Below are 56683 nucleotides of genomic sequence, written 5' to 3' on the forward strand. Positions count from 1 at the left end.
GTTAATCCGAAAGGTATGTTCTGGTGGTGTCGGGAGACCAGCGAAGAGGCGCTGCAATTTCTCTGGCTGGCTAAAACGCTTTACCCACAACGTTTTGTTGACATAGATATGCGCCAGGAAGTTATTGATTTTTATCACGATTTTTTTGGTATCTCGCTCAGTGACTCACAGGTCAGTGATGTGCTCACTCCGCCGAAATGATTCGGCAGATAAGGAAAATGATGTCGTCATCTGCTGATATACAGATGCGGGAGTCAATTGACGAACGCTATCGTCTTGTTATCCGTAAGCGATGGGTGCTGGCGCTGGTGATTATTTTGGCGATAGCAGCCTCATTGGTGCTGGATTCGACCCTTGGCCCGTCTGGCCTGGCTCTTGCCGATCTCTGGCAAGCGCTACTCCATCCGCTAAGTGTCAACGCCGGAACCCGCGTAATAGTCTGGGATATCCGCTTACCTTACGCGCTAATGGCGTTGTTGGTGGGAATGGCGCTCGGACTGGCGGGGGCGGAGATGCAAACTATCTTAAATAACCCGTTGGCGAGCCCGTTTACGCTTGGTGTCTCGTCTGCGGCAGCCTTTGGTGCGGCACTGGCGATTGTATTGGGTATTGGTATTCCGGGGGTATCCGCCACGTGGTTTATCCCTGCGAATGCCTTTATTTTTGCGCTGCTCTCCGCCTTACTGCTTGACGGCATCACCCGCTGGACCCGTGTAGCAACATCCGGTGTGGTGCTGTTTGGCATTGCGCTGGTCTTTACCTTTAACGCGCTGGTGTCAATGATGCAGTTTGTTGCCGATGAAGACACACTACAGGGACTGGTTTTCTGGACAATGGGTAGTCTGGCCCGCGCTTCGTGGGAAAAACTTGGCGTACTGGCCGTCGCTGTTGTCATTGTCTTTCCATGGTCAATGCGTAGCGCCTGGCAACTCACGGCGCTGCGCCTGGGCGAAGATCGGGCGATGAGTTTTGGCATTGATGTGCGGCGGCTACGCCTGTCATCGCTTCTGCGCATCAGCTTATTGTCGACGTTGTCGGTGGCTTTTGTAGGCCCCATCGGCTTTATCGGGCTGGTTGCACCGCATATTTCACGCATGCTATTTGGTGAAGACCATCGTTTTTACCTGCCCGGGAGTGTACTGACGGGGGGACTGGTGCTCTCGCTGGCCTCTATTGCGTCGAAGAACATTATTCCCGGTATCATTATCCCTGTTGGAATAGTCACATCGCTGGTGGGGGTCCCCTTTTTCCTGAGCATTATTCTGCGGCATCGGGGGAGCATGTCATGAGTGGGCTAATTCTCCGGGGAGTGGACGCGGGATATCCTAAACAACCAGTGATTCATAATCTCAATGTCGCCGAGCTGCCACGGGGTAAAATCACTGTATTACTGGGACCTAACGGTTGCGGGAAGTCAACATTGCTACGTTCGCTGGCAGGGTTGAATAAAGCCAGCGGTGAGGTGATTCTTGACGATGAGAATTTAACATCGTTGCCGTTTGCTAAACGTGCTGAGAAGGTGGTGTTTTTACCACAGTCGCTGCCGCAGGGTGTTCATTTGCATGTGCTGGAGTCAATTATCGCTGCACAGCGGGCGTCCTGTAGAAGAGATGATGAAAGCAGCAACGCTCAGGCGCTGGCAATACTTGAACAACTTGGGATTGCGCATCTGGCGCTGCACTACCTCGATCAACTTTCTGGTGGGCAGCGACAACTGGTCGGTCTGGCGCAGTCTTTGATCCGTCGACCTGACCTGCTGTTGTTAGATGAACCACTCAGTGCACTGGATTTAAACTATCAGTTCCACGTGATGGATTTAATCCATCGCGAAACACTGGCGCGCAATATGGTCACCGTAGTTGTGGTACATGATATTAATATCGCGCTGCGCCATAGCGAATACGTGTTAATGCTCAAAGACGGGAAACTGGTTGCCAGCGGTGAGCCTGAGGAGGTCATTACCGCAGAGAGTTTGGCTGAAGTGTACAATGTTCGGGGTCGTGTAGAACGGTGTTCACAGGGAAGGCCGCAGGTGATACTCGACGGCGTGATTGATGTATAAAAAGAACAGCAGAATAAGCAATAGTAGGCCCGGTAAGCTTGCGCTACCGGGCAAAATACATTACTTCGCTTTACCCTGGTTGGCAACGGCAGCAGCTTTTGCTGCGATTTCGTCGGCGTTACCCAGATAGTAATGTTTGATTGGTTTGAAGTTTTCGTCAAACTCATACACCAGCGGTACACCGGTCGGAATGTTGAGTTCCAGAATTTCATCTTCGCCCATATTATCCAGGTACTTCACCAGCGCACGCAGGGAGTTACCGTGAGCGGCGATAATCACGCGCTCACCGCTTTTCATGCGCGGCAGAATGGTTTCGTTCCAGTATGGGATAACACGATCGATGGTTAGCGCCAGGCTTTCAGTTAGCGGTAGCTCTTTGTCGGTCAGTTGTGCATAACGCGGATCGTGACCCGGATAGCGCTCATCGTCTTTGGTCAGTTCTGGCGGGGTTACCGCAAAACCACGACGCCATTGTTTAACCTGCTCGTCACCGTATTTTTCTGCGGTTTCTGCTTTGTTCAGACCCTGCAGCGCACCGTAGTGACGCTCATTCAGTTTCCAGGATTTTTCAACAGGCAGCCAGGCCTGATCCAGTTCATCCAGCACGTTCCACAGGGTGTGGATGGCACGTTTCAGCACAGAGGTGTAAGCAAAATCGAAGCTGTAGCCTTCCTCTTTCAGCAGTTTACCTGCTGCCTTTGCTTCGCCCACGCCTTTCTCTGACAGATCGACATCATACCAACCGGTGAAGCGGTTTTCGTTGTTCCACTGACTTTCACCGTGACGTACCAGAACCAGCTTAGTTACAGCCATACTCTCACTCCTCAAGCTTTATCGAATGATAATAATTCTCATTATATTGCCGTGATGCGTCAGCGGCAATGCTTACGCATAACCATAGCGAAAATAGCGACACAGTGTAAGGTTCTTGTGAACTCAAGGTTGCTATTTTGTCTTTGAACGGTGGGATTATGAGCGGGTTTGATGTGGGTAATAAACAACGAGCCCGATAAACTTACGCTATCGGACTCGTTACGGTTAATTATCAGGCAGGAATAAATCGGTATTCCGTCACGCTGGCGTACTCTTCGCCAGGGCGCAGGAAGCAGTCTGGTTGAGGCCATTCCTGATGATTCGGGCTGTCCGGCAGGAATTCACTTTCCAGCGCCAGACCCTGCCAGTCGGCATAAGCTTCTGGTCCACGAGAGGGGGTGCCGCCGAGGAAATTCCCGGAGTAGAACTGCAATGCCGGAGCAGAGGTGTAGACCTCCATGTGCAGTTTTTCATCCTGTGACCACAGGTGAGCGACCGGTTTGCGGATATCGCCCTGTGCCTGTAGCAAGAAGGCATGATCGTATCCCTTAACCTTGCGCTGGTCGTCGTCGGCCAAAAATTCGCTATCGATAACTTTTGGTGCGCGGAAATCAAAAGAGGTTTCCGCAACGGATTTCAGACCAGCGCGTGGGATCCCTGTTTCATCAACCGGCAGGTACTCATCGGCCAAAATCTGTAGCTTATGTTGACGAACATCGGTTTTGTCACCGTCGAGATTAAAATAAACGTGATTCGTCATATTCACCGGGCAGGGCTTATCGACCGTCGCGCGGTAGGTGATCGAAATGCGATTATCGTCAGTCAGGCGGTACTGCGCCGTTGCGCAAAGATGGCCAGGGAAGCCCTGGTCGCCATCTTCAGACGTTAATGCAAACAACACCTGACGGTCGTTTTGATTCACTATCTGCCAGCGTCGTTTATCGAAACCGTCTGGCCCGCCATGTAGCTGGTTTTCACCCTGGCTTGGCAGTAATTCGATGATTTCACCAGAGAAAGTGTAACGACTGTTAGCGATACGGTTAGCATAGCGACCTATTGAAGCGCCCAGAAACGCGGCCTGATCCGGGTATTGCTCCGGGCTGGCACAGCCAAGCAATGCTTCGCGCACGCTACCATCGCTGAGCGGAATGCGGGCAGACAAAAGAGTCGCGCCCCAGTCCATCAAGGTGACAACCATCCCTGCGTCATTACGCAGGGTTAGCAGGCGAAACGGCTGGCCGTCGGGGGCCAGTACGGGAATTTCATTCAGCACTGTCCGGCTCCTTGTGAAGGTTTACAGACGTAGAAGGTCTCTTTGATACCTGTTTTTGCTTCGTACTGTGTGGCGACAGCCTGCTGTACGGCAGGAACCAGAGCTTGCGGGATCAGCGCCACAATGCAGCCGCCAAAACCGCCGCCGGTCATGCGCACACCGCCCTGATCGCCGATGGTCGCTTTAACAATCTCGACAAGCGTATCAATCTGCGGCACGGTGATTTCGAAGTCATCGCGCATTGAAGCATGAGATTCTGCCATCAGTTGGCCCATACGCAGCAGATCGCCTTTTTCCAGTGCGTCTGCCGCTTCAACGGTGCGGGCATTTTCTGTGATCACGTGGCGAACGCGTTTGGCTACGATCGGATCCAGTTCGTGCGCGACGGTGTTAAATGTCTCAAGGCTGACATCACGCAGTGCTGGTTGCTGGAAGAAACGCGCGCCGGTTTCGCATTGTTCACGACGGGTGTTGTACTCACTGCCAACCAGCGTACGTTTAAAGTTGCTGTTGATGATCACGACAGCAACACCTTCAGGCATGGAAACCGCTTTAGTGCCCAGCGTACGGCAGTCGATCAGTAGCGCATGATCTTTTTTGCCCAGTGCGGAGATTAGCTGATCCATGATGCCGCAGTTACAACCAACAAACTGGTTTTCGGCTTCCTGACCGTTCAGGGCAATCTGTGCGCCATCGAGCGGCAGATGATAAAGCTGCTGGAACACGGTGCCTACGGCCACCTCCAGCGAGGCGGAGGAACTTAAGCCCGCGCCCTGTGGCACATTGCCGCTAACCACCAGATCGGCACCGCCAAAAGTGTTATTACGCTTTTGCAGATGTTTCACGACGCCACGCACATAGTTTGACCATTGCTGGCTGTCATGGGCGATAATCGGTGCATCAAGAGAGAACTCATCAATCTGATTGTCGTAGTCAGCTGCGATCACGCGGACCTTGCGATCGTCCCGCGTCGCACAACTGATAACGGTTTGGTAGTCGATGGCGCAAGGCAGGACGAAACCGTCGTTATAATCGGTATGTTCGCCAATCAAATTAACGCGACCCGGAGCCTGAATAGTGTGGGTGGCAGGGTAGCCAAAAGTTTCTGCAAACAGAGATTGTGTTTTTTCTTTCAGACTCATTATTTAAACTCCGGATTCGCGAAAATGGATGTCGCTGACCGCACGCAGACGTTCAGCGGCTTGTTCTGCCGTCAGGTCGCGCTGGGTTTCCGCCAGCATTTCGTAACCGACCATAAATTTACGTACGGTAGCGGAACGCAGCAGGGGCGGATAAAAATGCGCATGCAACTGCCAGTGCTCATTTTCTTCGCCATTAAATGGCGCACCGTGCCATCCCATGGAATAGGGGAAAGAGCACTGGAACAGGTTGTCGTATCGACTGGTCAGTTTTTTCAGTGCCAGCGCCAGGTCGGTACGTTGCTCGTCGGTCAAATCGGTAATACGCAGCACATGTGCTTTCGGCAGCAGTAGCGTTTCGAACGGCCATGCTGCCCAGTAAGGTACTACCGCCAGCCAGTGTTCGGTCTCCACAACCGTACGGCTGCCATCCGTCAGTTCACGCTGGACATAATCGAACAGCATTGGCGTGCCCTGTTCGGTGAAATATGCTTTTTGCTGCCTGTCTTCGCGTTCGGCTTCGTTGGGCAGGAAACTATTGGCCCAAATCTGCCCGTGTGGATGCGGGTTTGAGCAGCCCATCGCCGCGCCTTTATTTTCAAACACCTGAACCCAGGGGTAGGTTTTCCCCAGATCTGCTGTCTGTTCTTGCCAGGTTTTCACTATTTCCGTCAGCGCAGGAACGCTGAGTTCCGGCAACGTTTTACTGTGATCGGGCGAGAAGCAAATAACGCGGCTGGTACCGCGTGCGCTCTGGCAACGCATCAATGGATCGTGGCTGTCTGGCGCGTCCGGGGTATCGGACATCAGGGCAGCAAAATCATTGGTAAAGACAAAGGTACCCGTGTAATTCGGATTTTTATCGCCAGTGACGCGTGTGTTGCCCGCACACAGGAAACAGTCCGGATCATGAGCGGGCAAAACCTGCTTAGACGGTGTTTCCTGCGCCCCTTGCCAGGGACGCTTAGCGCGATGTGGCGAAACGAGTATCCACTGCCCGGTAAGTGGGTTAAAGCGGCGATGTGGATGATCGATGGGATTAAATTGTGTCATGACAAATCCTTAGTCCGGGTATCCTTGCGGATGGCGTGACTGCCAGTGCCAGGTATCCTGTGCCATTTCATCCAGCGTACGGGTAACCCGCCAGTTCAGTTCGCGGTCAGCTTTGCTGGCATCAGCCCAGTAAGCAGGAAGATCGCCGTCACGGCGTGGCGCAAAATGGTAGTTAACTGGTTTACCGCAGGCTTTGCTGAAGGCGTTGACCACGTCCAGAACGCTGCTGCCGACGCCGGCTCCGAGGTTGTAAATATGCACGCCCTGAATACCAGCCAGTTTTTCCATGGCGGCAACGTGACCGTCAGCGAGATCCATCACGTGGATATAATCACGAACGCCAGTGCCATCTTCGGTAGGGTAGTCGTTGCCAAATACGGCAAGAGACTCGCGGCGGCCAACGGCAACCTGAGCGATGTAAGGCATCAGATTATTTGGAATACCTTGCGGATCTTCACCCATATCACCTGATGGGTGTGCGCCAACCGGATTGAAGTAGCGCAGTAGGGCAATGCTCCACTCTGGTTGTGCTTTTTGCAGATCGGTCAGGATCTGCTCCACCATCAGTTTGCTTTTGCCGTACGGGCTTTGCGGAGTACCAGTGGGGAAACTTTCAACGTAAGGAATTTTTGGCTGATCGCCATAGACTGTTGCGGAGGAACTGAATATGAAGTTCTTCACGTTAGCAGCGCGCATAGCGTTTACCAGACGCAGAGTACCGTTCACGTTGTTGTCGTAGTACTCCAGCGGTTTGGTGACAGATTCACCAACAGCCTTCAGGCCAGCAAAGTGAATGACCGTATCAATGGCATGATCGTGCAGAATTTCGGTGAGCAGTGCTTCGTTACGAATATCACCTTCAACGAAGGTCGGATGCTTTCCACCTAAACGTTCGATCACCGGCAGGACGCTGCGCTTACTGTTGCAGAGGTTATCAAGGATCACGACGTCGTGACCGTTTTTCAGTAACTGCACACAAGTGTGGCTTCCTATGTAACCGCTACCACCTGTAACCAATACTCTCATAATTCGCTCCGTTAAGCCTATGGTATGCAATAACCATAGCATAACAAAGATGCGAAAAGTGTGACATGGAATAAATTAGTGGAATCGTTTACACTTGGATAAAATCACAAATTGACGTCAATTATTTGATTGTAACTCATAGAGTTTCTTAATGATTGCGCCTTTTATCCGAAAAAGATCGTGAAAAAAGGCGCCTCTAAATGCCAGCGAATGAAAACTAACGCAGGGATGTTTGTCGATAGATATAGATATCGCCCTCAGGGATAAACTCCAGTCGATGAGTTATACAGGTTGGCGCATCTTCGGCGTGGTGAGAAACAAACAACAACTGAGTTTCTCCTTCACTGATAAGGATATCGACAAAACGGCGGATCAACTGACGATTTAGCGGGTCCAGCCCTTGCAACGGTTCGTCGAGGATCAGCAGAGTAGGATGCTTGACTAGCGCGCGGACAATCAGTGCCAGCCGTTGCTGTCCCCAGGAAAGACTGTGGAACGGGGCATCCGCAGTGCGTTTATCCATTCCCAAAATGTCTAACCAACGTTGCGCCAGCTTATGTTGCCGGTCTGAAACCGCCTGATAGATGCCGATTGAATCAAAGAAACCCGAGAGAATAACGTTGCGCACCGTGGTACTCACCCGGTAATCCAGATGCAGACTGCTGCTGACATAGCCAATGTGCTTTTTAATATCCCAGATGGTTTCACCGCTGCCACGTCGGCGGCCGAACAGGGTCAGATCGTTGCTATAACCTTGCGGATGATCGCCGGTAATTAAACTGAGCAGGGTCGATTTCCCTGCGCCATTAGGGCCGACAATTTGCCAGTGTTCACCCGGCTTTACCTGCCAGCTCAGGCCATGGAGGATAGGACGATCATTATAAGAGACTACGCCATCTTTGAGCACAATGCGGGCATCGTCTGTGGGAAGTGCGAGGCTGACTGAAGGTTCATCAGGCTCGGGCAACGTAATACCGTCAAGTTGTTCGCTGTGAGCAAGTTGGGCAATCAGCGCCTGTTGCAGTAAGTCGGCTTTCTCGCCGCTTTCTGTCAATGTGCAATCGGCAAGCACGCCTGCAAACTGCACGAAGTCTGGAATTTCATCAAAGCGGTTGAGGACCAGTACCAGCGTATAGCCCGTCTGATGCAACGAAGCGAGCAGATCCGCTAACTGTTGACGTGACGCAACGTCCAGCCCGTCAAACGGTTCATCAAGTATCAGTAACTCCGGTTCCGACATCAGCGCCTGACAAAGTAAAGCTTTGCGTGTTTCACCGGTAGAGAGGTATTTGAAACGTCGGTCGAGCAGGGAGGTAATACCAAACTGTTGCGCCAGCGTTGAACAACGGGCGGGATCGTTAACTTCAGCCTGGATAATCTCTGCGGTGGTTCGTCCGGTATCGTCTTCACCCGGACTAAGAAGATCGGTATTGTTACGCTGCCATTCATCGCTGACCAGCTTTTGTAGCTGCTCAAATGAGAGTCGGGTTATACGCGTGAAGTGGCACTGGCGTTCACCTTTGAGTAGCGGTAGCTCTCCCGCCAGTGCCCGGGCCAGTGCGGATTTCCCGCTGCCATTAGAGCCAACAAACGCCCAGCTATCACCTGCGTTCAAAACAAAGGTATTCAACTGCAGCGTTTTCGTGTCACTCAGACGAAACGTGCCTTGCGAAATTTGCAACGATGACATTTTGTATCCCATTTATTGCAGCGATTAATAACAGGGATACGTGTTCTGCGGGTCGATGTCAATCGACTTAGCACAACGTGGCGATAATCACTCGGTCGGCATTGAAATACGCTGTCACAGCGGTGCCTTCTGTCAGGTCTGCCGCCTCTTCACGTGGCAGGGTGGCACATAGCGTTTGGCCATCGGGTAGGGTCATTAACACCTCGCACTGTTCTGTCCCGCGCTCAATATGGCTAATTGTCCCTTGCAACTGGTTGTCAGCGGCCTGAGCCACGCGTTTATCCTGCGTAATCCCTACCCACGGTGCTTTAAGCAGAACCAGAACTTCTTTGCCTTCTTCAAGCCCGAGACGTTCACCGCTTTGCGCCGTCAGTGCGACTTTTAGCCGCGTTTCGCCATCGGCCAGCAGGACATCGACATGCTGCTGAACCTGATTGTGGTCGCGAGCGGTAATAGTGCCAAACCACTGATTTCGGGCACTGGTTTGCAGTGAAAAACGGGAGATAGCCGCCAGCAAGCTATTGAGCGGGAGCGCATCGTCATCGCTCAGAACATCAAACGCCTTTTGTTGAATTTGTGCGAGTAAATCATACAGTTGAATCAGGCGCTGACCATAACGGGTCAATACCGCGCCGCCGCCGCCTTTGCCACCAGTAGCACGATCAACCAACGTCTGCTCGCTGAGCTGATTCATTTCGTTAATGGCATCCCAGGCACTTTTATAACTGATGCCCGCATCCTTCGCGCCCTGGCTGATGGAGCCGGAAAGCGCAATGTGCTTTAGCAGAGAAATGCGGCGGGGATCGGCAAACAGTTTTTCCTGAAGTTTCAGGGTAAGGAGGATTTCGGCCTGCATAACGAGCTCCTGGCAAAAAAGGGTATTGTGACGGAAAACCGCGCGCGCGCAAAGCCGACAGCACAAAAGGGGAGTGCTTTTCTACGTTATGTGGTTAGAATACAACTAAGGACTATATCTGGAGTTGACCATGTTAGAGTTATTGAAAAGTCTGGTATTCGCCGTAATCATGGTACCTGTGGTAATGGCCGTCATTCTGGGTCTGATTTACGGACTGGGTGAAGTGTTCAACATTTTTTCCGGTATCGGTCAGAAAGACCAGTCCAGACAGAATCATTGATTCCCCAAACGCCCGCTCAGTCGGGCGTTTTATCTTCTTCGTCCTTTAAGTCGCATTTTTGTTATTTGCCTCCGCTCAATATCACTCGAAATCCTTTGTGCATCGTTCCTCAAGATCCTGCTTTTCTTGCCGATATTTTCTTTGTGTAACCTCTAATTGGTATCAATAACCACTGGGAAAACCCTGGTTTAATCGTTATATTGTTGCATACATAACGAAACTCAAAGGAGTTACAGATGGCACGTTCATGGTTACGCTTGTTTGCAGGGGCAACGCTCTCTCTTTCTGTTGCCGGGCATGCGCTGGCGGATGAAGGTAAAATTACGGTGTTCGCAGCGGCTTCGTTGACAAACGCGATGCAGGACATTGCAGCGGTTTATAAAAAAGAAAAGAATGTCGATGTTGTCTCCTCTTTTGCCTCATCTTCTACGCTGGCGCGTCAGATTGAAGCTGGAGCACCAGCCGATCTATTTATTTCTGCCGACCAGAAATGGATGGATTATGCGGTAGAGAAGAAGTCTATCGATACTGCAACGCGTAAGACGCTGCTTGGGAACAGCCTGGTTGTTGTGGCTCCTAAAGCTAGTGAACAGAAAGACTTTACCATTGACAGCAAAACTAACTGGACCAGTCTGTTGAACGGTGGACGTCTGGCTGTTGGTGACCCGGAACATGTTCCGGCGGGCATTTATGCCAAAGAAGCGCTGCAAAAACTGGGAGCATGGGATACCCTGGCACCAAAACTGGCGCCTGCTGAAGACGTCCGTGGTGCGCTGGCGCTGGTAGAGCGTAATGAAGCGCCGCTGGGGATCGTTTACGGTTCCGATGCTGTTGCCAGCAAAGGCGTAAAAGTTGTGGCGACTTTCCCGGAAGATTCACACAAAAAAGTGGAATACCCTGTCGCGATTGTTGATGGGCACAAAAACGCAACGGTCAGCGCGTTCTATGATTACCTGAAAGGACCGCAGGCTTCTGAAATCTTTAAACGTTATGGATTTACGACCAAGTAATGATACTCAGCGATCCTGAATGGCAGGCCGTTATACTGAGCCTGAAAGTTTCTTCCCTGGCCGTGCTGTTTAGTCTGCCGTTTGGGATCTTCTTTGCCTGGTTGCTTGTGCGATGCAAGTTTCCAGGTAAAGCGCTGCTCGACAGCGTTTTGCATTTGCCTCTGGTTCTGCCGCCGGTGGTAGTGGGTTATCTGTTATTGATCGCCATGGGGCGGCGCGGATTTATCGGCGAGCGGTTGTATGACTGGTTTGGTATTACCTTTGCGTTTAGCTGGCGCGGTGCAGTTCTTGCCGCGGCAGTGATGTCCTTCCCACTCATGGTGCGGGCTATCCGTCTGGCTCTCGAGGCAGTCGACGTCAAACTGGAGCAGGCAGCTCGAACGTTGGGCGCTGGACGCTGGCGCGTATTCCTGACCATCACATTACCATTGATGCTGCCTGGGATCATTGTTGGTACAGTACTGGCGTTTGCCCGATCACTCGGTGAGTTCGGTGCGACCATTACCTTTGTTTCCAACATTCCAGGTGAAACTCGCACGATCCCTTCTGCGATGTATACCCTAATCCAGACGCCTGGCGGCGAAAGCGCGGCGGCAAGGTTATGCATTATTTCTATTGTGCTGGCTTTGATTTCACTGCTTATTTCTGAATGGCTGGCGCGGATTAGCCGCGAGCGGACGGGGCGATAATCATGCTGGAACTTAATTTCTCTCAGACGTTAGGAACCCACTGTCTGACGCTCAATGAAACGCTGCCTGCCAGCGGTATTACGGCTATTTTTGGCGTTTCCGGCGCAGGTAAAACATCGCTGATTAACGCGATTAGCGGACTGACTAAGCCGCAATCCGGACGCATTGTACTCAACGGTCGGGTGTTGAATGACGTTGAAAAGGGAGTCTGCTTAACTCCTGAAAAACGCCGGGTGGGCTACGTTTTCCAGGATGCGCGACTGTTCCCGCATTATAAGGTACGCGGTAATCTGCGCTACGGCATGGCGAAAAGCATGACCGGACAGTTTAATAAGCTGGTAGCGCTGCTGGGAATTGAGCCGTTGCTTGACCGTTTGCCGGGTAGCCTTTCCGGCGGTGAAAAACAGCGTGTAGCTATTGGTCGGGCGTTGCTTACCGCACCGGAGTTGTTGCTGCTGGATGAACCGTTAGCGTCGCTGGATATTCCGCGTAAACGGGAACTGTTGCCTTACCTGCAACGCCTTGCGCGTGAAATCAATATTCCTATGCTATATGTCAGCCACTCTCTGGATGAGATTTTGCATCTGGCCGATAAAGTGATGGTGCTGGAAAACGGGCAGGTAAAAGCGTTTGGCTCGCTGGAAGATGTCTGGGGCAGTAGCGTTATGCACCCCTGGCTGCCAAAGGAACAACAGAGCAGTATTCTGAAAGTCAGTGTGCTGGAGCACCACCCGCATTATGCCATGACCGCGCTGGCGCTCGGCGATCAGCATCTGTGGGTAAACAAGCTCGATGAGCCGCTGCAAAGCGTGCTGCGTATCCGCATTCAGGCATCTGATGTTTCACTGGTATTACAACCGCCGCAGCAAACCAGTATTCGCAACGTATTACGCGCGAAGGTCGCGCAGTGTTATGACGATAACGGGCAGGTGGAAGTTCAGCTTGAGGTGGGCGGTAAAACGTTGTGGGCAAGAATCAGCCCATGGGCCAGAGATGAGCTGGGCATCAAACCTGGCCTGTGGTTGTACGCACAAATTAAGAGCGTATCGATTACCGCCTGATTACAACAGGTGAGAATAGATAAACTTCGCGATGCTGTCAGTGGTGTTGTCGCCAATCACAATATTGGCGCGAGCTTTGACGGCATCGTCTGCATTACCCATCGCAACACCGGTTCCTGCGGCTTCCAGCATGCTGATATCGTTAAAGTTATCGCCAAAAGCTATTACATTCTCCATTGAGCCGCCTTGCGCTTCAATCCACTGGGTAAGGCGTCTTCCCTTGCTGTTGCCTTTACGGGCAATATCGACCTGATCGTGCCAGGACCATTCGCATTCCAGTCCCAGTTGTTGCTCAACGTGTTTACCAAACTGCTGCAGTTTTGGAATATCTTCGTCGGTCAGAGCAAATTTCCACACGGCATTAACGTCACGTGCGGCCTGTGCCAACGACGACACCTGAGTGAATGTTGGACGCTGTTCCGGCGGCAGGGTTTGCGCCCAGTTAGCGGTACGAACCACATGCCCGGTCGGGCGTTCATACAACATGGCCTCATCTACGTACATCAGACCATGGATCTGATGCTCATCCAGCATATCGATCAGCTGCAATGCCTGCTCCACAGGAAGCGGATCGGATTCCAGTACGTTTTTTGCCTGATAATCATACAAGTAAGTACCGTTACAGCAAATTGCAGGTGTATCCAGCGCCAGTGCCTGATAAAAAGGATGAATAGCAACGTGATGGCGACCTGTGACAATGATAAGTTGGTAGCCTGCTTCCCTTGCACGAGAAAGGGCCTCGAGGGAGGATGGTAACAAGGTTTTTTTCGGTGTCAGCAAGGTACCGTCTAAATCCAGGGCAATCACGCGTGCGGTCATAGGTTTTTCCAGATTAAGGTTGATAATTTTGTCTGCAGGAATGGTACACCGAGTCGGGAGCCGGACAAAATTATGAGCCTTAATTAAGCATTCCCCGTTAAAAGCGTCTACTTTAGGCGTGTATCAGGCAATTGCAGCCACTTGCCAAAAGCAAAGGAGTATTCATGAAGCAAACCGTTTATACCGCCAGCCCTGAGAGTCAGCAAATCCATGTCTGGAGCCTGAATCACGAAGGTTCGCTAACGCTTGTGCAGGTGGTTGATGTACCGGGTCAGGTACAGCCGATGGTTGTCAGCCCGGATAAGCGCTACCTCTATGTTGGTGTGCGCCCGGAGTTTCGTGTGCTGGCGTACCGTATTGCGCCAGATGACGGTGCGTTGACCTTCGCTGCGGAATCCGCACTGCCGGGAAGCCCGACGCATATTTCCACCGACCATCAGGGGCGTTTTGTCTTTGTTGGATCGTATAACGCCGGTAGCGTTAGTGTGACGCGTCTGGAGGATGGTTTGCCGGTTGAATTGGTGGATGTGGTGGAAGGTCTGGACGGATGCCACTCGGCTAATATCTCACCGGATAATCGCACTCTGTGGGTTCCCGCATTGAAGCAGGATCGTATCTGCCTGTTTGGCCTCTGTGATGATGGCAAACTGATAGCGCAGGATCCCGCGGAAGTGACCACCGTCGAAGGTGCAGGGCCACGCCATATGGCGTTCCATCCGAATCAGCAATATGCCTACTGTGTCAATGAGCTGAACAGTTCGGTTGACGTCTGGGAATTGAAAGATCCGCACGGCAAAATTGAGTGTGTACAGACGCTGGATATGATGCCTGCTGATTTTTCTGATACCCGCTGGGCTGCGGATATCCATATTACGCCGGATGGCCGCCATCTGTATGCCTGTGACCGTACCGCCAGCTTGATTACTGTGTTCAGCGTTTCAGAAGACGGTAGCGTGCTGAATAAAGAGGGCTTCCAGCCAACCGAAGCGCAGCCGCGTGGATTCAATATCGATCACAGTGGTAAATACCTGATTGCTGCCGGGCAGAAGTCACACCATATTGCGGTGTATGAAATCGCTGGTGAGCAGGGACTTCTGACTGAGAAAGGTCGCTATGCGGTAGGACAAGGCCCAATGTGGGTAGTGGTTAACGCGTATTAAGCATTCGCATCACTTATCTTAAGCCAGTCCCGTTGGTTCGGGGCTGGCTTTTTTTCTGTAAGCGTTGCAATATGTGATAATATTGTGTGTAGGAGACACATATCAATACACGTATTAGGGGGGCGTATGCCAGTCGCGAAAATGCGCACTAAAAAAACGGTGACTGTAACAATTGAGCCGCAACTGATTCAGGAAGCGCGCGCGGCGGGGATCAATATGTCAAAGACCCTGACGAATGCACTCAAAGCTGAAATTCACCAACTGGAAGTTGCCCGTTGGAAGAAAGAGAATGAGTCTGCCATTGACTATCTTAACCAGTTAACGGAAGAGAATGGACTGCTATCGGATACCTACAGGACGTTTTGACGATGCAATTTATGGCCTACAAAAATACGGGGAAACCGACAGCCTACCCCTATTTGCTTGATGTTCAGAGCGATATTATAGGGCGGAGAAATACACGCGTTGTGATTCCTTTATTTCCAGCTGGAAACTACATAGGTCCACGTAGTGAACAATTGACGCCGATGCTCAATTTAGAGGGGGAAGATTTTGTGCTTATGACACACGAGCTTGCCAGCATTCCTGAGCATGTGTTGGGCTGTGAATTTTGTAGCGCGGCAGATTATGAAAATACGATTAAATCAGCGCTGAATTTTCTTTTCTATGGGATTCAGTAAGCAGACGTAAGAATGGTGTACAGAAATCAAAAAGAGGGCTCCAGGCCCTCTTTTTGATCGCGCTAAACAATTACTGCTTCGGCTCTGCAACCACTTTACTACCGACACCGCGGTTGTTGTATTCCCACATGCGGTTAAAGTTGGTGTCGTTCAGGTTACGCTGAATTTCACCTTTATCATCTTCCGCACCGATGTTACCCGCGAATGGACGCTTGGCGATAACACTGTCAGCCCATGGTTTCGCCATGTTAAAGCCTTCGTTGATCACGCTGTCACGAATAACCACCTGACCATTAGTGTTCGCATCAACATCCAGCGAGCGGCCCAGTTGCGCCACACCATCGCCACTTGCCGTAAAGCGGCTGTTGGTGACGAGGAAGCCGTAGTAAATGTTCGACAGCGTTGCCGGGGCAAATACGTAAGCTTCCTGCTGAGTTCGTGAGTTCACCACACGGAAATCAGTATTATCAAACACCACCGCGCCGCGACCAGACACGATATCCACATCGCCTTCAATGTAGCTGTTAGTGACCAGTGTACGCGGTTGACGATCGTTTTCCAGACGGTTTTGCACGCCGCTGTTAGTAACGAAGAAGGTATTCTGGCGACCCAGGATATTGACGTTGTTAATCTGAACTTTATCGCCATCGGTACGCAGCGCAACTGCCGGGTGATTACCTGCATCAACGCTGTCACCCAGATTGTTTTCAATGGTCAGATTCTGCAATTGCAGGCCGTTGTTTTGTGACCAAACCACCGCAGAACACATCACGCCAATATTCGGACCGCGCTTGTTCTGGCAGTTATCGAACATATACCACGCCGGTTTTCCTGGCATATATTTACCACCCGGGTTCACTGAACGACGCCAGTCTGCGGTGCTCATATCACCGTCAATGGCCTGGCCGATTTTCACATCAAGCGGTTTTTCGCCTGTACCGTATAAGGTCAGGCTACCCGTGGCAGCAGGGATGTAGACCGTGCCCTGATATTCACCCGGCATAATGGCGATATATTGACGTTTATTGGTACGTTTTATGATTGCTGCATCAACCGCCGCCTGAATGGTGGTGTGGGTAACGCCTTGCGTACCTGCCGGGCCGACAACAAAATCAGGCTGCGCTGGCAGGGAAATAGAAGAAGGGGTCCACGGCGCAGTATTTGGCGTCAGTGCTGAAAAATAGTGTGCGGCAACGAAATTTTTGGCTTCACTCGCCGACAGAATCGGGCGCGAGGAGGTGCCAGGCGCGGTCTGATCGGAAGGAATTTGATCGGGCGAGGTTGAGCTACAGGCAGTCAGCGTCACGCCAAAAGCCATAGCCAGCGCCAGACGGGAAACTGATGATATGTTCACAGGTTGCTCCGGGCTTTGAAAGTTATCCATTGAAGCCTGCTTTTTTATACTAAGTTGAGCGAAACGGGAAGGCGAAAAGGTAAAAAGTTGTTTTTTATCGCAGCAATGTCTGGCGTTGAGAGTCCTTATATCACAATTAGATAACAATTGTGGTCCATCAGGTTGACAACATCCGCAGGATGCAAAATAAATGTCTATACAACCTATGACAAGTGGTGAGTCGAATGCAGCAGTTTTTCCCTGATGATGCTATCTGGCGCAATGTCCGCCTGGCGACCATGGATCCTGAACGTGATACACCGTATGGGCTGGTGGATGACCATGCGCTGATCGTCCGTCAGGGTAAGATTCGAGATATTGTGCCTGAATCATCGTTATACCTTACCCACGATAATACGTTTGATATGCAGGGACGGCTGATTACACCGGGTCTGATTGACTGTCATACGCACCTGGTGTTTGGCGGGAATCGCGCAGGCGAATGGGAACAGAGACTGAACGGAGTTTCCTATCAGCAAATCAGCGCCCAGGGGGGAGGAATCAATGCTACCGTCTCTGCGACTCGTCGAGCCTCAGCCGAACAACTCTTTCGCGTAGCGCAGGCGCGGATGGCGCAGCTAAAAAACGAAGGCGTTACGCTACTGGAGATTAAATCAGGTTACGGCCTGGATTTAGCGACTGAAGAGAAGATATTACGCGTGGTGTCAGCACTGGCGGCGGAAAATATCATTGAAATCAGCCCTACGCTGTTGGCTGCGCATGCCACTCCTGTGGAGTACCGTGACGACCCTGATGGCTACATTACACTGGTATGCGAGACTATTTTGCCGCAGTTGTGGAAAAAAGGTCTGTTTGAGACCGTCGATCTGTTTTGTGAAAGCGTCGGGTTCACGCTGACACAGAGTGAGCGTGTATTTCAGGCCGCTCAGGCACTGGGCATCCCGGTGAAAGGTCATGTTGAGCAACTCTCATTGCTTGGTGGTGCGCAACTGGTAAGCCGCTACCACGGTTTGTCAGCCGATCATATTGAATACCTGGATGAAGCCGGAGTGGTGGCGATGAGCCAAAGTGGTACGGTCGGGGTTCTGTTGCCGGGGGCATTTTACTTCCTCAAAGAACAGCAGCGCCCACCAGTGGAATGGCTGCGTCACTATCAGGTGCCAATGGCGGTGGCAACGGATTTCAATCCTGGCACCAGTCCGTTTATTAGCCTGCACTGGGCGATGAATATGGCCTGCGTACAGTTTGGCTTAACGCCAGAGGAGGCCTGGGCTGGCGTAACCCGTCATGCGGCTCGTGCGCTTGGTCGTCATGACACTCACGGACAACTGAAGGCCGGATTCGTTGCCGATTTTGTGGTCTGGGATGCGCAACTGCCGGTGGAAATTCTCTACGAACCTGGCCGCAACCCACTTTATCAACGTGTATTCAGAGGGCAGATATCATGATGAACTGGCAACCCGCATCACCTGCGCTCTGGCAGGGACGCGATGATCGTGTTGAGTCAGCGAATGCGTTGCGTCTGTTTCAGACCATCACGCTTAGTCCGGCGTTCGCCCTTGAAATGTATCGTGAACAGATTGCGCTGCTTGGATTTGCCTGCGACGAAGGTGTGAAACGTAATCAGGGGCGTGCGGGGGCGGCCGGTGCACCCGACGCGCTGCGTAAGGCGCTGGCAAATTTAGCCAGTCACAGTGGTCATGACAGACTGGTGGACCTGGGAAATATTGTAGCGCAGTCCCCGGACCTTGAAGGTGCACAGCAGGCGCTACGCAGTGCGATACAACGCTGTCAGCTGGCAGAGATGCGCACCTTTGTATTAGGTGGCGGGCACGAAACCGCATTTGCTCACGGTGCAGGTCTACTGGATGCGTTCCCGCGTTCAAAAGTGGGTATAGTGAATCTCGATGCACATCTGGATTTACGTCATGCCGAACAGGCCACATCAGGGACGCCGTTTCGCCAGCTGGCAGAGCTTTGCGACGAGCAGCAGCGCGAGTTTTATTACGCCTGCGTGGGTGTCAGCCGGGCGGCAAACACTCAGGCGTTATGGGATGAAGCGCAACGCCGCGGTGTCACTGTGGTGGAAGATTTGCATTGCCATCAGGCGCAGGCACAGATAGCACAGTTTGTCGCCAGCGTAGATGTTATCTATCTGACGATTGACCTCGACGTTTTACCGGTCTGGGAAATGCCGGCGGTGTCTGCGCCTGCTGCGCTGGGCGTTCCGCTGGCGACGGTACTGGGTTTAATTGAACCTCTTTGTTGCAGTGGTAAATTACAGGCGGTGGACATGGTTGAATTTAATCCCCGCTTTGACGATGATGGCAGGGCAGCACGCGTTGCGGCGCGGCTTGGCTGGCAAATCGCGCACTGGTGGCGCTGACATGCCTGATAGTGGTTCGCTTATCAGGCCGATGCCGTGGTCGCTATCTGGCAATTAAAACTCTCTGCTTAAGGAAGGCTTACGCATGCTCCCATCCCGCAACCGTTCAGCTCCGGCCCCTTTTTACGAAAAGGTCAAACAGGAGATCAGCGACAAAATTGCCAGTGGCATCTGGCAAGCGCACGACCGTATCCCGTCGGAAGCGGAACTGGTGGCGCAGTATGGTTTTAGTCGAATGACCATTAACCGGGCGCTGCGTGAGCTAACGGATGAAGGATTGTTGGTGCGCTTGCAGGGGGTCGGGACATTTGTCGCCGAGCCAAAAGGTCAGTCTGCGCTGTTCGAAATTCGCAGTATCGCGGATGAAATCATTGCCCGGCAGCATCAGCACCGGTGCGAGGTTTTGACGCTGGAAAGAACTCAGGCAAGTGCTCTGCAGGCTACGGCGTTGAACGTTGCAGAGGGCACGTCCATTTTTCACTCCATCATGGTGCACTATGAAAACGATCAGCCGGTGCAGATTGAAGATCGCTGTGTGAATGCAGAAATTGTGCCGGAATACCTGACGCAGGATTACAGCCAGACTACGCCGCACGCTTACTTGTCGCTGATTGCGCCGCTGACAGAAGGTGAGCATATTGTGGAAGCCGTGCGAGCCAGTGCAGAAGAGTGTGCGCTACTGAACATTAAAGAACACGATCCCTGTCTGCTAATTCGTCGCCGGACCTGGTCGGCGTCACATATTGTCTCCCATGCCCACTTGCTCTTTCCGGGTTCCCGCTACCGTCTGCAGGGACGTTTTATGTCCTGATACGAGGACGCAAAAACCGTGATTGCTGACGCAATATAACAAAAATGTATCTCAATTGTTAAATGCAGCCTTGCGACAACTTGTATAGACAAGTATATGTTACTTATCTGTCCGATCGTTCGTGAGGAGTGTTTTACCATGCCCCAAAGCAAGTATCGTCAGCAGGATATTCGGGCCCCAAGAGGCACGAACTTAACAGCCAAAAGCTGGTTGACCGAAGCGCCGCTGCGCATGTTAATGAATAACCTTGATCCCGAGGTGGCGGAAAATCCCCACGAGCTGGTGGTTTACGGCGGGATTGGTCGCGCCGCGCGTGACTGGGAATGTTATGACGCCATCATCAAGGCGCTGACCGGACTGGAAGCCGACGAAACTTTGTTAGTGCAGTCCGGTAAACCGGTCGGCGTGTTCAAAACCCATGACAATGCACCACGGGTCTTAATCGCCAACTCCAATCTGGTCCCGCACTGGGCGACCTGGGAACACTTTAACGAACTAGACGCGAAAGGGCTGGCGATGTACGGCCAGATGACTGCCGGGAGCTGGATCTACATTGGCAGTCAGGGCATCGTGCAGGGAACCTATGAGACCTTCGTCGAAGCAGGACGTCAGCATTATCAAGGCAACCTGAGCGGACGCTGGGTGCTGACCGCCGGATTGGGGGGGATGGGCGGGGCGCAACCGTTGGCCGCAACCCTGGCGGGCGCCTGTTCGCTGAACATTGAATGTCAGCAAAGCCGTATCGACTTCCGTCTGCGTACCCGCTATGTGGATGAGCAGGCTACTTCGCTTGATGACGCACTGGAGCGTATCGAAAAATACACCCGCGCGGGGAAAGCGGTTTCCATTGCGCTGTGTGCCAACGCCGCTGACATTGTGCCTGAACTGGTCAAGCGTGGTGTGCGTCCGGATATGGTTACCGACCAGACCAGCGCCCATGACCCGCTGCACGGTTATTTGCCGTCCGGCTGGAGCTGGGAAGAGTATCAGGCGAAAGCAATATCCGATCCGCAGGGTACGGTTCAGGCAGCGAAACGTTCGATGGCGACGCATGTGCAGGCGATGCTGGCCTTTAGCAAACTGGGCGTTCCGACATTTGACTACGGCAATAACATTCGTCAGATGGCAAAAGAGATGGGTGTGGAAAATGCCTTTGATTTCCCTGGATTTGTGCCGGCCTACATTCGGCCGTTGTTCTGTCGCGGCATTGGCCCGTTCCGCTGGGTGGCGCTTTCCGGCGATCCGCAGGATATTTATAAGACCGATGCCAAAGTAAAAGAGATCGTGGCCGACGATAAGCATCTCCATCACTGGCTGGATATGGCGCGTGAGCGGATTAATTTCCAGGGGTTACCTGCGCGTATCTGTTGGGTAGGGCTGGAGTGGCGACAAAAGCTGGGTCTGGCGTTTAACGAGATGGTGCGTAGTGGTGAAGTTTCCGCACCTATCGTCATTGGTCGCGATCACCTGGATTCTGGATCGGTTGCCAGCCCTAACCGTGAAACCGAATCCATGCGTGACGGTTCAGACGCCGTGTCCGACTGGCCGCTGCTGAACGCGCTCCTTAATACTGCCAGCGGTGCGACCTGGGTATCACTGCACCATGGCGGCGGGGTAGGAATGGGCTTCTCCCAGCATGCCGGGATGGTGATTGTCTGCGATGGTACTGATGAAGCCGCCGCACGTATCGCCCGGGTATTACATAACGATCCGGCGACGGGCGTGATGCGTCATGCCGATGCCGGGTATGACATTGCTGTGGAATGTGCTGTCGAAGAAGGGCTGAACTTGCCGATGGTTGCCGCAACGCAGGGGAAACGCTGATATGAATACCATTACCTTAACGCCGGGCCATCTGAGCTTTGCGCAGTTGCGCGATATCTGGCAGCAGCCGGTACAGTTGAGACTGGATACCAGCGCGGTTGACGCCATTAATGCCAGTGTGGACTGCGTCAATAAGATTGTTGCCGAAGGCCGCACGGCTTACGGCATCAATACGGGTTTTGGCCTGCTGGCCCAGACCCGTATTGCCACTGAAGATTTGCAAAATCTCCAGCGTTCGCTGGTGCTTTCTCATGCGGCGGGCGTCGGTGAACCGCTGGATGATGCGATGGTGCGTCTGATCATGGTGCTGAAAATCAACAGTCTGGCGCGCGGTTTCTCCGGTATTCGCCTGAGCGTGATTGAAGCGCTGATTGCACTGGTGAATGCGGAGGTTTACCCGTTGATCCCGGCGAAAGGCTCGGTCGGGGCATCGGGCGATCTGGCTCCGCTGGCGCATATGTCGCTCACCTTGTTGGGTGAGGGTAAGGCACGCTGGCGGGGAGAATGGCTTCCGGCCGCAGAAGCGCTGAAGAAGGCCGGGCTGGAGCCGATCACGCTGGAGGCGAAGGAAGGACTGGCGTTGCTGAATGGTACACAGGCATCCACGGCTTTTGCTCTGCGCGGGTTGATTGAAGCGCAGGAACTGTTTGCCTCGGCGACAGTATGCGGGGCGCTGACCACCGAAGCGGTGCTGGGCTCCCGACGTCCGTTTGATGCCCGTATTCATGCCGCCCGGGGACAGCGTGGACAAATTGATGCCGCCTCTCTTTATCGCCACGTGCTGACCGATTCCACAGCGCTTTCGCAGTCGCACCATAACTGCGAAAAAGTGCAGGATCCATATTCTTTGCGCTGTCAGCCGCAGGTGATGGGGGCGTGCCTGACGCAAATGCGCCAGGTCATGGAGGTGCTGCTGGTGGAAGCCAATGCAGTTTCAGATAACCCGCTGGTGTTTGCCGAAGAGGGCGATGTTATTTCTGGTGGCAACTTCCATGCAGAACCGGTGGCGATGGCGGCGGATAATCTGGCGCTGGCGATTGCGGAAATAGGTGCGTTATCAGAGCGACGTATTGCGTTGATGATGGATAAGCACATGTCACAGTTACCGCCTTTCCTGGTCAAAAACGGCGGGGTCAACTCCGGCTTTATGATTGCTCAGGTCACAGCCGCCGCGCTTGCCAGCGAGAACAAAGCACTGGCGCACCCGCACAGCGTAGACAGTTTGCCGACCTCGGCTAACCAGGAAGACCATGTGTCAATGGCGCCTGCGGCCGGTCGTCGACTGTGGGAGATGGCGGCCAATACGCGCGGGGTGATTGCCGTGGAGTGGCTGGCGGCCTGTCAGGGAATCGATTTACGAGAAGGACTGACCTCAAGCCCGCTGCTGGAACAGGCGCGTCAGGCATTGCGTGGACAGGTTTCACACTATACACAGGACCGTTTTTTCGCCCCGGATATTGAGTGCGCGACCGAGTTGTTAGCGCAGGGAACCTTGCTGAAGCTGGTGCCCGAGTTTCTGTAAGAAAATGCCGGATGGCGCTGACGCTTATCCGGCTCAGAGATTAACTGAACAGTGCGGTGATTGACGCGCTGGCGAGCGAGTGGAAATGGACGTTAAATCCGACCATCGCTCCGCTGGCGCCCTCATCAACATCAAGACGCTCCACATCCAGCGCATGAACCGTAAAGATATAACGATGCGTTTCTCCTTTTGGTGGCGCCGCGCCGCCATAGCCCGCTTTACCAAAATCCGTGCGTGTCTGAATGACTCCCTCCGGCAGCGCAACCAGACCGGAGCCGAATCCTTGTGTCAGCACACGGGTATCTGCAGGCAGGTTGACTACCACCCAGTGCCACCAGCCGGAGCCGGTTGGCGCATCAGGATCGTAACAGGTCACGACAAAGCTTTTGGTCCCGGCAGGTACATCATCCCATAGCAGATGCGGGGAGATATTATCTCCGTCATACCCCATACCGTTAAATACATGGCGATGCGGGAGCTTCTCCCCGTCGCGCAGATCGTTACTCATTAGTTTCATGCTGACTCCTCTCGTTAGCCAAAAAGTGTAGCCAGAAACCTCATAACTTACCGCCGATTATTGGCTAAAAAATGTTTCATTGCGCACAGCATCGTTCACGACCTGCGTCAGGCGACGCAGTTGATCTGGCTGGATAATGTACGGCGGCATCAGGTAGATGAGTTTGCCAAACGGCCGGATCCACACGCCTTGTTCAACGAAGAACTTTTGTAACGCCGCCATATTCACCGGATGCGTGGTTTCTATCACACCGATGGCGCCGAGTACGCGTACATCGGCAACATATGCGGAATCAGCCGCAGGTGCCAGTTCGCTGCGCAATTGTTCTTCAATAGCTGCGACCTGTGCACGCCACTCGCCAGTTTCCAGCAGAGACAAACTGGCGGAGGCGACGGCGCAGGCCAGCGGGTTACCCATAAAGGTCGGGCCGTGCATAAAGCAGCCAGCCTCGCCGTTGCTGATGGTTTCCGCGACCTGACGGGTGGTCAGGGTGGCGGAAAGTGTCATCGTCCCGCCGGTTAATGCTTTACCAAGGCACAAAATATCCGGCGCAATGTTGGCGTGTTCACAGGCAAACAGCTTCCCGGTACGGCCAAACCCGGTGGCGATTTCATCGGCAATCAGCAGGATCCCTTCGCGGTCGCACATCCTGCGAATGCGTTTTAACCATTCAGGATGGTACATGCGCATGCCGCCTGCACCCTGCACAATCGGCTCCAGGATAATGGCTGCAATCTCATGGCGATGCGCGGCCATCAAACGGGCAAAGGGCACGATGTCCAGCTCATTCCATTCGCCGTCCATCCGACTCTGCGGGGCTGGAGCGAAGAGGTTTTCCGGCAGATACCCTTTCCACAGGCTGTGCATTGAGTTGTCGGGATCGCAGACCGACATCGCGCCGAAGGTGTCTCCGTGATAGCCGTTACGAAATGTCAGGAAACGCTGGCGAGATTCGCCTTTTGCCTGCCAGTATTGCAGCGCCATTTTCATTGCCACTTCGACGGCAACAGAGCCTGAATCCGCGAGGAAAACGCATTCCAGTGCCTCTGGCGTCATGGCGACCAACTGGCGGCACAGCGAAATGGCAGGGGCATGGGTAATGCCGCCAAACATCACATGTGACATGTCATCGATCTGCGTTTTCATTGCGGCGTTCAACTGCGGGTGGTTGTAACCGTGGATTGCTGACCACCAGGATGACATGCCGTCAATCAGTCTCTCACCGCTGGATAAAATCAGTTCGCAACCTTCGGCACGCGCTACCGGATACACCGGTAACGGGGAGGTCATGGAGGTGTAAGGGTGCCAGATATGGCGTTGGTCAAAGGCAATATCGTCAGTTGTCATAATCGACTTGTAAACCAAATTAAAAAGATTTAGGTTTACAAGTCTACACCAAACTAACAACGAAACGTACACCAATATGGCTCACTCTTCTCGCTGGACAATGTCGCAAGTCACCGAATTATTTGAAAAACCCCTGCTGGATCTGCTGTTCGAGGCGCAACAGATCCACCGTCAACATTTTGACCCGCGGCAGGTACAGGTGAGTACACTGCTGTCGATTAAAACCGGTGCCTGCCCGGAAGACTGTAAATACTGCCCACAAAGTTCCCGCTATAAAACCGGTCTGGAAACAGAACGATTGATGGAAGTTGAGCAGGTACTGGACTCTGCGCGTAAAGCCAAGCAAGCGGGTTCAACACGTTTCTGCATGGGGGCGGCATGGAAGAATCCGCACGAGCGCGATATGCCTTATCTGGAGCGGATGGTACAGGGCGTGAAAGAACTGGGACTGGAAGCCTGTATGACGCTGGGGACGCTGGATGAAACGCAGGCCCAACGTCTTGCCCGTGCGGGTCTGGATTACTACAACCACAACCTCGACACTTCGCCAGAATTCTACGGCAATATCATCACGACTCGTTCCTATCAGGAACGTCTTGATACGCTGGATAAAGTGCGTGAGGCCGGGATCAAAGTCTGCTCAGGCGGTATCGTCGGGTTAGGTGAAACGGTCACCGATCGCGCCGGGTTGTTGCTGCAACTGGCGAATCTTCCCACGCCGCCGGAAAGCGTGCCCATCAACATGCTGGTGAAGGTGAAAGGTACTCCACTGGCGGATAACGACGATGTGGATGCATTTGATTTTATCCGCACTATCGCTGTAGCGCGGATCATGATGCCGACCTCGTACGTGCGTCTTTCCGCTGGCCGCGAGCAGATGAATGAGCAAACTCAGGCGATGTGTTTTATGGCCGGGGCCAACTCTATTTTCTACGGCTGCAAACTGTTGACCACGCCGAACCCGAACGAAGATAAAGATCTGCTGCTGTTCCGCAAGCTGGGGCTAAACCCGCAGCAAACGGCGGTACTGGCGGGTGATAACGAACAGCAACAGCGTCTGGAGCAGGCTCTGCGTACGCCGGACACTGATGATTACTACAATGCGGCGACAGTATGACCTGGCAGCAAAAAATAGACGATGCGCTGGCGGTGCGTCGTTCTGCCGATGCCCTGCGCCGCCGTTATGCGGTGACGCAGGGGGCAGGACGCTGGCTACAGGCCGATGGTCGCCAGTATCTGAATTTCTCCAGTAATGATTATCTCGGTTTAAGCCACCATCCGCAGATTGTGTGCGCGTGGCAGCAGGGTGCAGAACGCTTTGGCGTTGGCAGCGGTGGCTCAGGTCACGTAAGCGGCTATTCCATCGCGCATCAGGCACTGGAAGAGGAGCTGGCGCAGTGGCTGGGCTATTCACGTGCGCTGTTATTTATCTCCGGTTTTGCCGCCAATCAGGCAGTCATTACCGCACTGATGGAAAAAAACGATCGTATCGTCGCCGATCGCCTCAGTCATGCTTCACTGTTGGAGGCCGCAAGCCTGAGCCCGGCAGTGTTGCGCCGTTTTAGCCATAACGATCCGCAGCATCTGGCCCGCCTGCTGGCTACCCCCTGTCCGGGGCAGCAACTGGTGGTGACTGAAGGTGTGTTCAGCATGGATGGTGACAGTGCACCACTGGCGGAAATCCACGCGGCGGCGCAACAGCATAATGGCTGGCTGTTGGTGGATGATGCGCACGGCATTGGCGTGACCGGTGAAGAAGGGCGCGGTTCGTGTTGGCGGCATCAGGTTAAGCCTGAGCTGTTGGTAGTGACGTTCGGGAAAGGGTTTGGCGTCGGCGGTGCGGCAATCCTCTGCTCTGACAGTGTAGCCGATTATCTGCTGCAGTTTGCCCGTCATTTGATCTACAGCACCAGTATGCCTCCGGCTCAAGCTCAGGCGTTGCGTGCTGCGCTGGCAGTGATCCGCAGTCGTGAAGGTGATGAGCGGAGAGCAAAGCTGGCGATGCTAATTCAACGTTTTCGGGCAGGAGTGGATACCCCAGATTTAAAACTGGTGAATTCAGACAGCGCCATTCAGCCGCTAATCGTTGGTGATAACCATAAAGCCTTACGGCTGGCCGATGCCCTGCGCCAGCAGGGATGTTGGGTGACAGCAATCCGTCCTCCCACCGTACCCGCCGGTACAGCCAGACTGCGACTGACGCTGACGCAGGCACATGAAATCCAGGATATCGATCGTTTGCTGGAGGTAATGCATGGCGCTGGTTAATAAGCAAGCCATTGCGGCTGCGTTCGGACGTGCTGCTACCTATTATGAACAACACGCCGGGTTACAGCGCCAGAGCGCTGATGCGTTACTGGCGCTACTGGCGGGTCGTGAATATGCACATGTACTGGACGCCGGTTGTGGACCCGGACGCATGAGTCTTTACTGGCGGGAGCGGGGGTGTGATGTCACCGCCCTGGATCTTTCGCCTCAGATGCTGGCGGAGGCGCAACGACAAAATGTTGCCCATCACTATCTGATGGCGGATATCGAAGCCATTCCGCAGGATACAGCGACCTTCGACCTGGCCTGGAGCAACCTGGCTGTGCAGTGGTGTGGTGATTTACGCAGCGCGTTAAGCGAGCTTTACCGGGTTGTACGCCCTGGCGGGACGGTGGCTTTTAGTACGCTGGTACACGGCTCCATGCCGGAGTTGCGTCAGGCATGGCAGGCTGTAGATAACCGGGCGCATGCCAATAATTTTTTGTCTGTGGAGCAACTTAAAAATGCCCTGCATGGCTGGGATGCTGGCTACCACACCCATGCCGTGACGTTATGGTTTGACGACGCGCTGAGCGCGATGCGTTCGCTCAAAGGTATCGGAGCAACGCATTTGCATGAAGGTCGTGAACAGCGTGTGCTGACCCGCTCACAGCTACACCAGTTACAGTTAGCCTGGCCCTGTCAGCAGGGGAGATACCCGCTGACGTATCATCTTTTTTTGGGAGTGATTCAACGTGACTAAAACGTATTTTGTCACCGGGACGGACACCGAGGTAGGTAAAACCGTCGCCAGCTGCGCACTGTTACAGGCAGCCGCAGAGAGGGGATACCGGGCAGTCGGGTATAAGCCAGTGGCTTCGGGGAGTGAAATGACCGCTGATGGCCTGCGTAACAGTGATGCTCTGGCGCTGCAGCGCAACAGTACGCTGGAGATAGAATATGTGGATATTAATCCGTATACCTTCGCTGAACCCACTTCGCCACATATTATCAGCGCTGACGAAGGAAGACCGATTTTGGCCCCGGTGATGTCTGCCGGTTTACGTGCGCTTGAAGAGCAGGCTGACTGGGTGCTGGTGGAAGGTGCTGGTGGATGGTTTACACCGCTTTCGCCGACGCTGAGTTTTGCTGACTGGGTTCAAACGGAGCAATTGCCGGTCATTCTGGTCGTTGGCGTGAAGCTTGGTTGTATCAACCACGCCATCCTGACCGCGCAGGCGGTGCTGCAGGCTGGCCTGACGCTTGCCGGATGGGTCGCTAATGACGTGATGCCGCCGGGTAAACGTCACGCTGAATATATGGCGACGCTGACGCGTTCTCTCCCGGCACCGTTGCTGGGAGAGATCCCATGGCTGGCGGAAGATCCGCTGCGGGTATCGACAGGGCAATATATCGATCTTAGCGTTTTATCTCTGGCGTCCCCCAGTCGTTGAGAAGCGGATCGTTGAGTTGTGTCATCGCTCCCTGTGCGACATTGCGCCCGCGATGCAACAGGCAATAGCAGTCGGCGACCCGGCGAATGAATGGCAAGCTTTGCTCCGCAAGCATAATCGCGATGCCCAGCTCCTGGCTCAGCCGCACGATCAAATTTCCCAGCTTGTGGATATACGCTTGGCCCGTCCCCCGCGTCGGTTCATCGAGGATCAGCAGACGTGGGCGCGTAACCAGAGCGCTGGCGAGTGCCAGCTGGTACTGATTGTCATCTGACAGTATCGCCCCTTTGCTGCGACGCAGAACGTACAACTGTGGGAAGAGGCGGTAAATATCGCTGCTGCTCATTGCCTCGCTTTCGCCAACCGCCTTACGCGCAATATGCAGATTCTCTTCTACCGTCAGTTGCGAAAAAATACGCCGCTCTTGTGAAACGTAGCCAATACCCAGCGCGATGCGACTGGCCGCGGGGATTGGACGCAGATCGCGCGGTGGCGCACCGGCCTGATGCCAGAACATGGTGCCACTTTCGATAGGTAAATTACCGGTGATGCAATTCACCAGTGTGGTTTTTCCCATACCTGGCAGTCCCAGCACGCCAGTACACTTACCGGGCATCAAGTCGAGATCCACATCCCATAGCGTGTGCTGATTACCGTAATAGTGATTCACTGCGCGAAGACTTAGCATAGATTTTCTCCATCATGATGTTATCCGCCCCACGAGCAGGGAGTGGGAAGAAAAGTGCAAATCTCTTGCCAGAAGAGGAGCCAGGGAGATAAACAGCGTGATAAGCGATTTGCGTACATTAAATGACAAAGCACAGAGATGATTTCCGGCACCAGGGTGCACATTGCCAGTGCTTGTGAGCGTCATGGTGGTGCAGATAGCAAAATGATGAAAATGCGAGCAAGATCTCGGCTGCTGCAGGTCGCTTCGTTAGCTGATAAATATCAAAAATTAGCGATAATTTTTTTTTATTACCCCAGAAAAGACCATAGATGTGTTTTCGCCAGGCGGCAGTCAGTACGGGCTGGAGGCAGTTATCCACTATTCCTGTGGATAACCTTGTGCATTAGAGTTAGAAAACACAATGTAAGCGAGAGAAGACGCGGCTTGCGACTAAATTGGTGCGAAAGACGTCTCGAGAGAATAGTCATTTAAATACAAATTGTTAGATAAAATCAATGGCTGTCGCAGAAGTGTCATGCGTTGCCACAAAACTTTCATCCGGTAGCTTGACAAATGTTAAAAAAGTCATTGGTCTGGGGATAACACATTTTTACTGGTGTTTTATCTCGTCAGCGCCAAAATTTTCGTCCACAGTGACGGGCTTTCTGATGGCGTAACAGATATATTCTGGCGCGTTACTGTTTTTTCATCCAGTATATTTTACTGGCAAAATGTACGACTGCGAGTAAAATTACACACCTGCCCGCCCATTGCTTCAGGTAGCTGCTCATGAGTAAACCGTTCAAACTGAATTCCGCTTTTAAACCCTCTGGCGATCAGCCTGAGGCGATTCGTCGCCTGGAAGAAGGGCTGGAGGATGGGCTTGCGCATCAAACGCTGCTGGGCGTAACGGGGTCGGGAAAAACATTCACCATTGCCAACGTGATAGCTGACTTACAGCGTCCCACAATGGTGCTGGCGCCTAACAAGACGCTGGCAGCCCAGCTATATGGTGAGATGAAAGAGTTCTTTCCGGATAATGCGGTTGAGTATTTTGTCTCCTACTACGACTATTATCAGCCGGAAGCGTATGTGCCGAGTTCTGATACGTTTATCGAGAAAGATGCGTCGGTAAACGAGCATATTGAGCAGATGCGACTGTCGGCGACCAAGGCGCTGCTGGAGCGTCGGGATGTGGTGGTCGTGGCCTCGGTTTCCGCGATCTATGGTTTGGGTGACCCGGACTTGTATCTGAAAATGATGCTGCACCTGACGGTGGGGATGATTATCGATCAGCGGGCCATTCTGCGCCGTCTGGCGGAGTTGCAATATACCCGTAACGATCAGGCATTCCAGCGCGGTACTTTCCGTGTGCGCGGTGAAGTGATCGACATCTTCCCGGCTGAGTCTGACGATATTGCGCTGCGCGTGGAGCTGTTTGATGAAGAAGTTGAGCGTCTGTCATTGTTTGACCCGCTGACCGGGCAGGTTGAATCAACCATCCCGCGCTACACCATCTATCCTAAAACACACTACGTGACGCCTCGCGAACGCATTGTGCAGGCCATGGAAGACATTAAAGTCGAGCTGGCCGAAAGACGTAAAAACCTGCTGGCGAACAACAAACTACTGGAAGAACAGCGCTTAAGCCAGCGTACGCAGTTCGATCTGGAAATGATGAACGAACTGGGATACTGCTCTGGCATTGAAAACTATTCCCGTTATTTGTCCGGGCGAGGGCCAGGCGAGCCGCCGCCGACGTTGTTTGATTACCTGCCAGCCGACGGTCTGTTGGTAGTGGATGAATCCCACGTCACCATTCCGCAAATTGGCGGGATGTATCGCGGCGACCGGGCGCGAAAAGAGACGCTGGTCGAGTACGGTTTCCGTCTGCCGTCTGCGCTGGATAACCGCCCGCTGAAGTTTGAAGAGTTTGAAGCACTGGCGCCGCAAACCATCTATGTGTCTGCGACACCAGGTAATTATGAACTGGAGAAATCCGGTGATGAAGTGGTCGATCAGGTCGTACGACCAACCGGTCTGTTGGATCCGGTTATTGAGGTGCGTCCGGTAGCGACGCAGGTCGACGATCTGCTCTCTGAAATTCGTATCCGCGCGGCGATTAATGAGCGCGTACTGGTCACGACGCTGACCAAACGGATGGCGGAAGATCTCACGGAATACCTCGAAGAGCACGGCGAGCGAGTGCGCTATCTGCACTCGGACATCGACACCGTGGAGCGGATGGAAATCATCCGTGACCTGCGCCTGGGCGAGTTTGACGTGTTAGTCGGCATCAACCTGTTACGTGAGGGCCTGGACATGCCTGAGGTCTCTCTGGTGGCGATTCTGGACGCAGATAAAGAAGGGTTCCTGCGTTCTGAGCGATCGCTTATCCAGACCATTGGTCGTGCGGCACGTAACATCAACGGAAAAGCGATCCTCTACGGCGATAAAATTACCGCCTCGATGGCGAAGGCGATTAGTGAAACCGAACGTCGTCGCGAGAAGCAGCAGCAGTACAACGAAGAGCACGGTATTACTCCTCAGGGACTGAACAAGAAAGTGGTCGATATTCTGGCGTTGGGTCAGAATATTGCCAAAACAAAAGCCAAAGGCAGAGGGAAGTCTCGCGCCGGGGCGAAGTCCGAGGTAGTTGAGCTGGATATGACGCCGAAGGCGCTGCAGCAGAAAATCCATGAGCTGGAAGGGCTGATGATGCAGCATGCGCAGAACCTGGAGTTCGAAGAGGCAGCGCAGATCCGTGACCAGTTGCATCAGCTTCGCGAGCTGTTTATTGCGGCGTCTTAACGCGTTGCCGGATGGCGGGGTAAACCCCTTATCCGGCCTACAAACGTCAAGGTCGGTTAGGCCTGATAAGCGTCAGCGTCATCAGGCAAATTCGCTCAGCCTAAAGCCTGTACCACTTTTTCCAGCGCGGTGTGCAATAACTGGCGGTCGTGGCGATAAGGAATATCGCTGGCTTCCAGCACGTCCTGAATCACAATGCGGTCAGTAACGGCTGAAACATCCACCTTCGGCCCCACAATTACCGCATCAATGACCTTCTTCCCTACGTACTGTTCGATGATTGCCAGCTTATCTCTGAGCGTCAGGCTGGCGGCTGGCAGGCTTAATTCGCGCCCCAGATTGCCAATATAAACCATCGGTGCCGGAGTGCGACGCAATGCCTGCGCCAGTTCATCGAGCAGCAGGATCGGCATCAGGCTGGTGTAAAAGCTGCCCGGTCCTATCAGAATCAAATCCGCTTCCGCGATAGCTTCAATCGCTTCCCGCGTGGCCGGGACCTTTGGCGAAAGCATCAACTCCTGAGGGGGAATAGTGAGCTGATCAATATTCACTTCGCCATAGACCTCATGTCCCTGATCGTCGATAGCCATAAGATCCACCGGCAGCTCTGACATCGGAATTAAATGCGCATCCACTTTCAGTAGACTGCGAATTAAATTGATGGCTTCCAGAGGCCGCACGCTCAGGTGATCCAGCGCCTTTAACATCAGATTTCCGAGGTTATGCCCGGAAAGCTCGCCATTACCGCCAAAACGATACTCAAACATGGCGGATGCGACGCTTGGCTGGGTAATTAACTGGTTCAGGCAATTACGCATGTCTCCCCAGGCAATACCCCCTTCGGAGCGCCGAATGCGGCCTGTGGAACCGCCATTATCGGTGGTGGTAACAATGCCCGTCAGGCGTGAGCCTAAAGGGGAAAGTGAAGAGAGAACGCGTCCTAATCCATGCCCTCCGCCGAGAGCGACAACGCGATCCAGATCCGCCAGCGTGCGAGTACGCATATATTTTCCTGATATCAATTGATCAGCGTACAGTAGCGTAAATTGCGTGTTTTCAGCAATTAGCCAGCGGGTTTCAGAGAAAAAATTTTCTGTGATCTACCTCTTTCTGACGAGGCTCACCTTACGACAAGATGATGTATATCAATGCAAAAGTGTGGTTTTTACTTATTCTGTAGCGAAAATGCACGATCATGTCGTTATATACATGTTTATACAGCGAAAGTGTACATGGCAAAACTACCATTTACACGCTAGTATCGGCATAACCACAATAAACACTCTAGCCACTGCACCTGGGTCAAATGATACGGTGCTTTGGCCGTGACAATGCTTATATGAGATTGTCACCAGGGCGCAGGAAGAAATGACTTCGCCTCCCGTATTTGGAAAGGTGTACATGGGCTCTCAACTTACTGATGCTTTCGCTCGTAAGTTTTACTACTTACGTTTGTCGATTACCGATGTGTGTAACTTTCGTTGCACCTACTGTCTGCCGGATGGCTATAAGCCCGGCGGCGTTACCAATAACGGCTTTCTGACCGTTGATGAAATTCGTCGTGTCACACGTGCGTTCGCCAGCCTGGGAACGGAAAAAGTGCGTCTGACGGGAGGCGAACCGTCCTTGCGTCGCGACTTTACCGACATCATCGCCGCCGTGCGTGAAAATGACGCTATCCGTCAGATTGCGGTAACCACCAACGGGTACCGTCTGGCGCGGGATGCCGCTACCTGGCGCGAAGCGGGACTCACGGCGCTGAACGTCAGCGTCGACAGCCTTGATGCTCGCCAGTTTCACGCCATTACCGGACAGGACAAATTTCAGCAGGTAATGGCTGGTATTGATGCCGCATTTGATGCCGGTTTTGAAAAAGTGAAAGTGAACACCGTGCTGATGCGCGACGTGAACCATCATCAACTGGACACCTTCCTTGCCTGGATCCAGCCGCGTCCAATCCAGTTGCGCTTTATTGAACTGATGGAAACCGGCGAAGGCAGTTCTCTCTTTCGTAAACACCATATCTCCGGGCAGGTTCTGCGCGATGAACTGCTGCGTCGCGGCTGGATCCACCAGCTACGTCAACGCAGCGACGGTCCGGCGCAGGTTTTCTGTCATCCTGATTATGCCGGCGAGATCGGCCTGATCATGCCTTATGAAAAAGACTTCTGCGCCACCTGTAACCGTCTGCGCGTTTCTTCTGTCGGCAAACTTCATTTGTGTTTATTTGGTGAAGGCGGCGTTAGCCTGCGTGATTTGCTGGAGGATGATGCGCAACAGCAAGCGCTGGAAGAGCGCATCTCTGCCGCGCTGCTAGAGAAAAAGCAAACCCACTTCCTGCATCAGAACAATACCGGCATAACCCAGAACCTCTCATATATCGGTGGATAATCTACAAAAAGGAGATTAAAGATGAGTCAGGTAAGCGCTGAATTTATCCCGACACGCATTGCTATTCTTACTGTTTCCAGCCGTCGTGGTGAAGAAGACGACACTTCAGGTCATTATTTGCGTGACTCTGCACTGGAAGCAGGTCATCAGATTGTTGATAAGGCAATTGTCAAAGAGAACCGTTACGCTATTCGCGCCCAGGTGTCTGCCTGGATTGCCAGCGACGACGTGCAGGTAGTGCTCATTACTGGTGGCACGGGGTTGACTGAAGGAGACCAGGCGCCGGAAGCGCTGCAGCCGTTGTTTGACAGAGAAGTCGAAGGTTTTGGCGAAGTGTTCCGTATGCTCTCTTTTGAAGAGATTGGTACTGCGACGCTGCAATCCCGTGCGATTGCCGGGGTCGCCAATAAAACGCTGATTTTCGCTATGCCGGGTTCGACTAAAGCGTGTCGTACCGCCTGGGAAAACATTATTGCGCCGCAGCTTGATGCCCGTACACGTCCGTGTAATTTCCACCCACATTTGAAGAAATAAGTATGTCGCAACTGACTCATATTAACGCCGCTGGCGAAGCGCACATGGTGGATGTCTCCGCCAAAGCGGAAACCGTACGTGAAGCGCGTGCTGAAGCATTCGTCACCATGCGCAGCGAAACTCTGGCAATGATTATCGACGGTAGCCACCATAAAGGCGACGTTTTCGCTACGGCCCGAATTGCCGGTATCCAGGCGGCCAAACGCACCTGGGATCTTATCCCGTTGTGCCACCCACTGATGCTCAGCAAGGTTGAAGTTAATCTGCGCGCCGAGCCGGAGCACAACCGTGTGCGCATTGAGTCGCTGTGTCGTCTGACGGGTAAAACCGGTGTCGAAATGGAAGCTTTAACGGCGGCATCGGTGGCTGCGTTGACCATCTACGACATGTGCAAAGCGGTACAAAAGGATATGGTGATTGGTCCGGTGCGGCTGTTGGCGAAAAGCGGCGGCAAGTCGGGAGATTTTAAGGTGGATGCGCATGATTAAAGTTCTTTTCTTTGCCCAGGTACGTGAACTGGTGGACACGGATGCGTTAGACGTCACAGCAGAATTTCCTACGGTAGAGGCGCTGCGCCAGCATCTGGCCGCCAAAAGCGATCGTTGGGCGCTGGCTCTCGAAGACGGCAAACTGCTGGCTGCGGTTAACCAGACGCTGGTCAGCTTTGATTATCCCGTTAAAGCGGGAGATGAAGTCGCCTTCTTCCCGCCGGTAACCGGAGGCTGAGATGGCTGAAACGCGAATTGTTGTTGGACATGCCCCGTTTAGCGTCGGGGAAGAATATCCCTGGCTGGCAGAGCGCGACGAAGATGGCGCGGTGGTCACTTTCACCGGTAAAGTCCGGAACCACAACCTCGGCGACAGCGTAAAGGCGTTAACGCTGGAACACTATCCAGGCATGACCGAGAAAGCGCTGGCAGAAATCGTCGAAGAGGCGCGTGAACGCTGGCCGTTAGGTCGCGTAACGGTTATACATCGCATCGGCGAACTGTGGCCTGGGGATGAAATCGTCTTCGTCGGCATAACCAGCGCACATCGCAGCAGCGCGTTTGATGCCGGCCAGTTCATTATGGATTATCTGAAGACTCGCGCGCCGTTCTGGAAGCGTGAAGCAACGCCGGAAGGCGAACGTTGGGTGGACGCCCGTGACAGCGATAAACAAGCAGCAAAACGCTGGTAGAGTACAATTGTTGTAGGCTCATACTGATTCAGGAGATTGTCATGGACCGATTCCCACGATCCGATTCTATTGTACAGGCCCGTTCCGGTCTGCAAACGTATATGGCGCAGGTGTACGGCTGGATGACCTGTGGGTTGTTACTGACGGCCTTTATTGCGTGGTATGCGGCGAATACGCCAGCGGTAATGATGTTTGTCTTCTCAAGCAAAATTACCTTCTTTGGGCTGATTATTGCCCAGCTTGCGCTGGTGTTTGTTCTTTCGGGCATGGTGCAAAAGCTCAGTGCCGGAATGGCGACCACGCTGTTCATGCTCTACTCGGCATTAACCGGCCTAACGCTGTCGAGTATCTTTATCGTTTATACCTACTCGTCTATCGCCAGCACCTTTGTGGTTACCGGCGGAATGTTCGGCATCATGAGTCTGTATGGTTACACCACCAAACGCGATCTCAGTGGTTTCGGCAATATGTTGTTTATGGCGTTGATCGGCATAGTGCTGGCTTCGTTGGTTAACTTCTGGCTGAAGAGTGAAGCGCTGATGTGGGCGGTGACCTACATTGGAGTGATCGTGTTTGTCGGCCTGACTGCCTATGACACGCAAAAGCTGAAAAATATCGGCGAGCAGATCGACTTGCGTGACAGCTCTAACCTGCGTAAATACGCGATTCTCGGGGCGTTAACGCTGTATCTGGACTTCATCAACCTGTTCCTGATGCTGCTGCGTATTTTCGGCAATCGTCGTTAAATATCTGTTGCCGGATGGCGGTGTTAACAATGCTATCCGGCAATAAATCTCACGGCTATTTTGCCATCGCCTTCTCGTTCTTTACCCGCAGCTTTTTCGCCCGACTCTCCAGTACCAGATAACACACCAGCGCCAGCAGCAACGGAATAAAATAGTAGAGCACCCGGTACGCGAGCAGGGCGGCGATGATCAAGCCTTGCGAGGTCTCTTCTCCTGCCAGCAAGGCGATAAATACGGCTTCAAGTACACCGATCCCCGCAGGAATGTGCACGATCACCCCGGCAATACTGCTCACCAGTAGCACCCCGAGTACAAAGAAATAATCCACGCCCTGGCCTAACAGCAGCCAGATAATTGCCCCCATGACCATCCAGTTGGTACTGGATATTGCCATCTGAATAAGGGCGAATTTCCATGATGGAAGTACCAGTTTTTGACCTTTAATCGTGATGTGGCGATGTTTGGCAAATGCGCAAAACCACAGATACACGACAATAATCAGCAGCAGCGACACGCCCAGAATGCGTAGCGTAAGCTCATCGATATACCAATGCGCGGGTAACTGAACGACGCCGAAGGTAAAAATAAAACCGCCCAGCAGGATGTAGCCCAGCCAGTTGGTGGTAATACTGAGCGAGAAAATGCGCGTGATAGTACTTCCCGGCAATCCAAGGCGCGAGTAGAGCCGATAGCGCATCCCAATACCACCGACCCAGGTACTTAATGTCAGGTTGAAGGCGTAACAGATAAACGATACCAGCATCACCTGGCGTTTTGACAGTTTATGCCCGCAATAATACCGTCCAAGCAGGTCATAAAAGCCATAGAACAAATAGCTGACGATCACGAGTCCAATCGCGCTGAGCAGGGCGAGCCGATTGTAATCACGGATAACCGTCCACACCTCTTCCCAGTTCACCTTGCTGGCATAAATAACCAGTAACACGATGACTGCTATAAAAAATAGCCAGGTGAGGATTTTTTTCGCTAACCGCCAACGCGGATGAGATTTTGCCATCAGGGTTTCCCTCCGGCATCTTCTGCCTGAATGCGATCCTGTGTTTCCATAGTGGGCTGGGCAGGCGGCTCAACCTGGGCAAGGCGCGGAGTGTGTGCGGGTAACCAGCCGACCAGCGCCGGAAAATGGCGCAAAAAGTGGAATGCCATCACACTCTTGGTCAGATTCCACCAGGTGCGTTTTGGAAGCATGGATTCATCAACGCGTTTGCAGTCTTGCGCAATAATAGGGTCCAGATTGTCACGCAGGGTCTGGTTAAAGGCGCGGTCATGAATAATGATATTTGCTTCCAGGTTGAGCGACAGGCTGAGTGGGTCGAGATTGCTGGAGCCAACCGTTGCCCAGTGATCGTCCATCAGTGCCACTTTGCCATGAAGAGGTTTGCGTCGGTATTCATAAACGTGGACGCCGCCCTTCACCAGATAGTTGTACAGCAGGCGAGCACCAACCTTTACAATCGGCATATCCGGCTCCCCCTGGACGATAAGCTTCACCCGTACCCCGCGTCGTGCAGCTTTGCGCAGCGCATGCAGCAGTCGATAACCTGGGAAGAAATAGGCATTGGCAATGATCACTTCCCGTCTGGCCTGAGTCAGCATTTTCAGATAATGACGTTCAATATCATCGCGATGTTCTTCGTTATCGCGCCAGACAAATAGCGCCTGCGCTTCGCCAGGTTGACGATTCTCAATCGCCCGATGATGGCGCCGCCACCAGCGGCGTACGGCGCTTTGTCCTGGCAGGTTTTCCAGTACAAATGTCAGGATATCGACCACGATAGGACCCTCAACCCGCACGGCATAATCCTGCTTGGCTTCAGGGCCATAATCAGACATATGTTCGGCGGAATAATTAATTCCGCCGACGAAGGCGACGCGATCGTCAATCACGACTATTTTGCGATGCATCCTCCGAAACAGGTTAGTGCGCATGCCCAGCAGGCGAGGGCGCGGATCGTAATAACGAAAAACAATTCCGGCGGCGGTCAATTCGTCGACAAAACGATCGCTGAGATCTGGTGAACCGTAGCCGTCCAGTAGCACTTCTGCTTTGATCCCGCGTTGAGCGGCTCTCAGCAGCGCAGCATGCAGCCGTATTCCGACTTCATCTTCAAACCAGATAAAGGTCTCAAGGATTATCTTTTGTTGTGCCTGCTCAATAGCTTCAAAGACGGCGGGATAGTATTGGTCGCCATTTTCCAGTAGCTGAATTTGATTGCCTTCACGCCAGCCATTTTTCATAAATGAATCTCCGCGCTGAGGGGGGCATGGTCAGACAAATGTCGCCAGTTGTGGAGCGCCAGCGCAGTTGGCGTACTGGCGTTGGCATTTTTTACGTAGATCCTGTCGAGGCGTAGTAGCGGCAGATGCACCGGAAAGGTTCGCGCCGGTCGTCCGTGGGCCCGGGTAAAAATCTCTTCAAGACCGGCCTGGGCTTTCAACGGATGATTAGCCTTTTGCCGCCAGTCGTTGAAATCCCCGGCGACGACGACAGGTTCGTCATCGGGCAGGGCATTCACCCAATCGGCCAGCATTGACAACTGTGCCTGGCGATGAGCTTCACGTAACCCAAGATGTACGCACATCACATGGATAGGGCGAGGTAACATTGGCGGCACGATGCGACAGTAAAGCACGCCGCGTTTTTCACTTCGCCCGACTGAAACATCGCGATTTTCATCATGTTCGATGGGATAACGTGACAATACCGCATTGCCGTGATGCCCTTGTGGATAAACGGCATTACGCCCGTAGGCAAAGTCGCTCCACATCGTATCAGCCAGAAATTCGTAGTGTGTGGTATCCGGCCAGTTCTCCACATGCAGCGGGTGAATGTCGTGCGCTCCCATCACTTCCTGCAGACACACAATATCCGCACCGACCGTCCTGACGGCATCACGTAGCTCAGGCAAAATAAAGCGTCTGTTAAAGGCGGTAAAACCTTTATGCGTATTAATAGTGAGCACATTGAATGAAAATCGATCGGTTGGTTCGGTCATGGGTCTCCTGTCGGCGTCATTTTTCTTTTAAATAGTGTAGTCGGCGTCACAAAAGGATGCGGTGTTACGGAATTTTCCGTAAAGTCCGGTACTCTGAATAATTAGTTAAAAATCCTTCAGGAGAAAAGCCATGAGGTGGCAACAACGTGTTCGTGTCGCAACGGGTCTTAGTTGCTGGCAGATTGTGTTGCATTTACTGGTAGTGGCGTTGCTGGTAATGGGCTGGATGAGTGGCACGCTGGTGCGCGTCGGTCTGGGATTATGCGTCATTTATGGCGTAACAGTTTTACTGATGCTGGCGTTACAGCGTCATCATGAGCAGCGCTGGCGCGATGTGGCCGATGTGCTGGAAGAGCTTACGACCACGTGGTATTTCGGTGCGGCGATGATCGTACTGTGGCTGCTGTCCCGCGTGCTGCAAAATAACGTGTTACTGGCACTGGCGGGACTGGTTATCCTTGCCGGCCCCGCAGTGGTCTCACTGCTGGCGAAAGACAAGAAACTACATCACTTTGCGTCTAAACATCGCATACGCCGCTGAACCGGTTGTGGCCGCAATAACCAAAAGCGGCCACAAACTTCCCCAGACAATCTTCAGACTCGCATCCTTCAGGTAAATCTGTTTCGTGATGTCCGTGAAATGGCGGATAGGGTTTATCCACGTCAGGTTCTGCAACCATACCGGCATATTTTCGACCGGAGAGACATACCCTGAGAGTAAAATTGCGGGCATCATAAAGACAAAAACGCCGATAAATGCCTGTTGCTGTGTTGAGCACAGCGATGAAATCAGTAAACCAAAGCCCACCAACGACAACCCATAAATCACCATCGTAAAGTAGAACAACCCCAGCGAACCGGCAAAGGGGATGTGATACGCCCAGATGCCAATTGCCAGCACGATGGTGGCCTGAAAAGTGGCAACGATCAGCGCAGGCACCGCTTTACCGATGAAAATCTGCCAGGTGGTGAGCGGGGAAACCAGCAGTTGGTCCAGCGTACCTTGTTCGCGCTCGCGGGCAACCGACAGCGAGGTGACGATCATTACGCCGATAGTGGTGATCATGGCGATCAGTGACGGCACCACGAACCATTTATAATCCAGATTCGGGTTATACCAGTTACGCACCACCAGTTCACTGTTGTTCGGTTTAGCTTTACCCTCCATCAGCTCCTGCTGGTATTCTTTGACGATCTGCTGCAGATAATTTGCGGCGATCTGCGCGCTGTTAGAGTTACGCCCGTCGAGGATTAGCTGCATGGGCGCCTGCTGGAAGGTATCCAGATTGCGCGAAAAATCGGCCGGAAAACGCACCAGCAGTAGTGCTTTTTGCGTGTCGATGGTGGGCTGGATCTCCTGCGGATTTTTCAGCAGCAGGATATGAGTAAAGGCGCTGGCGCGGGAAAAACGCTGGGTTAACTCCACCGAATGTTTGCCGTTGTCTTCGTTATAGATGGCGATAGTGGCGTTGGTCACTTCCAGTGTTGCAGCGAAAGGAAACAGGATGACCTGAATCAGCACCGGTAAAATCAGGATTGCGCGTGTCTGCGGCTCGCGCAGTAGCGATTGCAGCTCTTTGCGAATTAATGTCCATAAGCGATGAAACATGCCTGTCCCCTTAATCCAGCCGACGTTTGGTTTTAAGCCACGTCAGACCAATAAACATCACCGCCGAAGCGATTAAAAACAGCACGTTGATAATCAACACTACCGGAATATTTCCCGCCAGAAACAGGCTTTGCAAGGTACTGACAAAATAACGGGCGGGGATAATGTAGGTCACCGCGCGGATAATTGCCGGCATGCTGTCTATCTGGAAGATAAATCCCGACAGCATAATCGACGGCAGGAAAGCGGCGTTCAGTGCCACCTGTGCGGCGTTAAACTGATTGCGGGTGATGGTGGAGATCAGCAATCCCATCCCTAACGTGCTGAGCAAGAACAGGCTGGTGATAAAAAACAGGATCAGCAGCGAACCGCGGTAGGGAACATCAAGAATAAACACCGACACCAGCATGCAGAGCAGCATCGCCAGCATGCCAAGAAAGTAATAGGGGATCAGTTTGCACAGCAGTAATTCGACGCGGGTCACTTCAGTCGAGAGCAGTGCTTCCATCGTCCCGCGTTCCCATTCTCGCGCAACCACTAATGAGGTGAGGATCGCGCCAATCACCGTCATAATGATGGTGACTGCGCCAGGAATAATAAAGTGCTGGCTGATGGCCGCCGGGTTAAACCAGTAGCGCGTTTGCACGTCAATCAGCGGCTCGAATGATTCTCCCCGATCTTCCGCCCGTTGTTTTTGCCAAATCTGCCAGATGCCTTCCACATAGCCCTGCACAAAGTTAGCTGTGTTGGGTTCGCTGCCATCGGTGATCACCTGGATCGGGGCGATGTCGTTTGGCCGCGCCATCTGCTGAGCAAAATCTACCGGGATAACCACCAGTCCGCGAATTCGCCCGGCCTGCATCTTCTCAATCAATTCCTTGCGGCTATCGCTAATGGTGGCGTCAATATATGGCGAGCCGGTCATGGCGTGGGTAAAGTCCAGTGCCTCTTCGCTCTGTTGTTCGAGCAGAATCCCCACCCGAAGCTTGCTGGAGTCGAGGTTAATGCCGTAGCCGAAGATAAACAACAGCAGTAGCGGGATCACCACGGCAATCAGCCAGCTACTGGGGTCGCGAACGATCTGGCGCGTTTCTTTCACACACAGCGCCCGCACGCGTCGCCAGGAAAGAGTATGGTTACTCATGCGCATGCTCCTTATCCCAGTCATTGATAAGCGTAATAAACGCCTGTTCCATTGTTGGGTCCGGCGTATCATTATCGGCGGCTTGCGCTTTCAGGTCATCCGGTGTGCCGCTGGCAATCAGCTTACCGCGATACACCAGTCCGATACGGTCACAATATTCCGCCTCGTCCATAAAATGGGTGGTAACCATCACCGTAACGCCTTTTTCCACCATGCTGTTGATATGCAGCCAGAACTCCCGGCGGGTGAGGGGATCGACCCCGGAGGTCGGTTCATCAAGGAACAGGATATCGGGTTCATGCATCAGTGAGCAGGCCAGCGCCAGACGCTGCTTAAACCCCAGAGGCAACTCGTCAGTGGCATGGGAGGCGATGCTTTTCAGGCCGAACGCCTCGCTCATACGATCAATTTTTTCTTTCTGCGCACGACCGCGCAGGCCGTAAACGCCAGAGAAAAAGCGCAGATTCTGTTCAACCGTCAGGTTGCCATACAGGGAGAATTTCTGCGCCATATAGCCCAAATGTTGGCGCGCTTTCCCTGAACTGACTTTCAGGTCCATATCCAGCACCAGTGCTTTACCGGAAGTGGGGACCAGCAGGCCACACATCATTTTAAAGGTGGTGGATTTGCCTGCCCCGTTTGGCCCTAACAGGCCAAAAATTTCACCGCGCTGTACGGCGAAATCCACATGGTCGGTGGCGGCAAAGTCGCCAAATTTTTTGGTCAGCGCTTTGGCCTCAATGACCGTTTCACCCGCTTTTCCTTCCACGGTGTGCAGGATGGCGCCCAGCGGAGATTCAGAGGTTCCCGCTCCGCCGAGCAAATCGATAAAGGCGTCTTCGAAGCGTGGGGCAGTCCCGGTGATATTAATCTCCGGCATGCCATCGGCATGACGAATATCATCCGCTGTCGCCTCTTTTTTCAGGATCAGTCGAACAGATTTGCCCTGAATCATCCCGTCGCTGACCTGCGGCAGTTTTAACGCCCGTTGCAGCAGCTTCCGGTTGTTTTCCTGCGGACTGCTCATTAAAAAGCTACGTCCCGCCATGGTTTGCGTAAGTTGGGTCGGTTCGCCCTGATACAGCAGTTCACCTTCGTTCATCAGCAGCACATCACGACACTGCTCGGCTTCATCAAGATAGGAAGTGCTCCAGAGGATCAGCATGCCGTCCCCGGCCAGCTCGTGCACCATTTGCCACAGTTCGCGACGAGAAATGGGGTCCACACCAACGCCTGGTTCATCCAACAACAGAACTTTTGGCTCACCAACCAGGGTACAGGCAAGACCCAGCTTCTGTTTCATCCCGCCGGAGAGCTTTCCTGCCAGACGCCCGGTAAATGGCCCCAGCGAGGTAAACTCCAGCAGACGGGCAAAGGTCTCTTTGCGTTTTTCACCGGTCACGCTACGTAAATCGGCATAGAGATTGAGATTCTCCATGACGGTCAAGTCTTCATACAGGCCAAATTTTTGCGGCATGTAGCCCAGCACTGCATGCAGCGCGCTATCGTCTTTTATCGGGTCAAAACCGATCACTGTCGCGCTACCGTCATCTGGCTTCAACAGGCCCGCCAGCATACGCATTAAGGTCGTTTTCCCTGCGCCGTCTGGCCCTACAAGACCGGTGACATAGCCAGCGTGAATGGTACAGTCGAGCGGTGCAACCGCCGGCTTTTCCAGGCCTTTGAAGCGTTTGACCAATCCACTAAGCGTAATGACGGCGTCATTCATGCCGCGCCTCGTCACTGAATTTCACCGTGACAGGCATCCCCTGGCGTAATGCATCATCCGCATCTGTCACAACAATACGCAGGCGATAAACCAGGTCGGTACGCAGGTCCGGGGTTTCAACCGTTTTGGGCGTAAACTCTGCGGTAGGAGATACAAAGCCTATTTTACCGTGATACGGTTTATCCGGACGGCCATCGGTATAGAGCAGAATTTCTCGTCCTGGCTGTGCCTGGCTCAGATTACGTTCGTCAACATAGGCGCGAACCCAGACCGGGCGGGTAAGCGATAGTGTCAGCACGGTGCCGCCCGCGTTCAGCATGCTGCCGGGTTCGACCGCTCGGGTTAGCAACGTGCCGTCAGACGGTGAGGTGAGAGTTGTATCATGCAAATCAAGTTCAGCCTGTGCCAGCTGGGCCTGAGCTTGTTCGAGTGTTGCTTTCGCCTGGGCGATATCCTGTGGGCGGTTACCGCTGCGATATTGCGAAAGTTTATCCTGGGCAGATTTCAGTGTGGCCAGCGCCTGGTCGCGTGCAGAACGGGCGTTTTCCAGGTCATTGGCGGAAATCGTGCGACTTTTCCACAATCCTGACTGGCGGTTGTAAAAGTTTTGCGCGTAATCGTATGCCGCCTGAGCCTGTTTCACGGCTGCTGCGGTTTGTGCGATCTCTTCCTCACGATACCCTGCCAGCATCAGGTCGTATTGCGCCTGTGCAGCGGCAACATTGGCTTTTGCCTGCATCAGTGCGTTTTCGTATGGGGCATGGTCCAGCTCGCCCAGCACCTGACCGGCGGTAATGGCATCACCTTCGTCAACGGCCAGCGAGGCCAGTCTGCCACCAACACGAAAACTTAAGTTGACGCTACGGATGTCGACATTGCCGTACAGGGTCAGGCCGTTATCTTGTCGGCTTTGATACCACCACGTTCCACCGGCAATCACGGCCACGAGTGTCGCGATAACCAGCCCAAGAACGACAGGTTTTTTCATGAGTCCAGACTCCTTTGCGTTAAACCTTGCAGAATAAGATCGATGTGAAAGATGACCGTTTGGGAAATCAGCGCGGCTTTATCTTCATCAAATTGTGACCAGCCAGTGCGTAACAGTATGGTTTCTTTACCCAGCCGGAAGGCCAGTACCTCGCCGAGTATGGCGTGGGTGTGCAGGATCATTTGGGTATCGTTGGCATCGCAGCCAGTATAGGCAGCAATCAGGCGTGTCAGGTGTGTATGTAGAGGATTGAGTACCTGATCGTGCACCAGTTGATAAGCGGCGGTGGGCGAAAGCTGCTCACGCGAAATAAATTTACTCAGATTAACGGTGTCGTCCTGGGTTAACAGCATGATCATATTTTTGCAGGCGCGCAGAATAAGTTCGCGCATTGCCGCCCGATCCGGCTCTGGCTGGGCAAACAGGCGCTCAGCTTCCTCTGCGTGGGGACGAAACTGTGAACCGATAAAATCAGCAATCCACTGGGCGCAGGCAAGATATAAATCTTCTTTTGAACCAAAATAGTAGGTAATTGCGGCAATGTTCTGCCCGGCCAGGGCGGCAATATCGCGCGTCGTCGCGTGCAGGCCATACTCACCAAATTGTGCCAGCGCGGCGGCAATGAGCTGGTTCTTTGCCTGTTCACCTTTTGTTGTCATGGTTGGTGTATTCATTGCACGGTCATAATCTTAATCAATCGATTGATTAAGATTATGACTGATGTTCGATATTGTCCAGTGTGGTGGTTTATTTTGTTTTTTCGGCTGGCGGGATAATTTATGCGGTACATCACAAAAACTGCTACACTCCGCCCCTTCATGACATTGTGGTTTTTGTCATCTCTTTTGCGAGTATCTCCCTGAAAACGACACCGGTAACGGTCGGGGCGGTTCGGAGTAGTTATGTCTTTTGATTCCCTTGGTTTAAATCCTGATATTTTGCGCGCCGTTGCCGAGCAGGGTTACCGTGAACCAACCCCTATTCAGCAGCAGGCAATTCCCGCAGTGCTGGAAGGCCGTGACCTGATGGCCAGCGCCCAGACTGGTACAGGTAAAACAGCAGGCTTTACCCTGCCGCTGCTACAACATCTTATTACCCATCAGCCACATGGCAAAAGCCGTCGCCCGGTGCGTGCGCTGATTCTGACACCAACACGTGAACTGGCTGCGCAGATTGGTGAAAACGTCCGCGATTACAGTAAGTATCTGAATATTCGCTCACTGGTGGTTTTTGGCGGTGTGAGTATTAACCCGCAAATGATGAAACTGCGTGGCGGCGTTGATGTGCTGGTGGCGACTCCCGGTCGTTTGCTCGATCTGGAACATCAGAACGCGGTCAAACTGGATCAGATTGAGATCCTGGTGCTGGATGAAGCGGACCGTATGCTGGATATGGGCTTTATCCATGACATTCGTCGCGTACTGGCAAAATTGCCGGCAAAACGTCAGAACCTGCTGTTCTCTGCAACGTTCTCTGACGACATCAAAGCGCTTGCTGAAAAGCTGCTGCATAACCCGCTGGAAATTGAAGTGGCTCGTCGTAATACCGCTTCTGAGCAGGTTACTCAACACGTTCATTTCGTTGATAAAAAACGCAAGCGCGAATTGTTGTCGCAGATGATTGGCCAGGGTAACTGGCAGCAGGTACTGGTCTTTACCCGTACCAAACATGGCGCTAACCACCTGGCAGAACAGCTGAATAAAGACGGCATTCGCAGTGCAGCCATTCACGGTAACAAATCTCAGGGTGCGCGTACGCGTGCGTTGGCCGATTTTAAATCCGGTGATATTCGGGTTCTGGTGGCGACCGATATCGCCGCGCGCGGACTGGATATTGAAGAACTGCCGCACGTAGTGAACTACGAGCTGCCGAACGTGCCGGAAGATTATGTACACCGTATTGGTCGTACCGGCCGTGCGGCGGCAACGGGTGAAGCGTTATCTCTGGTGTGCGTCGATGAGCACAAACTGTTGCGTGATATCGAGAAGCTACTGAAAAAAGAGATCCCACGTATTGCTATCCCGGGCTACGAGCCGGACCCGTCCATCAAAGCTGAGCCGATCCAGAACGGACGCCAACAGCGTGGCGGTGGTGGTGGCCGCGGACAGGGTGGTGCAGGGCGTGGGCAGCAACCGCGTCGTCAGGATGGCGGAGCGCCAAAAGCGAAGCCGCGCAGCAGTGAAGGCAAACCGGCAGGCGATAAGCCTCGTCCGCCACGTCGTCCTCGCAGACCGTCTTCAGCACAGTAATTGAATGAAAAACCTGCCATGTCGGCAGGTTTTTTTACTCACCTGAACTCTGCGGTTTCAGCACGATTGAGCAGGTATACCGTCCTGCCGGGTGAATCGAAATCGTCGTTTCAAATACCTTTCCTTCCCTGTCCATATAGCGACGCACAATTCTCATCGCCGGTGAATCAGGTTCTACGTTGAGGATTTTCGCCACCTTTTTAGGCACGCCCACGGCTGTAATCGTCTGATGTACCTCATGGCTTTTAATACCGTAATGGGTTTCGATCAAATCGCTAATTAACGAGTGTGGATCGTTGCGGATGTAAGCGCGCAGCTTGGCGTAATCCGTACTGGCATAACTGTCGGTCCAGCAGATTGGCGCGTCCGGGTTTTGCGCATCTTCGCGGGTGCTGGCAATGTGCAGCCAGCGGGAGCCCGGCGGACAACCAATCATCTGGGAAAGCTCAATATCCGCGACAATTTCATCGATTTTTTTAATCACGCGCAGATTGTTTTTCGCCAGCAGTAACAGATCTTCAAGATGCGATAATGGGTGGTTGACGCCGTTTACCTGTGGTTCGCAAACGCGGGTTCCTGCGCCTTTACGGCGTGAAATCAACCCCTGTTCCGTTAATTCCCTCAATGCCTCTCGTATGGTGTGGCGGCTGACCTGCCATGTTTCACACAGCTCCATTTCTGTGGGAAACAGCGAGCCTGGGGCAAAAGTACCCACCGATATTTGCTGCGCCAGTTCACGTGCTATTCGCTTGTACAGAGATTCTTTCATCGCAGTTTCATCAAAAAATTAATGATCTTCATCACAAAAATATGTACGGACTATTCCATACATTCCTCGTGAATACTATAAATGTCCGTACATTTAAATGTACGGACATTGTTGTATGTCTGGACATTGCGGCGGTCTTTGTTCTTCCAACAAACGGCCTGAAACACGCATCTTATCATTATCAGATTTTCCAGGGGGATTTATGGCTTCGAATGTGCTTGATTCTGTTCTGTTCAGGGATTCTTTCGGTACACCTGCAATGCGCGCGGTGTTTGACGATCGCGAACTGGTGCGCAAATACGTGGAAGTGGAAGTGGCATTAGCTAAAGCCCAGGCACGCTGTGGCGTGATACCCGAGGCTGCGGCGCAGGAAATTGCTGAGAAATGCAATGCCGATACGCTTGATTTTGATTTGCTGCGTCATGAAACCGAAATTGTGGGTTATCCGATCCTGCCGCTGGTGCATCAGATTTCAAAACAGGCCGGAGAGTCCGGCGGTTACGTGCACTGGGGGGCGACCACCCAGGACATTATGGACACTGCGGTAGTGCTGCAAATTCGTGATGCTTTTGCATTAATCGAATCCGATATGGACAAACTTCGTGCGACGCTGGCCGATCTTGCTCGTCGGTACCGCGATACGCCAATGGCGGGGAGAACTCATCTGCAGCAGGCGCTGCCAGTGACCTTTGGTTATAAAGCTGCCATTTGGCTGGATATGTTCGAACGCCATGCCGAGCGTCTTGCTCAGGCGCGTCCACGTGTGCTGGTCGGTGAATTTGCTGGCGCAGCCGGTACGCTGGCATCGTTGGGCGATAAAGGGCTGGCGGTACAAAAAGCCATGATGGAAGAGTTGGGACTCAATGTACCTACGTCTACCTGGCACGTCGCGCGCGATGGTTTTGCTGAAGCCGTAAACCTGCTGGCGGTTATGACTGGTTCTCTGGGCAAGATCGCTTATGACGTGATGCTGATGGCATCAAACGAGTTTGGCGAACTGTACGAGCCGTTTGTTAAAGGACGCGGTGCCAGCAGCACCATGCCGCAGAAACGAAACCCTATCTCCAGTGAGCTGATGCTGGCCTGTGCTAAAGGCGTACGTCAGCAAGCAGGGCTCATGCTGGATGCGATGGTACAGGACCTGGAACGGGCAACCGGGCCGTGGCATGCCGAGTGGATTGCTATCCCGGAAAGTTTCGTCCTCAGCGCGGGGGCGTTGCATCAGGCCAACTTTATGCTGGCGGGGCTGGTGGTTGATGAAGCGGCGATGAAACGTAACCTCGGTATGACCAATGGTTTGATTGTGGCCGAAGCGGTCATGATGGGTCTGGCGCCATATATTGGCCGTCAGGATGCGCATGACGTAGTGTACGACGCCTGCCGTATCGTTAATGAACAGGGGGGACGACTGGCCGATGTACTGAATGCGATGCCGTCAGTTTCAGAACGTCTGGATCCGCAGTTGATTGAGGAGCTGACCGACCCGGCAAATTACCTGGGGATGGCACCCGCGATGGTCGATCAGGTGCTGGCCAAATATATGTCGCGGAAATGAATTATCTCGGGCTAACGGAATAAGGATATTTTTATGTCAACGAATTCTGTCACGGGAAAATCCATTCTGTCATTCCTGATACTGCTGGCGATTGGCGGAATCATTTGGTTTTATCCCGTACCTGAGGGGCTGACGCCTCAGGCCTGGCATATGTTTGCTATTTTTGCCGCCACTATTGCCGCCATTTTGACCCAACCGCTCCCTTCGGGGGCGGTCATGTTGATTGCGCTTTGCGTGGTGATTTTTACCAAAACATTGCCAGAGGCGAAAGCGCTTTCCGGGTTCGCTTCCGGCACGGTATGGCTCATCTTCTGCGCCTATGTCCTTTCTCTGGGGTTTGTCACCTCGGGTCTGGGGAAACGTATTGCGTATAAGATGCTGTCGCTTTTTGGCGGTAGCAGTCTGGGTATCGCCTACTCGCTGGGGGTTTCCGATCTGATTATGGCCCCGGCAATGCCGTCGGTGACCGCGCGTTCCGGGGGGATTATTTTCCCTATCACGCGTTCAATTAATGATGTGCTGGGCTCGGCTCCTGGGGTAACGGGCAAACGTATTGGCGATTTCTTAACCATGGTGTGCTTTCAGTTTACGCCGATTACCGGGGCGATATTTCTCACCGGGATGGCGGCGAATCCGCTGGTGGCGAGCCTGGCGAAATCCTCATTAGGCGTTGAGATAACCTGGGGCGGGTGGTTTGTTTCCGCAGTGGTCCCGGCGATGGTTTGTTTTTGCCTGATGCCGCTATTGGTTTATAAGTTGCTGGATCCTGAGCTTAAGCGCACGCCAGAGGCAAAAGCGATGGGTAAGCAGGCGCTGGGGGAACTCGGCGCGATGAGCAGCAACGAGAAAAAAGTCGCTTTCGGCTTTGTGCTGGCGTTGGTTGGCTGGGGCACCAGTTTGATCACAGGATTGTCTGCGACGTCAGTCGGACTGGGATTGGCTGCTTATCTGTTCGCCTCGGGCGCCGTGAGCTGGAAAAGCCTGCTCAATGACCATGCGGCCTGGGATACGGTGATCTGGTTTAGCGTCATTATCAGCCTCGCGACCGGGCTTGCCGATCTGGGCTTCATTAAATGGATGACGATCAAACTGGGTAGCGGTATTCAGGGATTTGGCGCGATAGAGTCCTTTATTATGTTGGGGATCCTCTATATTTACGTCCATTATCTCTTTGCAACCGCGACCGGACATGTAGCGGCGCTGTACGCACCTTTTGCGGCCACCGCGATCGCTGCAGGCGCACCGCCGATGATGGTGGCTATTTGCTTCGGTATTTTCAGCAATCTGATGTGGGGTAATACGGAGTATGGCGGCGGACCTGGCCCAATCTATTTTGCGCAAGGTTATTTTGAACGACCGCGCTTTTACAAAATCAACCTCTGCGTGGTGACGGTGAATGTGATTATCATTTTTGCCGTGGGTATGCTGTGGTGGAAGCTACTGGGATACTATTAACCGATACGCTTATTCGGCCTGCAATATGTATAAATGCAGGCCGGATAAGGCGTAAGCCGACATCCGGCAAAGTGAACCCGAGTTGCGAAGCGCTTTCCAGTTTGGGGGAAAAAGGTACATCCAGCGCCTGAAATGTGCCACAATAGTGGCTGTTTATACAGTATTTCAGGTTTTCTCATGGCATTAACTGCTGCGCTAAAAGCGCAAATTGCCGCCTGGTATAAGGCGCTTCAGGAACAGATCCCCGACTTTATTCCCCGAGCACCACAGCGGCAGATGATTGCTGATGTCGCTAAAACGCTGACTGGAGAAGAAGGGCGGCATCTGGCGATTGAAGCACCGACTGGCGTAGGGAAAACGTTATCGTACCTGATCCCCGGTATTGCCATTGCGCGTGAAGAACAAAAAACGCTGGTGGTTAGCACCGCCAACGTTGCGTTGCAGGATCAAATCTACAGTAAAGATCTGCCGCTGCTGCGAAAAATTATCCCTGATCTGCGTTTTACCGCTGCCTTTGGTCGCGGACGCTATGTCTGTCCACGAAATTTAGCTGCATTAGCCAGTACCGAACCTAATCAGCAGGATCTGCTGGCGTTCCTCGACGATGAACTGACGCCAAATAACCAGGAAGAACAAAAGCGCTGTGCCAGGCTGAAAGGCGATCTCGACAGCTACAAGTGGGACGGGCTTCGCGACCATACGGATATCGCCATTGACGACGGACTCTGGCAGCGTCTGAGCACCGATAAAGCCAGTTGTCTGAACCGTAACTGTCACTACTATCGTGAATGTCCATTTTTTGTTGCCCGCCGGGAAATTCAGGAAGCTGAAGTGGTGGTGGCGAACCACGCACTGGTGATGGCGGCTATGGAAAGCGAGGCCGTTTTACCGGAACCGAAAAACCTGTTGCTGGTTCTTGATGAAGGTCACCACTTGCCAGATGTTGCACGCGATGCGCTGGAAATGAGTGCGGAAATTACGGCACCCTGGTATCGACTCCAGTTGGATCTGTTCAGCAAATTAGTCGCTACCTGCCTGGAGCAGTTCCGTCCGAAAACCACGCCACCGCTGGCTAATCCTGAGCGGCTGAACGCCCACTGCGAAGAACTGTACGAACTGATCGCTTCATTAAACAACATTCTCAATCTGTATCTGCCCGCCACGCAGGAGGCCGAACACCGCTTTGCAATGGGCGAGTTGCCTGCGGAAGTGATGGAAATTTGTCAGCGTCTGGCGAAGTTGACGGAAATGTTGCGCGGTCTGGCGGAACTGTTCCTCAATGACTTGAGTGAAAAGACCGGCAGCCACGATATCGTGCGTCTGCATCGGGTCATTTTACAGATGAACCGGGCGCTGGGTATGTTCGAAGCGCAGAGTAAACTGTGGCGGCTGGCGTCGCTTGCGCAATCATCAGGTGCGCCGGTGACTAAATGGGTGACGCGCGATGTGCGTGACGGACAGATCCATGTCTGGTTCCACTGCGTGGGGATCCGCGTCAGCGATCAGCTTGAACGGCTGCTGTGGCGCAGCGTACCGCATATTATTGTCACTTCAGCTACCTTACGCTCGCTCAACAGTTTCTCGCGCCTGCAGGAAATGAGCGGCCTGAAAGAAAAAGCAGGAGACAGGTTTGTCGCGCTCGATTCACCGTTTAATCATGTCGAGCAAGGCAAGATCGTTATTCCTCAGATGCGCTATGAGCCATTGATTGATAATGAAGAGCAGCATATAGCGGAAATGGCGGCCTATTTTCGCGAGCAACTGGAAAGCAAAAAACATCAGGGCATGCTGGTGCTGTTTGCCAGCGGGCGCGCGATGCAGCGTTTTCTTGAGCATGTGACCGATCTGCGCCTGTTGTTGCTGGTACAGGGCGATCAACCGCGTTATCGTCTGGTGGAGCTGCACCGTAAGCGAGTGGAAAGCGGTGAACGTAGCGTGCTGGTTGGCTTACAGTCTTTCGCCGAAGGCTTAGATTTGAAAGGCGAGTTGCTGACTCAGGTGCATATCCACAAAATTGCGTTTCCACCTATCGACAGCCCGGTGGTGATTACCGAAGGCGAGTGGCTGAAAAGCCTGAATCGTTATCCCTTTGAGGTGCAGAGTTTACCTGCGGCGTCGTTCAATTTGATCCAGCAGGTCGGGCGACTCATTCGTAGCCACGGCTGCTGGGGTGAAGTGGTTATTTATGACAAGCGTTTATTGACCAAAAACTATGGTAAGCGTTTACTGAATGCGTTACCCATTTTTCCTATAGAGCAACCTGCTGTGCCAGACGTTATAGTAAAACCAAAAGAAAAAGCGAAACCCACGCGCCGTCGGCGGCGTTAACGATGTGAGCAACAGGCAAGGAGTTTTCGATGGATTACCGCAAAATCATTAAAGAGATTGGGCGAGGAAAAAATCACGCGCGTGACCTGGACCAGGATACCGCTCGCGGACTGTATACCCACATGTTGAATGGCGACGTGCCCGATCTTGAGATGGGCGGCGTATTAATTGCACTGCGTATCAAAGGGGAAGGGGAAGCGGAGATGCTCGGTTTTTATGAGGCGATGCAAAACCATACTATTCGTCTGACACCGCCTGTCGCCAAACCCATGCCAATTGTTATTCCCACCTACAACGGGGCACGTAAGCAGGCGAACCTGACCCCGCTGCTGGCCATTTTGCTGCATAAGCTGGGCTTCCCGGTGGTGGTACACGGTGTCAGTGAGGATCCGACTCGCGTACTGACGGAAACCATTTTTGAACTGCTGGGCATTGCGCCAACGCTGCATGCCGGGCAGGCACAGGCAAAACTGGATGGACATGAGCCGGTGTTTATCCCGGTGAGTGCCTTATGCCCTCCACTGGAGAAACAGCTGGCGATGCGCTGGCGGATGGGCGTACGCAACAGTGCGCATACGCTGGCGAAATTAGCCACGCCGTTTGCTGAGGACGTTGCGCTGCGCCTTTCCAGTGTTTCGCACCCGGAATATGTGTCGCGGGTGGCGAAATTCTTTGGCGATATCGGGGGGCGTGGTCTGCTGATGCATGGTACGGAAGGTGAAGTGTATGCTAACCCTCAGCGCTGCCCACAGATAAGCTTGATAGACTATTCCGGCGTTCGGGTATTGCAGGACAGGCAGAGTGATATGCCGGACGAGCCGGTGCCATTGCCAGTGGCAAAAGATCCTGAAACAACGGCTCGCTGGATTGAGCGTTGTCTTGCCGGAAGCGAGCCGATACCGGCCTCGTTGAAAATTCAGATGGCGTGCTGCCTGGTGGCAACCGGCGAAGTCGGGACGCTGGCTGAAGGGGTTACCCGCGTCGAACAATGCTTCTGATTATCTGACTCTTCCGACGGGTCGTTGCCTGACCTGTCGGCTCTTCCCCCTTCCTGTAACGTGAAATTTCTGCACGTTTATTGATCTCCTGGTCATCGTGGCGCAGCATAGTTTGTTGAAAAATAAGAAACACAACAAACACGCAACATAACAGGAGATAACAATGAACAGTGGACATCGCTTCCATGTGCCAACGTTGCACGCTTTTATTCAGGCCGTTTTCCGCCAAATGGGAAGCGTTGAGCAAGAAGCGCGACTGGTTGCCGATCATCTGATTGCCGCGAACCTGGCCGGACATGACTCTCACGGTATTGGGATGATCCCAAGCTATATCCGCTCGTTCTCTCAGGGGCATTTGCAGATCAACCGTCATGCGAAAGTGGTGAAAGATGCGGGGGCGGTGATCACGCTTGATGGCGATTGTGCATTTGGTCAGGTGGCAGCGCATGAAGCCATCACGCTGGGTATTGAAAAAGCACGCCAGTACGGTATTGCAGCTGTGGCGCTACATAACTCTCATCATATCGGGCGAATTGGCTACTGGGCGGAGCAATGTGCGGAAGCGGGTTTTGTCTCTGTTCACTTTGTGAATGTGGTGGGGATTCCGATGGTCGCACCATTCAATGGTCGTGATAGTCGTTTTGGCACCAATCCCTTCTGCGTTGTTTTTCCGCGTAAAAATGCCTTCCCGCTGCTGCTGGACTACGCTACCAGCGCCATTGCCTTCGGAAAAACGCGCGTGGCATGGCATAAAGGGGAGCCGGTTGCAGCGGGATGCCTGATCGATGCTGATGGTGTACCGACCACCGATCCGGCTGTCATGCAGGTTTCGCCGCTTGGGTCGCTACTGACTTTCGCCCAGCACAAGGGCTATGCGCTGGCAGCAATGTGCGAAATCATGGGGGGTGCACTTTCTGGTGGTAAAACAACGCACAAAGAAAGTTTACAGGATAGCGCTGACGCCATTATTAACTGCATGACGACTATCATTATTAACCCGGAATTATTTGGCGCACCGGACTGCGATAATCAGGTTTCGGCCTTTGCTGAATGGGTAAAAGCGTCGCCGCATGCTGAGGATGCGCCCATTCTGTTACCGGGTGAGTGGGAGGTGAATACCCGTCAGGAGCGACTGGCTCAGGGGATCCCGCTTGACGCCGGAAGCTGGCAGGCTATTTGCGAAGCGGCACAGCAAATAGGCATGTCGGATGCCGTGTTGCAGGAATTCCGTCAACAACTGGAACAGTAGGCAAAAAAAAGCCCGTCCAGTGACGGACGGGCAAACAAAGGGTAACAAACAGGGTCAATGAGGGTTGGAGCATTGGGTACTACAAAAATTCTGTTGGTTATTTGTAGATAACCGCGGTGCCGCTCATTTTGTCTTTGCCGACAGCGGAGGTGATGCTGTAACCACTAGCGCCTGCGGCAGCAGCTTTT

General features: G+C 53.1%; 56 protein-coding genes and 1 riboswitch (2 of these 57 cut by a window edge). Of the genes, 33 read left to right on the top strand and 23 right to left on the bottom strand.

What is annotated here, in order from left to right:
- The 3 genes in view from AACS05_RS06680 to AACS05_RS06690 are tightly spaced (at most 17 nt apart) and all read left to right on the top strand, a layout consistent with a single transcriptional unit that may run on beyond the window.
- Positions 1-201, top strand: the 3' end of a protein-coding gene (locus tag AACS05_RS06680) for an ABC transporter substrate-binding protein (protein ID WP_045441127.1). 786 nt of this gene lie to the left of the window's left edge; only the last 201 of its 987 coding nucleotides appear in the window; its start codon lies beyond the left edge, outside the window; it ends in the stop codon at positions 199-201.
- A gap of 17 nt (positions 202-218) precedes the next feature.
- On the top strand, positions 219-1289 hold the full coding sequence (locus tag AACS05_RS06685; RefSeq protein WP_404842357.1) for a FecCD family ABC transporter permease: 1071 nt from the start codon (positions 219-221) through the stop codon (positions 1287-1289).
- Positions 1286-2062, top strand: a complete 777-nt coding sequence (locus AACS05_RS06690; protein ID WP_045441129.1) for an ABC transporter ATP-binding protein — start codon at positions 1286-1288, stop codon at positions 2060-2062. The genes AACS05_RS06685 and AACS05_RS06690 overlap by 4 nt, the downstream gene beginning before the upstream one ends.
- Positions 2063-2122: 60 nt before the next feature.
- Here the strand turns inward: AACS05_RS06690 and gpmA are convergent, their stop codons facing one another.
- The 7 genes from gpmA to modE all read right to left on the bottom strand — a co-directional run bounded on the left by gpmA (position 2123) and on the right by modE (position 9912).
- Positions 2123-2875: a 2,3-diphosphoglycerate-dependent phosphoglycerate mutase gene (gpmA, locus tag AACS05_RS06695; RefSeq protein ID WP_045441130.1), complete on the bottom strand. Its 753-nt coding sequence runs from the start codon at positions 2873-2875 to the stop codon at positions 2123-2125.
- Between the two features lie 232 nt (positions 2876-3107).
- Positions 3108-4148 carry a galactose-1-epimerase gene (galM, locus tag AACS05_RS06700; RefSeq protein WP_045441131.1) on the bottom strand — a complete coding sequence of 347 codons (1041 nt, stop codon included), beginning with the start codon at positions 4146-4148 and terminating at the stop codon, positions 3108-3110.
- Positions 4142-5290, bottom strand: coding sequence for a galactokinase (gene galK, locus AACS05_RS06705; RefSeq protein WP_045441132.1), 1149 nt, complete (start codon positions 5288-5290; stop codon positions 4142-4144). The genes galM and galK overlap by 7 nt, the downstream gene beginning before the upstream one ends.
- Before the next feature lie 3 nt (positions 5291-5293).
- Positions 5294-6340 (bottom strand): galactose-1-phosphate uridylyltransferase, encoded by a 1047-nt coding sequence (gene galT, locus AACS05_RS06710; RefSeq protein ID WP_045441133.1) that lies wholly within the window; start codon positions 6338-6340, stop codon positions 5294-5296.
- Between the two features lie 9 nt (positions 6341-6349).
- The gene (galE, locus tag AACS05_RS06715; RefSeq protein WP_045441134.1) at positions 6350-7366 is read right to left on the bottom strand and encodes a UDP-glucose 4-epimerase GalE; all 1017 of its coding nucleotides are present in this window, start codon (positions 7364-7366) and stop codon (positions 6350-6352) included.
- A 217-nt stretch (positions 7367-7583) separates the two neighbouring features.
- Complete coding sequence (gene modF / locus AACS05_RS06720) at positions 7584-9056, bottom strand: molybdate ABC transporter ATP-binding protein ModF (protein WP_045441135.1); 1473 nt, start codon at positions 9054-9056, stop codon at positions 7584-7586.
- A gap of 67 nt (positions 9057-9123) precedes the next feature.
- Positions 9124-9912: a molybdenum-dependent transcriptional regulator gene (modE, locus tag AACS05_RS06725; protein WP_045441136.1), complete on the bottom strand. Its 789-nt coding sequence runs from the start codon at positions 9910-9912 to the stop codon at positions 9124-9126.
- A gap of 130 nt (positions 9913-10042) precedes the next feature.
- Here modE and AACS05_RS06730 point away from each other — a divergent pair, with 130 nt between their 5' ends.
- The 4 genes from AACS05_RS06730 to modC all read left to right on the top strand — a co-directional run bounded on the left by AACS05_RS06730 (position 10043) and on the right by modC (position 12952).
- Positions 10043-10192: an AcrZ family multidrug efflux pump-associated protein gene (locus tag AACS05_RS06730; protein ID WP_045441137.1), complete on the top strand. Its 150-nt coding sequence runs from the start codon at positions 10043-10045 to the stop codon at positions 10190-10192.
- 236 nt (positions 10193-10428) lie between these two features.
- Positions 10429-11202 (top strand): molybdate ABC transporter substrate-binding protein, encoded by a 774-nt coding sequence (gene modA / locus AACS05_RS06735; protein ID WP_045441138.1) that lies wholly within the window; start codon positions 10429-10431, stop codon positions 11200-11202.
- Positions 11202-11891, top strand: coding sequence for a molybdate ABC transporter permease subunit (modB, locus tag AACS05_RS06740; protein ID WP_045441139.1), 690 nt, complete (start codon positions 11202-11204; stop codon positions 11889-11891). Before modA ends, modB begins: the two co-directional genes overlap by 1 nt.
- A gap of 2 nt (positions 11892-11893) precedes the next feature.
- A complete protein-coding gene (gene modC / locus AACS05_RS06745) occupies positions 11894-12952 on the top strand; it encodes a molybdenum ABC transporter ATP-binding protein ModC (RefSeq protein ID WP_045441140.1) in 1059 nt (352 codons plus the stop codon).
- On the opposite strand, the gene AACS05_RS06750 is transcribed toward modC, so the two are convergent.
- On the bottom strand, positions 12953-13771 hold the full coding sequence (locus AACS05_RS06750) for a pyridoxal phosphatase (RefSeq protein WP_045441141.1): 819 nt from the start codon (positions 13769-13771) through the stop codon (positions 12953-12955).
- A 164-nt stretch (positions 13772-13935) separates the two neighbouring features.
- Between AACS05_RS06750 and pgl the strand changes: the two genes are divergently transcribed.
- From pgl to AACS05_RS06765, 3 genes are all read left to right on the top strand, one after another.
- A complete protein-coding gene (gene pgl, locus AACS05_RS06755; protein ID WP_045441142.1) occupies positions 13936-14931 on the top strand; it encodes a 6-phosphogluconolactonase in 996 nt (331 codons plus the stop codon).
- Positions 14932-15057: 126 nt separating this feature from the next.
- Positions 15058-15297 carry a type II toxin-antitoxin system CcdA family antitoxin gene (locus AACS05_RS06760; RefSeq protein WP_045441143.1) on the top strand — a complete coding sequence of 80 codons (240 nt, stop codon included), beginning with the start codon at positions 15058-15060 and terminating at the stop codon, positions 15295-15297.
- Between the two features lie 2 nt (positions 15298-15299).
- On the top strand, positions 15300-15611 hold the full coding sequence (locus AACS05_RS06765) for a CcdB family protein (protein ID WP_045441144.1): 312 nt from the start codon (positions 15300-15302) through the stop codon (positions 15609-15611).
- Between the two features lie 70 nt (positions 15612-15681).
- Here the strand turns inward: AACS05_RS06765 and AACS05_RS06770 are convergent, their stop codons facing one another.
- Positions 15682-16965 (bottom strand): putative acyl-CoA thioester hydrolase, encoded by a 1284-nt coding sequence (locus AACS05_RS06770; protein ID WP_045449508.1) that lies wholly within the window; start codon positions 16963-16965, stop codon positions 15682-15684.
- 224 nt (positions 16966-17189) lie between these two features.
- Here AACS05_RS06770 and hutI point away from each other — a divergent pair, with 224 nt between their 5' ends.
- From hutI to hutH, 5 genes are all read left to right on the top strand, one after another.
- Positions 17190-18413 (top strand): imidazolonepropionase, encoded by a 1224-nt coding sequence (gene hutI / locus AACS05_RS06775; RefSeq protein ID WP_045441145.1) that lies wholly within the window; start codon positions 17190-17192, stop codon positions 18411-18413.
- Entirely contained in the window at positions 18410-19351 is a 942-nt protein-coding gene (hutG, locus tag AACS05_RS06780) for a formimidoylglutamase (protein WP_045441146.1), read from the top strand. Before hutI ends, hutG begins: the two co-directional genes overlap by 4 nt.
- Positions 19352-19436: 85 nt before the next feature.
- Positions 19437-20162: a histidine utilization repressor gene (locus AACS05_RS06785; protein ID WP_045441147.1), complete on the top strand. Its 726-nt coding sequence runs from the start codon at positions 19437-19439 to the stop codon at positions 20160-20162.
- Between the two features lie 138 nt (positions 20163-20300).
- A complete protein-coding gene (gene hutU / locus AACS05_RS06790) occupies positions 20301-21986 on the top strand; it encodes a urocanate hydratase (RefSeq protein WP_045441148.1) in 1686 nt (561 codons plus the stop codon).
- A 1-nt stretch (position 21987) separates the two neighbouring features.
- Positions 21988-23508, top strand: a complete 1521-nt coding sequence (gene hutH / locus AACS05_RS06795) for a histidine ammonia-lyase (protein WP_045441149.1) — start codon at positions 21988-21990, stop codon at positions 23506-23508.
- Positions 23509-23548: 40 nt separating this feature from the next.
- Here the strand turns inward: hutH and AACS05_RS06800 are convergent, their stop codons facing one another.
- Together AACS05_RS06800 and bioA are read right to left on the bottom strand one after the other, a co-directional pair.
- A complete protein-coding gene (locus tag AACS05_RS06800; protein ID WP_045441150.1) occupies positions 23549-24025 on the bottom strand; it encodes a kinase inhibitor in 477 nt (158 codons plus the stop codon).
- A 57-nt stretch (positions 24026-24082) separates the two neighbouring features.
- Positions 24083-25372: an adenosylmethionine--8-amino-7-oxononanoate transaminase gene (gene bioA / locus AACS05_RS06805; RefSeq protein ID WP_045441151.1), complete on the bottom strand. Its 1290-nt coding sequence runs from the start codon at positions 25370-25372 to the stop codon at positions 24083-24085.
- Between the two features lie 76 nt (positions 25373-25448).
- On the opposite strand from bioA, the gene bioB reads away from it, so the two are divergent.
- The 4 genes from bioB to bioD are packed head-to-tail and all read left to right on the top strand — an operon-like array spanning position 25449 to position 29073.
- A complete protein-coding gene (gene bioB, locus AACS05_RS06810; protein ID WP_045441152.1) occupies positions 25449-26489 on the top strand; it encodes a biotin synthase BioB in 1041 nt (346 codons plus the stop codon).
- Positions 26486-27640: an 8-amino-7-oxononanoate synthase gene (gene bioF, locus AACS05_RS06815; protein ID WP_045441153.1), complete on the top strand. Its 1155-nt coding sequence runs from the start codon at positions 26486-26488 to the stop codon at positions 27638-27640. The genes bioB and bioF overlap by 4 nt, the downstream gene beginning before the upstream one ends.
- Entirely contained in the window at positions 27627-28382 is a 756-nt protein-coding gene (gene bioC, locus AACS05_RS06820; RefSeq protein WP_045441154.1) for a malonyl-ACP O-methyltransferase BioC, read from the top strand. Before bioF ends, bioC begins: the two co-directional genes overlap by 14 nt.
- Complete coding sequence (gene bioD / locus AACS05_RS06825) at positions 28375-29073, top strand: dethiobiotin synthase (RefSeq protein ID WP_045441155.1); 699 nt, start codon at positions 28375-28377, stop codon at positions 29071-29073. The genes bioC and bioD overlap by 8 nt, the downstream gene beginning before the upstream one ends.
- Here the strand turns inward: bioD and AACS05_RS06830 are convergent.
- On the bottom strand, positions 29039-29761 hold the full coding sequence (locus AACS05_RS06830) for an ABC transporter ATP-binding protein (protein ID WP_045441156.1): 723 nt from the start codon (positions 29759-29761) through the stop codon (positions 29039-29041). The genes bioD and AACS05_RS06830 overlap by 35 nt on opposite strands.
- Before the next feature lie 771 nt (positions 29762-30532).
- On the opposite strand from AACS05_RS06830, the gene uvrB reads away from it, so the two are divergent.
- Positions 30533-32554 carry an excinuclease ABC subunit UvrB gene (gene uvrB / locus AACS05_RS06835; protein WP_045441157.1) on the top strand — a complete coding sequence of 674 codons (2022 nt, stop codon included), beginning with the start codon at positions 30533-30535 and terminating at the stop codon, positions 32552-32554.
- Between the two features lie 95 nt (positions 32555-32649).
- On the opposite strand, the gene yvcK is transcribed toward uvrB, so the two are convergent.
- The gene (gene yvcK, locus AACS05_RS06840; protein WP_045441158.1) at positions 32650-33558 is read right to left on the bottom strand and encodes a uridine diphosphate-N-acetylglucosamine-binding protein YvcK; all 909 of its coding nucleotides are present in this window, start codon (positions 33556-33558) and stop codon (positions 32650-32652) included.
- 264 nt (positions 33559-33822) lie between these two features.
- Positions 33823-33968: riboswitch (molybdenum cofactor riboswitch) on the top strand.
- Here yvcK and moaA point away from each other — a divergent pair.
- From moaA to AACS05_RS06870, 6 genes are all read left to right on the top strand, one after another.
- Positions 33956-34945 (top strand): GTP 3',8-cyclase MoaA, encoded by a 990-nt coding sequence (gene moaA, locus AACS05_RS06845; protein ID WP_045441159.1) that lies wholly within the window; start codon positions 33956-33958, stop codon positions 34943-34945. (Overlaps the previous riboswitch by 13 nt.)
- A 21-nt stretch (positions 34946-34966) precedes the next feature.
- Positions 34967-35479 carry a molybdenum cofactor biosynthesis protein B gene (gene moaB, locus AACS05_RS06850; protein WP_045441160.1) on the top strand — a complete coding sequence of 171 codons (513 nt, stop codon included), beginning with the start codon at positions 34967-34969 and terminating at the stop codon, positions 35477-35479.
- A 2-nt stretch (positions 35480-35481) separates the two neighbouring features.
- Positions 35482-35967, top strand: coding sequence for a cyclic pyranopterin monophosphate synthase MoaC (moaC, locus tag AACS05_RS06855; RefSeq protein WP_045441161.1), 486 nt, complete (start codon positions 35482-35484; stop codon positions 35965-35967).
- The gene (gene moaD / locus AACS05_RS06860; RefSeq protein ID WP_045441162.1) at positions 35960-36205 is read left to right on the top strand and encodes a molybdopterin synthase sulfur carrier subunit; all 246 of its coding nucleotides are present in this window, start codon (positions 35960-35962) and stop codon (positions 36203-36205) included. The genes moaC and moaD overlap by 8 nt, the downstream gene beginning before the upstream one ends.
- Position 36206: 1 nt before the next feature.
- Positions 36207-36659 carry a molybdopterin synthase catalytic subunit MoaE gene (gene moaE / locus AACS05_RS06865; protein ID WP_045441163.1) on the top strand — a complete coding sequence of 151 codons (453 nt, stop codon included), beginning with the start codon at positions 36207-36209 and terminating at the stop codon, positions 36657-36659.
- Between the two features lie 41 nt (positions 36660-36700).
- Entirely contained in the window at positions 36701-37405 is a 705-nt protein-coding gene (locus AACS05_RS06870; RefSeq protein WP_040230421.1) for a Bax inhibitor-1/YccA family protein, read from the top strand.
- A 55-nt stretch (positions 37406-37460) separates the two neighbouring features.
- On the opposite strand, the gene AACS05_RS06875 is transcribed toward AACS05_RS06870, so the two are convergent.
- From AACS05_RS06875 to AACS05_RS06885, 3 genes are read right to left on the bottom strand one after another with little or no spacing between them, the layout of a single operon-like run.
- Complete coding sequence (locus AACS05_RS06875) at positions 37461-38423, bottom strand: lysylphosphatidylglycerol synthase domain-containing protein (RefSeq protein WP_045441164.1); 963 nt, start codon at positions 38421-38423, stop codon at positions 37461-37463.
- Complete coding sequence (gene clsB, locus AACS05_RS06880) at positions 38423-39664, bottom strand: cardiolipin synthase ClsB (protein ID WP_045441165.1); 1242 nt, start codon at positions 39662-39664, stop codon at positions 38423-38425. Before clsB ends, AACS05_RS06875 begins: the two co-directional genes overlap by 1 nt.
- Positions 39661-40422, bottom strand: a complete 762-nt coding sequence (locus tag AACS05_RS06885; RefSeq protein ID WP_045441166.1) for an endonuclease/exonuclease/phosphatase family protein — start codon at positions 40420-40422, stop codon at positions 39661-39663. The genes clsB and AACS05_RS06885 overlap by 4 nt, the downstream gene beginning before the upstream one ends.
- A gap of 130 nt (positions 40423-40552) precedes the next feature.
- Here AACS05_RS06885 and AACS05_RS06890 point away from each other — a divergent pair, with 130 nt between their 5' ends.
- Complete coding sequence (locus AACS05_RS06890) at positions 40553-40963, top strand: YbhQ family protein (protein WP_045441167.1); 411 nt, start codon at positions 40553-40555, stop codon at positions 40961-40963.
- Here the strand turns inward: AACS05_RS06890 and AACS05_RS06895 are convergent.
- From AACS05_RS06895 to cecR, 5 genes are read right to left on the bottom strand one after another with little or no spacing between them, the layout of a single operon-like run.
- The gene (locus AACS05_RS06895) at positions 40925-42031 is read right to left on the bottom strand and encodes an ABC transporter permease (RefSeq protein WP_045441168.1); all 1107 of its coding nucleotides are present in this window, start codon (positions 42029-42031) and stop codon (positions 40925-40927) included. The genes AACS05_RS06890 and AACS05_RS06895 overlap by 39 nt on opposite strands.
- A gap of 10 nt (positions 42032-42041) precedes the next feature.
- Positions 42042-43175, bottom strand: coding sequence for an ABC transporter permease (locus AACS05_RS06900; protein WP_045441169.1), 1134 nt, complete (start codon positions 43173-43175; stop codon positions 42042-42044).
- A complete protein-coding gene (locus AACS05_RS06905; RefSeq protein WP_045441170.1) occupies positions 43168-44904 on the bottom strand; it encodes an ATP-binding cassette domain-containing protein in 1737 nt (578 codons plus the stop codon). Before AACS05_RS06905 ends, AACS05_RS06900 begins: the two co-directional genes overlap by 8 nt.
- A complete protein-coding gene (hlyD, locus tag AACS05_RS06910) occupies positions 44897-45892 on the bottom strand; it encodes a secretion protein HlyD (RefSeq protein WP_045441171.1) in 996 nt (331 codons plus the stop codon). Before hlyD ends, AACS05_RS06905 begins: the two co-directional genes overlap by 8 nt.
- Positions 45889-46566, bottom strand: coding sequence for a transcriptional regulator CecR (gene cecR / locus AACS05_RS06915; protein ID WP_045441172.1), 678 nt, complete (start codon positions 46564-46566; stop codon positions 45889-45891). Before cecR ends, hlyD begins: the two co-directional genes overlap by 4 nt.
- Positions 46567-46794: 228 nt before the next feature.
- Here cecR and rhlE point away from each other — a divergent pair, with 228 nt between their 5' ends.
- Positions 46795-48141 carry an ATP-dependent RNA helicase RhlE gene (gene rhlE, locus AACS05_RS06920; protein ID WP_045441173.1) on the top strand — a complete coding sequence of 449 codons (1347 nt, stop codon included), beginning with the start codon at positions 46795-46797 and terminating at the stop codon, positions 48139-48141.
- 34 nt (positions 48142-48175) lie between these two features.
- Here the strand turns inward: rhlE and AACS05_RS06925 are convergent, their stop codons facing one another.
- A complete protein-coding gene (locus AACS05_RS06925) occupies positions 48176-48910 on the bottom strand; it encodes a GntR family transcriptional regulator (RefSeq protein ID WP_045441174.1) in 735 nt (244 codons plus the stop codon).
- A gap of 202 nt (positions 48911-49112) precedes the next feature.
- Here AACS05_RS06925 and AACS05_RS06930 point away from each other — a divergent pair, with 202 nt between their 5' ends.
- The 5 genes from AACS05_RS06930 to AACS05_RS06950 all read left to right on the top strand — a co-directional run bounded on the left by AACS05_RS06930 (position 49113) and on the right by AACS05_RS06950 (position 56495).
- On the top strand, positions 49113-50465 hold the full coding sequence (locus tag AACS05_RS06930; protein ID WP_045441175.1) for a class-II fumarase/aspartase family protein: 1353 nt from the start codon (positions 49113-49115) through the stop codon (positions 50463-50465).
- Positions 50466-50498: 33 nt separating this feature from the next.
- The gene (locus AACS05_RS06935; RefSeq protein ID WP_045441176.1) at positions 50499-51920 is read left to right on the top strand and encodes a DASS family sodium-coupled anion symporter; all 1422 of its coding nucleotides are present in this window, start codon (positions 50499-50501) and stop codon (positions 51918-51920) included.
- 177 nt (positions 51921-52097) lie between these two features.
- A complete protein-coding gene (dinG, locus tag AACS05_RS06940; RefSeq protein ID WP_045441177.1) occupies positions 52098-54248 on the top strand; it encodes an ATP-dependent DNA helicase DinG in 2151 nt (716 codons plus the stop codon).
- Positions 54249-54277: 29 nt separating this feature from the next.
- The gene (ybiB, locus tag AACS05_RS06945; protein ID WP_045441178.1) at positions 54278-55246 is read left to right on the top strand and encodes a DNA-binding protein YbiB; all 969 of its coding nucleotides are present in this window, start codon (positions 54278-54280) and stop codon (positions 55244-55246) included.
- Between the two features lie 163 nt (positions 55247-55409).
- Entirely contained in the window at positions 55410-56495 is a 1086-nt protein-coding gene (locus tag AACS05_RS06950; RefSeq protein ID WP_045441179.1) for a malate/lactate/ureidoglycolate dehydrogenase, read from the top strand.
- 97 nt (positions 56496-56592) lie between these two features.
- Here AACS05_RS06950 and ybiJ read toward each other — a convergent pair whose 3' ends face one another.
- A protein-coding gene (gene ybiJ, locus AACS05_RS06955; RefSeq protein ID WP_045441180.1) for a DUF1471 family protein YbiJ crosses the window boundary here: on the bottom strand, positions 56593-56683 show its 3' end. It continues 170 nt past the right edge of the window; the window shows 91 of its 261 coding nt (coding positions 171-261); its start codon lies off the right edge, out of view — the gene reads right to left on this strand; it ends in the stop codon at positions 56593-56595.

This window comes from Citrobacter sp. S-77, from assembly GCF_963864895.1.
GTDB classification, from domain to species: Bacteria; Pseudomonadota; Gammaproteobacteria; order Enterobacterales; family Enterobacteriaceae; genus Citrobacter; species Citrobacter murliniae.

Coding starts and splice junctions, on each gene's coding strand:
- AACS05_RS06685 (WP_404842357.1), top strand. CDS start 219: ATGATGTCGTCATCTGCTGATATACAGATGCGGGAGTCAATTGACGAA.
- AACS05_RS06690 (WP_045441129.1), top strand. CDS start 1,286: ATGAGTGGGCTAATTCTCCGGGGAGTGGACGCGGGATATCCTAAACAA.
- gpmA (WP_045441130.1), bottom strand. CDS start 2,875: ATGGCTGTAACTAAGCTGGTTCTGGTACGTCACGGTGAAAGTCAGTGG.
- galK (WP_045441132.1), bottom strand. CDS start 5,290: ATGAGTCTGAAAGAAAAAACACAATCTCTGTTTGCAGAAACTTTTGGC.
- galT (WP_045441133.1), bottom strand. CDS start 6,340: ATGACACAATTTAATCCCATCGATCATCCACATCGCCGCTTTAACCCA.
- galE (WP_045441134.1), bottom strand. CDS start 7,366: ATGAGAGTATTGGTTACAGGTGGTAGCGGTTACATAGGAAGCCACACT.
- modF (WP_045441135.1), bottom strand. CDS start 9,056: ATGTCATCGTTGCAAATTTCGCAAGGCACGTTTCGTCTGAGTGACACG.
- modE (WP_045441136.1), bottom strand. CDS start 9,912: ATGCAGGCCGAAATCCTCCTTACCCTGAAACTTCAGGAAAAACTGTTT.
- AACS05_RS06730 (WP_045441137.1), top strand. CDS start 10,043: ATGTTAGAGTTATTGAAAAGTCTGGTATTCGCCGTAATCATGGTACCT.
- modA (WP_045441138.1), top strand. CDS start 10,429: ATGGCACGTTCATGGTTACGCTTGTTTGCAGGGGCAACGCTCTCTCTT.
- modB (WP_045441139.1), top strand. CDS start 11,202: ATGATACTCAGCGATCCTGAATGGCAGGCCGTTATACTGAGCCTGAAA.
- modC (WP_045441140.1), top strand. CDS start 11,894: ATGCTGGAACTTAATTTCTCTCAGACGTTAGGAACCCACTGTCTGACG.
- AACS05_RS06750 (WP_045441141.1), bottom strand. CDS start 13,771: ATGACCGCACGCGTGATTGCCCTGGATTTAGACGGTACCTTGCTGACA.
- pgl (WP_045441142.1), top strand. CDS start 13,936: ATGAAGCAAACCGTTTATACCGCCAGCCCTGAGAGTCAGCAAATCCAT.
- AACS05_RS06760 (WP_045441143.1), top strand. CDS start 15,058: ATGCCAGTCGCGAAAATGCGCACTAAAAAAACGGTGACTGTAACAATT.
- AACS05_RS06765 (WP_045441144.1), top strand. CDS start 15,300: ATGCAATTTATGGCCTACAAAAATACGGGGAAACCGACAGCCTACCCC.
- hutI (WP_045441145.1), top strand. CDS start 17,190: ATGCAGCAGTTTTTCCCTGATGATGCTATCTGGCGCAATGTCCGCCTG.
- hutG (WP_045441146.1), top strand. CDS start 18,410: ATGATGAACTGGCAACCCGCATCACCTGCGCTCTGGCAGGGACGCGAT.
- AACS05_RS06785 (WP_045441147.1), top strand. CDS start 19,437: ATGCTCCCATCCCGCAACCGTTCAGCTCCGGCCCCTTTTTACGAAAAG.
- hutU (WP_045441148.1), top strand. CDS start 20,301: ATGCCCCAAAGCAAGTATCGTCAGCAGGATATTCGGGCCCCAAGAGGC.
- hutH (WP_045441149.1), top strand. CDS start 21,988: ATGAATACCATTACCTTAACGCCGGGCCATCTGAGCTTTGCGCAGTTG.
- AACS05_RS06800 (WP_045441150.1), bottom strand. CDS start 24,025: ATGAAACTAATGAGTAACGATCTGCGCGACGGGGAGAAGCTCCCGCAT.
- bioA (WP_045441151.1), bottom strand. CDS start 25,372: ATGACAACTGACGATATTGCCTTTGACCAACGCCATATCTGGCACCCT.
- bioB (WP_045441152.1), top strand. CDS start 25,449: ATGGCTCACTCTTCTCGCTGGACAATGTCGCAAGTCACCGAATTATTT.
- bioF (WP_045441153.1), top strand. CDS start 26,486: ATGACCTGGCAGCAAAAAATAGACGATGCGCTGGCGGTGCGTCGTTCT.
- bioC (WP_045441154.1), top strand. CDS start 27,627: ATGGCGCTGGTTAATAAGCAAGCCATTGCGGCTGCGTTCGGACGTGCT.
- AACS05_RS06830 (WP_045441156.1), bottom strand. CDS start 29,761: ATGCTAAGTCTTCGCGCAGTGAATCACTATTACGGTAATCAGCACACG.
- uvrB (WP_045441157.1), top strand. CDS start 30,533: ATGAGTAAACCGTTCAAACTGAATTCCGCTTTTAAACCCTCTGGCGAT.
- yvcK (WP_045441158.1), bottom strand. CDS start 33,558: ATGCGTACTCGCACGCTGGCGGATCTGGATCGCGTTGTCGCTCTCGGC.
- moaA (WP_045441159.1), top strand. CDS start 33,956: ATGGGCTCTCAACTTACTGATGCTTTCGCTCGTAAGTTTTACTACTTA.
- moaB (WP_045441160.1), top strand. CDS start 34,967: ATGAGTCAGGTAAGCGCTGAATTTATCCCGACACGCATTGCTATTCTT.
- moaC (WP_045441161.1), top strand. CDS start 35,482: ATGTCGCAACTGACTCATATTAACGCCGCTGGCGAAGCGCACATGGTG.
- moaD (WP_045441162.1), top strand. CDS start 35,960: ATGATTAAAGTTCTTTTCTTTGCCCAGGTACGTGAACTGGTGGACACG.
- moaE (WP_045441163.1), top strand. CDS start 36,207: ATGGCTGAAACGCGAATTGTTGTTGGACATGCCCCGTTTAGCGTCGGG.
- AACS05_RS06870 (WP_040230421.1), top strand. CDS start 36,701: ATGGACCGATTCCCACGATCCGATTCTATTGTACAGGCCCGTTCCGGT.
- AACS05_RS06875 (WP_045441164.1), bottom strand. CDS start 38,423: ATGGCAAAATCTCATCCGCGTTGGCGGTTAGCGAAAAAAATCCTCACC.
- clsB (WP_045441165.1), bottom strand. CDS start 39,664: ATGAAAAATGGCTGGCGTGAAGGCAATCAAATTCAGCTACTGGAAAAT.
- AACS05_RS06885 (WP_045441166.1), bottom strand. CDS start 40,422: ATGACCGAACCAACCGATCGATTTTCATTCAATGTGCTCACTATTAAT.
- AACS05_RS06890 (WP_045441167.1), top strand. CDS start 40,553: ATGAGGTGGCAACAACGTGTTCGTGTCGCAACGGGTCTTAGTTGCTGG.
- AACS05_RS06895 (WP_045441168.1), bottom strand. CDS start 42,031: ATGTTTCATCGCTTATGGACATTAATTCGCAAAGAGCTGCAATCGCTA.
- AACS05_RS06900 (WP_045441169.1), bottom strand. CDS start 43,175: ATGAGTAACCATACTCTTTCCTGGCGACGCGTGCGGGCGCTGTGTGTG.
- AACS05_RS06905 (WP_045441170.1), bottom strand. CDS start 44,904: ATGAATGACGCCGTCATTACGCTTAGTGGATTGGTCAAACGCTTCAAA.
- hlyD (WP_045441171.1), bottom strand. CDS start 45,892: ATGAAAAAACCTGTCGTTCTTGGGCTGGTTATCGCGACACTCGTGGCC.
- cecR (WP_045441172.1), bottom strand. CDS start 46,566: ATGAATACACCAACCATGACAACAAAAGGTGAACAGGCAAAGAACCAG.
- rhlE (WP_045441173.1), top strand. CDS start 46,795: ATGTCTTTTGATTCCCTTGGTTTAAATCCTGATATTTTGCGCGCCGTT.
- AACS05_RS06925 (WP_045441174.1), bottom strand. CDS start 48,910: ATGAAAGAATCTCTGTACAAGCGAATAGCACGTGAACTGGCGCAGCAA.
- AACS05_RS06930 (WP_045441175.1), top strand. CDS start 49,113: ATGGCTTCGAATGTGCTTGATTCTGTTCTGTTCAGGGATTCTTTCGGT.
- AACS05_RS06935 (WP_045441176.1), top strand. CDS start 50,499: ATGTCAACGAATTCTGTCACGGGAAAATCCATTCTGTCATTCCTGATA.
- dinG (WP_045441177.1), top strand. CDS start 52,098: ATGGCATTAACTGCTGCGCTAAAAGCGCAAATTGCCGCCTGGTATAAG.
- ybiB (WP_045441178.1), top strand. CDS start 54,278: ATGGATTACCGCAAAATCATTAAAGAGATTGGGCGAGGAAAAAATCAC.
- AACS05_RS06950 (WP_045441179.1), top strand. CDS start 55,410: ATGAACAGTGGACATCGCTTCCATGTGCCAACGTTGCACGCTTTTATT.